At 39.3% G+C, this 57,671-nt stretch carries 52 protein-coding genes, 4 tRNA genes and 1 rRNA gene; 14 read left to right on the top strand and 43 right to left on the bottom strand.

Features of this window, described 5'->3' with window-relative positions; all coding sequences use genetic code 11:
* Nucleotides 1-553: 553 nt before the first annotated feature.
* Entirely contained in the window at nt 554-2,413 is a 1,860-nt protein-coding gene (locus H0Z31_00285) for a spermidine synthase (protein ID MBO8175872.1), read from the top strand.
* Nucleotides 2,414-2,520: 107 nt separating this feature from the next.
* Here the strand turns inward: H0Z31_00285 and H0Z31_00280 are convergent, their stop codons facing one another.
* Nucleotides 2,521-3,510 carry a spermidine synthase gene (locus H0Z31_00280; protein ID MBO8175871.1) on the bottom strand — a complete coding sequence of 330 codons (990 nt, stop codon included), beginning with the start codon at nt 3,508-3,510 and terminating at the stop codon, nt 2,521-2,523.
* 523 nt (nt 3,511-4,033) lie between these two features.
* Between H0Z31_00280 and H0Z31_00275 the strand changes: the two genes are divergently transcribed.
* Nucleotides 4,034-5,596, top strand: a complete 1,563-nt coding sequence (locus H0Z31_00275) for a vanadium-dependent haloperoxidase (protein MBO8175870.1) — start codon at nt 4,034-4,036, stop codon at nt 5,594-5,596.
* 232 nt (nt 5,597-5,828) lie between these two features.
* Here the strand turns inward: H0Z31_00275 and rlmH are convergent, their stop codons facing one another.
* From rlmH to H0Z31_00230, 9 genes are all read right to left on the bottom strand, one after another.
* Nucleotides 5,829-6,308 (bottom strand): 23S rRNA (pseudouridine(1915)-N(3))-methyltransferase RlmH, encoded by a 480-nt coding sequence (rlmH, locus tag H0Z31_00270; protein MBO8175869.1) that lies wholly within the window; start codon nt 6,306-6,308, stop codon nt 5,829-5,831.
* 105 nt (nt 6,309-6,413) lie between these two features.
* Nucleotides 6,414-6,572 carry a CxxH/CxxC protein gene (locus H0Z31_00265; GenBank protein ID MBO8175868.1) on the bottom strand — a complete coding sequence of 53 codons (159 nt, stop codon included), beginning with the start codon at nt 6,570-6,572 and terminating at the stop codon, nt 6,414-6,416.
* Nucleotides 6,573-6,696: 124 nt separating this feature from the next.
* Complete coding sequence (locus H0Z31_00260) at nt 6,697-7,908, bottom strand: trypsin-like peptidase domain-containing protein (GenBank protein ID MBO8175867.1); 1,212 nt, start codon at nt 7,906-7,908, stop codon at nt 6,697-6,699.
* A gap of 150 nt (nt 7,909-8,058) precedes the next feature.
* On the bottom strand, nt 8,059-8,853 hold the full coding sequence (locus H0Z31_00255; protein MBO8175866.1) for an MBL fold metallo-hydrolase: 795 nt from the start codon (nt 8,851-8,853) through the stop codon (nt 8,059-8,061).
* 5 nt (nt 8,854-8,858) lie between these two features.
* On the bottom strand, nt 8,859-9,662 hold the full coding sequence (locus H0Z31_00250) for a two-component system regulatory protein YycI (GenBank protein ID MBO8175865.1): 804 nt from the start codon (nt 9,660-9,662) through the stop codon (nt 8,859-8,861).
* Complete coding sequence (locus H0Z31_00245) at nt 9,649-10,968, bottom strand: transcriptional regulator (protein MBO8175864.1); 1,320 nt, start codon at nt 10,966-10,968, stop codon at nt 9,649-9,651. Before H0Z31_00245 ends, H0Z31_00250 begins: the two co-directional genes overlap by 14 nt.
* The gene (walK, locus tag H0Z31_00240) at nt 10,965-12,788 is read right to left on the bottom strand and encodes a cell wall metabolism sensor histidine kinase WalK (protein ID MBO8175863.1); all 1,824 of its coding nucleotides are present in this window, start codon (nt 12,786-12,788) and stop codon (nt 10,965-10,967) included. Before walK ends, H0Z31_00245 begins: the two co-directional genes overlap by 4 nt.
* Nucleotides 12,789-12,792: 4 nt before the next feature.
* Entirely contained in the window at nt 12,793-13,500 is a 708-nt protein-coding gene (locus H0Z31_00235) for a response regulator transcription factor (GenBank protein ID MBO8175862.1), read from the bottom strand.
* A 516-nt stretch (nt 13,501-14,016) separates the two neighbouring features.
* Nucleotides 14,017-15,489 carry a peptidoglycan DD-metalloendopeptidase family protein gene (locus H0Z31_00230; protein MBO8175861.1) on the bottom strand — a complete coding sequence of 491 codons (1,473 nt, stop codon included), beginning with the start codon at nt 15,487-15,489 and terminating at the stop codon, nt 14,017-14,019.
* Between the two features lie 536 nt (nt 15,490-16,025).
* On the opposite strand from H0Z31_00230, the gene H0Z31_00225 reads away from it, so the two are divergent.
* Nucleotides 16,026-16,418, top strand: a complete 393-nt coding sequence (locus tag H0Z31_00225) for a GNAT family N-acetyltransferase (protein ID MBO8175860.1) — start codon at nt 16,026-16,028, stop codon at nt 16,416-16,418.
* A 575-nt stretch (nt 16,419-16,993) separates the two neighbouring features.
* On the opposite strand, the gene H0Z31_00220 is transcribed toward H0Z31_00225, so the two are convergent.
* From H0Z31_00220 to H0Z31_00175, 10 genes are all read right to left on the bottom strand, one after another.
* A tRNA-Phe gene (locus tag H0Z31_00220) sits at nt 16,994-17,066 on the bottom strand.
* Nucleotides 17,067-17,439: 373 nt separating this feature from the next.
* Nucleotides 17,440-17,515 (bottom strand) — tRNA-Asp (locus H0Z31_00215).
* Between the two features lie 45 nt (nt 17,516-17,560).
* Nucleotides 17,561-17,632 (bottom strand) — tRNA-Glu (locus tag H0Z31_00210).
* Nucleotides 17,633-17,639: 7 nt separating this feature from the next.
* Nucleotides 17,640-17,715, bottom strand: a tRNA-Lys gene (locus H0Z31_00205).
* Nucleotides 17,716-18,263: 548 nt separating this feature from the next.
* The gene (locus tag H0Z31_00200; protein ID MBO8175859.1) at nt 18,264-18,620 is read right to left on the bottom strand and encodes a cupin; all 357 of its coding nucleotides are present in this window, start codon (nt 18,618-18,620) and stop codon (nt 18,264-18,266) included.
* Between the two features lie 198 nt (nt 18,621-18,818).
* On the bottom strand, nt 18,819-19,235 hold the full coding sequence (locus H0Z31_00195; protein MBO8175858.1) for a DUF350 domain-containing protein: 417 nt from the start codon (nt 19,233-19,235) through the stop codon (nt 18,819-18,821).
* 65 nt (nt 19,236-19,300) lie between these two features.
* Nucleotides 19,301-19,486, bottom strand: coding sequence for a hypothetical protein (locus tag H0Z31_00190; protein MBO8175857.1), 186 nt, complete (start codon nt 19,484-19,486; stop codon nt 19,301-19,303).
* A gap of 12 nt (nt 19,487-19,498) precedes the next feature.
* Nucleotides 19,499-20,773, bottom strand: coding sequence for a glutathionylspermidine synthase family protein (locus tag H0Z31_00185; GenBank protein MBO8175856.1), 1,275 nt, complete (start codon nt 20,771-20,773; stop codon nt 19,499-19,501).
* Nucleotides 20,773-21,075, bottom strand: a complete 303-nt coding sequence (locus tag H0Z31_00180) for a hypothetical protein (protein MBO8175855.1) — start codon at nt 21,073-21,075, stop codon at nt 20,773-20,775. Before H0Z31_00180 ends, H0Z31_00185 begins: the two co-directional genes overlap by 1 nt.
* Complete coding sequence (locus tag H0Z31_00175) at nt 21,072-21,539, bottom strand: hypothetical protein (protein ID MBO8175854.1); 468 nt, start codon at nt 21,537-21,539, stop codon at nt 21,072-21,074. The genes H0Z31_00180 and H0Z31_00175 overlap by 4 nt, the downstream gene beginning before the upstream one ends.
* Nucleotides 21,540-21,656: 117 nt before the next feature.
* Between H0Z31_00175 and H0Z31_00170 the strand changes: the two genes are divergently transcribed.
* The gene (locus H0Z31_00170) at nt 21,657-22,682 is read left to right on the top strand and encodes an NAD-binding protein (GenBank protein ID MBO8175853.1); all 1,026 of its coding nucleotides are present in this window, start codon (nt 21,657-21,659) and stop codon (nt 22,680-22,682) included.
* Nucleotides 22,683-22,729: 47 nt separating this feature from the next.
* Here the strand turns inward: H0Z31_00170 and H0Z31_00165 are convergent, their stop codons facing one another.
* The 12 genes from H0Z31_00165 to H0Z31_00110 form a co-directional block, all read right to left on the bottom strand.
* Nucleotides 22,730-24,022 carry an adenylosuccinate synthase gene (locus H0Z31_00165; GenBank protein MBO8175852.1) on the bottom strand — a complete coding sequence of 431 codons (1,293 nt, stop codon included), beginning with the start codon at nt 24,020-24,022 and terminating at the stop codon, nt 22,730-22,732.
* 256 nt (nt 24,023-24,278) lie between these two features.
* The gene (gene dnaB, locus H0Z31_00160) at nt 24,279-25,643 is read right to left on the bottom strand and encodes a replicative DNA helicase (GenBank protein MBO8175851.1); all 1,365 of its coding nucleotides are present in this window, start codon (nt 25,641-25,643) and stop codon (nt 24,279-24,281) included.
* 113 nt (nt 25,644-25,756) lie between these two features.
* Entirely contained in the window at nt 25,757-26,206 is a 450-nt protein-coding gene (rplI, locus tag H0Z31_00155) for a 50S ribosomal protein L9 (GenBank protein MBO8175850.1), read from the bottom strand.
* Entirely contained in the window at nt 26,203-28,176 is a 1,974-nt protein-coding gene (locus H0Z31_00150) for a DHH family phosphoesterase (protein MBO8175849.1), read from the bottom strand. Before H0Z31_00150 ends, rplI begins: the two co-directional genes overlap by 4 nt.
* A gap of 29 nt (nt 28,177-28,205) precedes the next feature.
* The gene (locus tag H0Z31_00145; GenBank protein MBO8175848.1) at nt 28,206-29,138 is read right to left on the bottom strand and encodes a YybS family protein; all 933 of its coding nucleotides are present in this window, start codon (nt 29,136-29,138) and stop codon (nt 28,206-28,208) included.
* A gap of 228 nt (nt 29,139-29,366) precedes the next feature.
* Entirely contained in the window at nt 29,367-31,415 is a 2,049-nt protein-coding gene (locus H0Z31_00140) for a methyl-accepting chemotaxis protein (protein MBO8175847.1), read from the bottom strand.
* Between the two features lie 194 nt (nt 31,416-31,609).
* Complete coding sequence (locus H0Z31_00135; GenBank protein MBO8175846.1) at nt 31,610-31,846, bottom strand: 30S ribosomal protein S18; 237 nt, start codon at nt 31,844-31,846, stop codon at nt 31,610-31,612.
* A gap of 58 nt (nt 31,847-31,904) precedes the next feature.
* Nucleotides 31,905-32,402 (bottom strand): single-stranded DNA-binding protein, encoded by a 498-nt coding sequence (gene ssb, locus H0Z31_00130; GenBank protein ID MBO8175845.1) that lies wholly within the window; start codon nt 32,400-32,402, stop codon nt 31,905-31,907.
* Nucleotides 32,403-32,466: 64 nt separating this feature from the next.
* On the bottom strand, nt 32,467-32,754 hold the full coding sequence (locus tag H0Z31_00125) for a 30S ribosomal protein S6 (protein ID MBO8175844.1): 288 nt from the start codon (nt 32,752-32,754) through the stop codon (nt 32,467-32,469).
* 366 nt (nt 32,755-33,120) lie between these two features.
* Nucleotides 33,121-34,221, bottom strand: a complete 1,101-nt coding sequence (ychF, locus tag H0Z31_00120; GenBank protein ID MBO8175843.1) for a redox-regulated ATPase YchF — start codon at nt 34,219-34,221, stop codon at nt 33,121-33,123.
* A 173-nt stretch (nt 34,222-34,394) separates the two neighbouring features.
* The gene (locus H0Z31_00115; GenBank protein MBO8175842.1) at nt 34,395-34,592 is read right to left on the bottom strand and encodes a DUF951 domain-containing protein; all 198 of its coding nucleotides are present in this window, start codon (nt 34,590-34,592) and stop codon (nt 34,395-34,397) included.
* A gap of 13 nt (nt 34,593-34,605) precedes the next feature.
* Entirely contained in the window at nt 34,606-35,502 is an 897-nt protein-coding gene (locus tag H0Z31_00110) for a mechanosensitive ion channel family protein (protein MBO8175841.1), read from the bottom strand.
* A 156-nt stretch (nt 35,503-35,658) separates the two neighbouring features.
* Here H0Z31_00110 and yyaC point away from each other — a divergent pair, with 156 nt between their 5' ends.
* On the top strand, nt 35,659-36,282 hold the full coding sequence (yyaC, locus tag H0Z31_00105; GenBank protein ID MBO8175840.1) for a spore protease YyaC: 624 nt from the start codon (nt 35,659-35,661) through the stop codon (nt 36,280-36,282).
* On the opposite strand, the gene H0Z31_00100 is transcribed toward yyaC, so the two are convergent.
* The 11 genes from H0Z31_00100 to rpmH form a co-directional block, all read right to left on the bottom strand.
* Nucleotides 36,279-36,986 (bottom strand): DUF554 domain-containing protein, encoded by a 708-nt coding sequence (locus H0Z31_00100; GenBank protein MBO8175839.1) that lies wholly within the window; start codon nt 36,984-36,986, stop codon nt 36,279-36,281. The two genes, yyaC and H0Z31_00100, sit on opposite strands and share 4 nt — an antisense overlap.
* Before the next feature lie 71 nt (nt 36,987-37,057).
* Nucleotides 37,058-37,903: a ParB/RepB/Spo0J family partition protein gene (locus H0Z31_00095; protein MBO8175838.1), complete on the bottom strand. Its 846-nt coding sequence runs from the start codon at nt 37,901-37,903 to the stop codon at nt 37,058-37,060.
* The gene (locus H0Z31_00090) at nt 37,896-38,657 is read right to left on the bottom strand and encodes a ParA family protein (GenBank protein ID MBO8175837.1); all 762 of its coding nucleotides are present in this window, start codon (nt 38,655-38,657) and stop codon (nt 37,896-37,898) included. The genes H0Z31_00095 and H0Z31_00090 overlap by 8 nt, the downstream gene beginning before the upstream one ends.
* A 177-nt stretch (nt 38,658-38,834) precedes the next feature.
* Nucleotides 38,835-39,677, bottom strand: a complete 843-nt coding sequence (gene noc / locus H0Z31_00085; protein ID MBO8175836.1) for a nucleoid occlusion protein — start codon at nt 39,675-39,677, stop codon at nt 38,835-38,837.
* A 136-nt stretch (nt 39,678-39,813) separates the two neighbouring features.
* Nucleotides 39,814-40,530, bottom strand: a complete 717-nt coding sequence (gene rsmG, locus H0Z31_00080; GenBank protein MBO8175835.1) for a 16S rRNA (guanine(527)-N(7))-methyltransferase RsmG — start codon at nt 40,528-40,530, stop codon at nt 39,814-39,816.
* Nucleotides 40,531-40,551: 21 nt separating this feature from the next.
* On the bottom strand, nt 40,552-42,441 hold the full coding sequence (gene mnmG, locus H0Z31_00075) for a tRNA uridine-5-carboxymethylaminomethyl(34) synthesis enzyme MnmG (GenBank protein MBO8175834.1): 1,890 nt from the start codon (nt 42,439-42,441) through the stop codon (nt 40,552-40,554).
* 21 nt (nt 42,442-42,462) lie between these two features.
* On the bottom strand, nt 42,463-43,848 hold the full coding sequence (mnmE, locus tag H0Z31_00070) for a tRNA uridine-5-carboxymethylaminomethyl(34) synthesis GTPase MnmE (GenBank protein MBO8175833.1): 1,386 nt from the start codon (nt 43,846-43,848) through the stop codon (nt 42,463-42,465).
* A gap of 299 nt (nt 43,849-44,147) precedes the next feature.
* Entirely contained in the window at nt 44,148-44,771 is a 624-nt protein-coding gene (locus tag H0Z31_00065) for a protein jag (protein MBO8175832.1), read from the bottom strand.
* Complete coding sequence (yidC, locus tag H0Z31_00060) at nt 44,768-45,553, bottom strand: YidC family membrane integrase SpoIIIJ (protein ID MBO8175831.1); 786 nt, start codon at nt 45,551-45,553, stop codon at nt 44,768-44,770. Before yidC ends, H0Z31_00065 begins: the two co-directional genes overlap by 4 nt.
* Before the next feature lie 103 nt (nt 45,554-45,656).
* A complete protein-coding gene (gene rnpA / locus H0Z31_00055; GenBank protein ID MBO8175830.1) occupies nt 45,657-46,034 on the bottom strand; it encodes a ribonuclease P protein component in 378 nt (125 codons plus the stop codon).
* 65 nt (nt 46,035-46,099) lie between these two features.
* Nucleotides 46,100-46,234, bottom strand: coding sequence for a 50S ribosomal protein L34 (gene rpmH, locus H0Z31_00050; protein ID MBO8175829.1), 135 nt, complete (start codon nt 46,232-46,234; stop codon nt 46,100-46,102).
* 540 nt (nt 46,235-46,774) lie between these two features.
* Here rpmH and dnaA point away from each other — a divergent pair.
* The 9 genes from dnaA to H0Z31_00005 all read left to right on the top strand — a co-directional run.
* Entirely contained in the window at nt 46,775-48,118 is a 1,344-nt protein-coding gene (gene dnaA, locus H0Z31_00045; GenBank protein MBO8175828.1) for a chromosomal replication initiator protein DnaA, read from the top strand.
* A 186-nt stretch (nt 48,119-48,304) separates the two neighbouring features.
* Complete coding sequence (gene dnaN / locus H0Z31_00040) at nt 48,305-49,441, top strand: DNA polymerase III subunit beta (protein ID MBO8175827.1); 1,137 nt, start codon at nt 48,305-48,307, stop codon at nt 49,439-49,441.
* 184 nt (nt 49,442-49,625) lie between these two features.
* Complete coding sequence (gene yaaA, locus H0Z31_00035; GenBank protein MBO8175826.1) at nt 49,626-49,841, top strand: S4 domain-containing protein YaaA; 216 nt, start codon at nt 49,626-49,628, stop codon at nt 49,839-49,841.
* Between the two features lie 15 nt (nt 49,842-49,856).
* Complete coding sequence (gene recF, locus H0Z31_00030; GenBank protein MBO8175825.1) at nt 49,857-50,975, top strand: DNA replication/repair protein RecF; 1,119 nt, start codon at nt 49,857-49,859, stop codon at nt 50,973-50,975.
* A 10-nt stretch (nt 50,976-50,985) separates the two neighbouring features.
* On the top strand, nt 50,986-51,225 hold the full coding sequence (locus H0Z31_00025) for a DUF370 domain-containing protein (GenBank protein MBO8175824.1): 240 nt from the start codon (nt 50,986-50,988) through the stop codon (nt 51,223-51,225).
* Between the two features lie 100 nt (nt 51,226-51,325).
* Nucleotides 51,326-53,254, top strand: coding sequence for a DNA topoisomerase (ATP-hydrolyzing) subunit B (gene gyrB, locus H0Z31_00020; protein ID MBO8175823.1), 1,929 nt, complete (start codon nt 51,326-51,328; stop codon nt 53,252-53,254).
* 107 nt (nt 53,255-53,361) lie between these two features.
* Complete coding sequence (gene gyrA, locus H0Z31_00015; GenBank protein ID MBO8175822.1) at nt 53,362-55,839, top strand: DNA gyrase subunit A; 2,478 nt, start codon at nt 53,362-53,364, stop codon at nt 55,837-55,839.
* A gap of 117 nt (nt 55,840-55,956) precedes the next feature.
* The gene (locus H0Z31_00010) at nt 55,957-57,042 is read left to right on the top strand and encodes an HD-GYP domain-containing protein (GenBank protein MBO8175821.1); all 1,086 of its coding nucleotides are present in this window, start codon (nt 55,957-55,959) and stop codon (nt 57,040-57,042) included.
* Between the two features lie 325 nt (nt 57,043-57,367).
* Nucleotides 57,368-57,671, top strand: a 16S ribosomal RNA gene (locus tag H0Z31_00005); the annotation flags it as partial.

Below are 57,671 nucleotides of genomic sequence, written 5' to 3'. Positions count from 1 at the left end.
TCTTGCAATTTCCGAAGCCTCATCATACTTGCCATCAGCAATCAAAGTACGGAAATTCCTTGATCCTATCACATTGGTTCTTTCCCCAACAAGCAAAGGACGATTAACTTTTTCCAAATAAGCCGGCTCAACGTCAGAAAGTGTGGATTTAGGGCAGCTGGATCGATCCTTCGAATTGAAAGAAAATATACGCTTGGACCTCCCTATAAAAATAAAAAAAGATGTATTCTTTAAAACCTGAACAACCGCTCCAAACCATAAAAAAATTGCCCTTCACCTGGCTAAGATAACCTATCGGAAAGGGCAATTGGTGCTATGTAGCTCCTATACATGCAAGGGTCTCTTGCATGTATAAGAGTTACTATTACTATATTAAATTATCTGAAAAGTGTTACAAATTGTATTCCTATTTTTCCACTTTTACTTTAGATCTAAAGATTACTGCTTTTTCCATTCATTTCAAGCACATCTAGATCATTGCGTTCGAATCATTCACACGTTAATAACAATTCTTCATATAATGGCTGCAAATAACTCATTCGAGGTGATAATGTTGATTGATAGTCTTCAACCGGATTCCTATCGTGGTGATGAATATGACCTGATTGAACTGCAGCAATTATTGAAAAGTCCTCACCGAATCATCTTTAAAGGGACCAGTCCATACCAGGACGTCCTGTTAATAGAATCAAAGAATTTACGCTTGTACTGGAACGAGCATTTAGAAATGAATTCATTGGATGAACGGATCTATCACGAAGCTCTTGTTCATCCGGCCCTGCATTTATCTAATCGACACAATCGAGTTTTGATCATCGGCGAAGAATGTGGTTTGGCATTACGTGAAGTCCTTAAATACCCAAGGGTTAACCATGTCAGTCTAGTCGCCATATCCCCTGAAACGCTTTATGCCGCACAGAAAACTCCTGAGATCACTGAACTTAACGAAGGCTCCTTGTTTGATAAGCGCGTTCATATTTACGAAAGCGACATTCATGAATTCCTAAGGACGGAGCAACAGCCGTTTAATGTAATCATTGCTGATCTTCCAGATCCGGAAACGGAGGAACTGAGCCAATTCTATACGAAGGAGTTTTTTCGCCAATTAACCAATAAACTAAGCGATGATGGGATCCTGGTTTGCCAGTCCTCATCGCCGGAAGATACTCCTTTGATATATTGGAGTATTTCCAAAACACTGGAAAGCGAATCCCTTCACACGCTTAGCTACCATGTCAACGTACCTTGGTTTGGAGATTGCGGATTTCACCTGGCTGGAAAGGAAGCCCTGATCTGGGAGGAAGGAAGCAAAATCGATGTCCCGAACCGTTCACTCCCTTATGATCTAACGTCATGGTTTACATTTCCGCCGCACGTTATGTCAGTCAAGGATCAAGCGATTATCAACTCATTAGAATGCCTGACTTTACACAAGTTTTATGCCGCAAGTGGAGTGGACACCATTCCCACAAAGGGACGCAGCGTATTTTATGACCTCCAACATAGGGATCAGGTCAAGGACGCGAATACGGAAGAATTGATAGAACTTCGTCATCTGCTCTCCAGTTCCCATCGTATTCTATACGATGGCGGTACAGAGGGAGATAACGTGTTAATTTTTGAGACGAGCGATGTAAGGCTATATCTGGATAAGCAGCTGCAGTTCAGTTCTTTGGATGAGCAATTTTATCATGAGGCCCTTGTTCATCCGGCGCTAGCCATGGTCCAAAAACGGGAACGCATCCTTATCGTCGGCGGCGGGGATGGGCTTGCCATTCGCGAAATTCTCAAATACCCTGATGTGAAGCACATTGACCTAGTAGATCTTGATCCATTGATACTACACATGGCCAGTAATGTACCGGAGGTCGTTGCCCTGAACGAAGGCTCTCTCCATGAGAAACGCGTAGCGATTCATCAGCAAGATATCCAGGATTTCAAAAAAGAAAAAAGGGATCCGTATGATGTTATAATTGTGGACCTGCCCGATCCAGGTGATGAAATACTAAGCCGCTTATATACCGTAGAGTTCTTTGGCCAATTATCAAACCTTCTAAGCAAAGACGGTATCCTTGTCTGTCAATCCCATTCGCCGGAGTATGCTCCATTAGTATTCTGGAGCATCGGATTAACACTTAAAGGTTCAGGGCTGCATATCCTCAGCTACCAAACCGAAGTCCCTTCATTCGGAGATTGGGGATTCCACTTGGCAGCAAAAAAGCCACTGCTCTTAGAAAAAAGGGAAATATCCGTCCCGAATCGTACTCTACCTAAAAACCTGTTCTCCTTATTTACATTCTCACCTAAAGTTCTGTCAATTTTGGCTCATTCACAGATAAATACCCTGTCTAACCTAAAATTGCACCTATTTTATAGACAAGAACTACTCAGCAACTTACAACAGTCAGACTGAAGTTTATCAAATAAAAAAAAGAGAGTAATCCAACTTTCAATGAGCACTCAAGAAGTTGGAATTACTCTTTTTTTTAATTGAAAGAAACGGTCATACTTACTTTTGCATTAATCAGCCCAAGCATCATCCACAATATTAGCAAGAACCATGTTGCTATCCGTTTGAATTCTATAATTCGACCACCTCTTGGAATAATTATAAGGAATGTGGAACATATCCCGAAGTCTCTCCGGGGATAAGAAGCGGGTGGGAAATGGTATGGATATATCTTCTATAGACACTTGCCTATTTGTTGCCATACAAAATCCATAGTCGTCTTCATATTCCACAATGACATCAAAATGATACGGCAATACATAAAATCCTGCAGCCATCAAGGTTGCCTGAACACTCCAAAAGTACTCAGGTATCTTGGCTAACGAAGGACAAGAGACATTAATCACTCCATCCGGTTCCAGTCGTTCCTTAAGAAGCCTAAAAAATTCCCAACTAAAAAGGCGACTGAGTGCTGGACATTCTTTGCTCGGCTCGGGAATATCCAAGAAGATTGCATCCCACTTTTCCGTGGTATTTTCAACGAATACCCGCCCGTCTTCTACTACCGTACGCACTTTTGGGTGATTCAAAGATCCTTCATTGAATTTAACAAGGGCATCTAAATTTTTGCCGAAATCCATCATCAACGGGTCTGCGTCAACAGTAGTTATTTCCTTCACATCAGGATAGCGTAGCGCCTCCCTTGTTGTAATTCCCCCACCGCCACCAATGATGAGAATCCGCTCTCTTTTCCCGGCTATTACCATAGGCACGTGAATTAATGCTTCTGCATACAAATCATCGTCCTCAGTGGTACCAAACATCACATCTCCGTTGCCGTAGAGCAGCATTTGTCCTTGATGTTCGACCAAGGCGATTCGCTGGACAGGCGTATTGATCTTGCGGATAATGCGGTAATCCCCATCGGGCTCCTCTTCTTCCGATACATAATCTCGAATGGAACCGGCACCCCAATAACGCCAATAGAGCCAGCCCAGGGTTTCAACGAGAAGCACTAAACCGGCACCTATGGCAATCCAATATAGTTGGTTTAAACCCATCGTTGCTTTAACCTCCTTCTCCCAGTATTTAATTATGTTATGTATTCTTATTAGGGAGTGACAGAGGCAATCATCTTTATTTAGCTGCTTTTCTTTTTAGAAAACGATGGAAACCACTCTCTAGAAAGCGGAGCCTTATCCTAACTAATTCTCCTTAAATTATTCTTATCCTATTCCCTTTATCGGAAATTCACCTTTAGATCCATACTTACCTCACGGAAGGATGTTCTGCTATTGATTGCAATACTTGCGGAAGGTCTAATCCCCAAAGTCACAATATACTTGGGTTTTAAAATTGAACGTTTTATACAAAAGTAAAATCGTGGTACTGAAGAATTGATATTAGAAATAGTTTTTGAAAGGCAATACACTAACGATATTCGATGAGAAAACCCGTTAGGTGATTAAACGTTAGAAACTGGTTTCTACTATAGTATACTGTGTTGATTTAAGCACTATTAAATATATGATTGGACTAATCGGTTTGTCCACTCCTTTATATCTTTATTACATATGATATCAAATGTCATATAGAAAAGGAGTGAAACTATTGAAATTTAAGAAAGCTTGTTTAATAGGGCCTTTGTCGCCTTGTAAACGACGACGAAAGGCTTTTAAAATCCGTAAGAGTGCAGCATTATTCTATAAAAAGCTTCCATTGTTGAGCCACCGCTGTAACGGAGATGAAATAAATTTTCCAAATAAAATCGCTAATTTTTCAAAAGGGTTGCCGCATAATAACCTCGGCGAGGTAGATCTTGATGCTTATAACAAGTATATTAAGGCATTAAAGTCTGGTAATCCCGATGATTTTGAAAATATCCCACTTGGCGGTGAAAGAAAGCTTGTTAATCCACAAGCGGCTTATGCATTTGAATTAGTTGGACCTGATAGTCACCAATTGCCCCTACCGCCGCCGCCATCCTTTAATAGTGCAGAAATAGCTGGTGAAATGGTTGAACTTTACTGGCAAGCACTTACGCGAGATGTTCCTTTCAACGAATATAATACTAACCCTTTAACGATTGCAGCAGCAAATGAACTATCTAGCTTATCTGATTTTCGAGGGCCTAAGTTCGATGGTAAAGTTACTCCTGGGACTTTATTTCGAGACAATCTCCCTGGAGCATTGGTAGGACCATACATTTCACAATTTCTTTGGAAGGACATCCCTTATGTATCGACAAAGATTGTCCAACGCTATCGTACAACGATAGCTGGGGATGACCATTTAACCTCATATAATGAATGGTTAGCTGTTCAGAATGGCTCTCCACCACTTAGATCCAACGTTTACGATTCTACACCTCGATACATTCGAAATGGACGAGACTTAGGCGAATATGTTCACAACGATTTATCTGTAGAAAGTGGGTTAACCGCTTGTTTAATTCTTCTCAGTTTTGGTAGTCAGTCATGGGACCCAGCTAATCCTTATCTCAGTTCTGATACACAGGTCGGCTTTTCAACCTTTGGGCCGCCTCATTTTTTAGATTTTGTGACAAGAGCAGCCCGTCCGGCCTTAGAAGCAGCCTGGTTTCAAAAATGGCTTGTCCACCGTCGTCTTCGTCCGGAGGAATTTGGCGGACGTATTCACAACCAATTGATGGGGAATGTTAACTATGATATTAATAAAGAAGTGCTAGAATCAGAGGCAGTATCAAGAACTTTTGACAAATTTTGCACATACCTGCTTCCTCAGGCTTATGCAGAAGGCTGTCCGACACATCCATCCTATCCTGCCGGCCACGCGACTTTTATTGGGGCGATGGTAACAATGCTTAAGGCGTTCTTTGACGAATCATTCGTTATTCCTGATCCTGTCGTAGCAAGCAGCGACGGGCTGTCCTTAGAATCATTTCAAGGACCGCCTCTCACTGTTGGTGGTGAATTGAATAAATTTGCCTATAATATTGCGAATGGACGGAACGCAGCTGGTATTCACTATCGTACCAGTGGTATCAATGGTTTACAACTTGGAGAATCGGTAGCTATTGGAATCCTACGAGATTACAGGGCCACTTATAATGAGACATTCGAGGGATTCTCCCTTACAAAGTTTGACGGTACCACTATAACAATCTAATAGATTACAACTAATAAACCCAAGACGATATTTCTACTATAGAATATCTGCTTGGGTTTATTTAGAACATATTTACTTTTAAAAAAGTATGCAAAATTAGTATGAAGCGAAGAAAACTTACTATGTTTCTTTATAAAGGTTTCAATACTACTCAGGTAGTCTTCAATAGATTGCCAAAAGAATTCTCTTATCTTTTTGTTTTTTACATGATATGAACAGTTTAAGACCGCATCTATTTGTGATACGGTTCCCCCCGATTAATCCGGAACGCACGGTAAATTTGCTCCAGCAAGATGAGACGCATGAGTTGGTGGGGGAAGGTCATTTTGCTAAAGGAGAGAGCTTCGTTCGCTCGTTGCATAACGTCTTTGTGAAGGCCAAGCGAGCCACCGATGACAAAAGCTATTTTACTTTTGCCGTAGGTGGCTAGTTTGTCTAAGGATTCGGCAAGTTCTTCCGATGATTTCATTTTTCCTTCAATGGCCAGAGCAATGACATATGTATCTGAATGGATTTTGGCTAAAATGCGCTCTCCTTCTTTCTTTTTAACGATCTCCACTTCTGTTTCGCTCAGTTGTTCAGGTGCTTTTTCGTCAGGCACTTCGATGATGTCCACTTTGGCGTAGGCCGACAGACGCTTCGTATATTCGTTAATTCCTTGTTTTAAATATTTTTCTTTTAGTTTTCCGACAGAGATGATGGAAATATTCACAGCTCATCCTCACTTTACAAACAATTTACGAACAATTTACGAACAATATATCCACAGTAGTTATCCACATATCCACATAACGTATCCACATATTGTGTGGGAATATTAGTTCGCCACCATATATTCAGCGTGATTCTCACAATATTCACAGGTTGTTGATAACTTTTTTTCCTCAGGAAGCTCTGTTAAATGTGGTGCCGTTTCGTATTCGTCAACAATGACATCTAAGGCAAGTTCGACATGTTCTTTGCACGTAAAAATCATCGTTGATCTCCTTTCGTTTTGGCGTATTTTACTCTAAGCAATATTTTTATCCACAAGTTATCTTATCATTATGAAAAAAAGCAGGAAAGTCCATATACTCTCCTGCTCGGATAGTTATCCACGATTATAGTGAAGATTCATCCGTTAGCTTAATCGTCGTTTCTTGAAGTTTTCCATTTCGGTAAAATTTGACCTTCATCTCGTCTCCGACTTCTTTTTCAATGTAAAGATGCTTACGTAAATCTAAGATGTTGTCGATTTTTTCGCCATCAAGTTCTACGATGACATCCAGCTCTTGTAAACCTGCATGCTCAGCTGGTGAATTTGGTACGATTCGCTCAATGACGACACCTTCTGTCACATCTTTCGGTAATTTGAGCGTTTCCTGTTGATGGTACGCAGAAATTTCGTTTACGTTCCGTAGGGTGACTCCCATCGCTGGGCGTTTGACCTCTCCGTATCGTTCTAAGTCTTCGATAACCGGAATAGCCGTATTAATTGGTATCGCGAAGCCAATTCCTTCGACAGCGGATTGGGCAATTTTCATGGAGTTAATACCAACGACTTGACCGGCAATGTTCACTAACGCCCCACCGCTATTTCCGGGGTTAATGGCGGCATCGGTTTGGATTACTTCCGCTTGCCAATCTTCATAGCCGTCACCGTTTAAATCCACCGGAATGGTTCGCTCTAAACCAGAGATGATTCCTTGCGTAACAGAGCCGCTAAACTCTAAGCCAAGCGGGTTCCCAATGGCCATGACCGGCTCCCCTGGTTTCAGTAAATCAGAATTTCCGAATTCCGCGACCGTCTCGATTTGACTGCCGTCCACTTCAAGAACGGCTAAATCCGTCCAAATATCACCACCGCGAATGACCGCCGGAATTTTTGTCCCGTCTTCTAACGTTACTTCAAGTTGGTCCGCGCCTTCAATCACATGATAGTTGGTAACGATATACGCTTTTCCACCCGCTTTTTTATAAATCACACCCGAACCAGTTCCCGCTTCTTGTTGATCACCAATCGACCAAAAATTAGCGGATTGAATATTCGTGATACCGACAACGGCCGCACTCGTTTTTTCGACCGCTTTAGTCACATCGGACGTTATATCATAGGAAAATTGTTGAACCGGAATATTGGATCCGTTTTCCGTTTGTTGCGACTGCTCATCTAATTGATATGGGAGAACATCTAAGTCTACAAGTTGTGGGAGAGCGACAATAACAAGCATCGCCCCTAATAAAACACCAACAAAACTAGCGAGAAGATAGCCACCTTTTCGGCTTTTTGTTTCATTATTACGGCCTTGATAATGGTCATCGTAATATCCCATTTCACACCACTCCTTTATCCGAACGACTGCTATCCCTTATTTTACCTTTCTGGTTTGATTATAATCCGAAAAAATGAAATTTCTATGAACAAACGTAAACAAAGAAATGAACATGAAACAGGATGAGCTATAATCTATGAATCTATGAAATTAGACTGCTACGAGAGGAGTCGGTATTTTCGGGTCCGTATCATGTAAAGAAAATTGTTCACCAACTACAAATCCTTTCTGAGCTAACACTTGGCTGACACTCATGCGGGCTAAATCTTTCATATTGTTATCTTGGCTTAAATGCGCTAAATAAATGTGCTTTGTCTTGTCACCAATGACTTCACTCATCGCCAAAGCTGCATCTTCATTAGAAACGTGACCGACATCGCTTAAAATACGCCGCTTCACGCTCCACGGATATCGACCCATCCGAAGCATATCTACATCATGGTTGCTTTCAAAAATAAACACATCTGCATTTTTAATCGTTCCTTTCATTCGGTCGCTCACATATCCCGTGTCCGTAATCAGAACGAGCTTTTTTCCACCATGGTGGAAAATATAAAACATCGGCTCGACCGCATCGTGCGACACGCCAAATGACTCGATATCGAGTGAACCAAACGAACGAACAGATTCCATTTCAAACACGAATTTTTGTTCGATCGGTATTTCTCCAATTAACCCGTCCATCGCCTTCCACGTTTTTTCATTGGCGTATATCGGTAGGCGATACTTTCGCGCTATCACGCCTAGTCCTTTAATGTGATCACTATGTTCGTGCGTCACTAAAATGCCTGTTAATTGGTCAATCTTTCGGTCAATTTTTTGAAATAGTCCTTCCATTTGCTTTCCGCTTAGTCCAGCATCGACTAAAAAAGCATGCTCTTCGGTTTCCACGTATATTGCATTTCCTGTACTCCCACTAGCTAGTACACTAAATCGTATCGACATGCTGTTCACTCCATTATCCCCTGTTTTTCCGATACTTGGAACACTTGTCCTTCAATTGCATTAACAAAAATATCTTCTACTTTTTTCGTATCTCCTTGTTCAATCACAAAGTGCCATGTTGGGGTTAATACTTGTGACTCTGTTAATTGTACTAACGTATAGTACCCGAGTTCAACCTTGGTTATTTTACTATCGGCTTTTATTAATCCTTGTTGATGAATCGTTTCAATGGCCCGAATAGCTGGCAAAATGTTTTCATTGGCGAGTTCTTGTATGTCTTCGAGCAATGTTTGTTCGTACCCAATGATTTGATTTTGATCATTTAAATTTACTATTAAACGTCCATTGACGTTTTTAAAAAACAATTTTTGATTATATTCCTGGTATAAGATGAGGCGATTTTGTTCCTGATCCCACTTCCAAAACCGGTATTGCCCTCCTTGATAAACATACGTTTTTAAAAACGTATGAATCATTTCTTGCTCCATGTTTTCCTTTACTGAAATCGGTTCGTCAAAAATAGATAGAAGAGTGGTCCCGTTTTGAATGGTAATCGATTGATTTGGTAATTCTTCCAAATTGACATCCGAAAAATTTTTTGATTTCGCTGTCAAATACTTTCCTTTCGTGTTTTCACTTGGGAGCTCGACGTATTGAATGCCATTGTCTTTTAATTTTTCTTCAATGGACGCATCTTTTGTCATATTCAATTGACTGGCATGTCGCTTATCAAGAAACTGAACAAATAAAAAGATATCTAAAATAAAGAAAACGATAATAAAGATCGTCTTCGTTTTACTCCAGTCCACGATTCGTTACCTCCTCATCAGACGTCAAGCGGAGCCACGAACCGCCATACCGATAGTACCATGAAGGTTCAAAGATGAGAACTTTCGGTGTTTGCGGATCTCGATACATTTTATACCCAATCGTCACGTCTTCTAAATATTCGAGTTCAAAATCAGGTCGATTAACGAGTTGGTCTAACATCTCATATCCAGACGGTAACGTGATATGCTCAGCGGTTAACGGTAAATTGAGAGTATAAAACGGGCGAACGTATTTGTATATTTCATTATTTCCCCAAAACTCCACAATTTCGGCCATTCCTTCTTCATTAAACACCGGAAACCCATCAATAAATAAGCGGAACGATACTTTTTGTTCAGCGGGACTCATCCCAAAGTAAAGATAATCATCCGTCCATCCACCATGATCATTAATAAAATCAATCGTTTGTTGTAACAAATCCCCATTTTTTAACATAGAGAAAGACACCCGATTATTGGCTGGATTCACATAAGTAATAAGGCTTCGTTGATAATCGACATTCATCATACTCGTTCCATCTGTGTACTGATCTCCTTGATCTAATAAATCTTTCGTTACAAAGCTAGGGTCGCTAAAAAGCGCTAACTTAAACTTATCAGGATTAATGACATACGTATAATACTTAATGACCGAAAATTTAAGGGCATCTTGCGGTAAAAATAATTTCCGAATGCCTTGGACGTCATAGTCAAAATAACGAGTATAATCTTCTGCTTTCTCCCACGTACTTGCTAGAAACGGATAGGAAAGTGGCGATTCCAGATGAGCTTCAATGACAAGTCGCTTCTCGTAATTCACAAAATAGACGTCCGCTTCATGCTTATTTGATTCGTTCATTTCAATGATTAAACGATCAAAAGAAGAATTGCTCAAAGAGTCATCGTCGATACTAATAACGGAATTAAATACGTCAAAAGGAACAATATCAGGAAAAACGATTTCGATTCGTTGATCTCCATGCACAAGCGAAAAAAATTCACTCGAATTCAGTTCTTCCGAAAGGTCTTGCCAATCATATAAGTCCCATTTTTTCATCATCTGAATGAACTTTTCGATAACATTCGGTTGGACCGTTCCATAATGATAGCCATATTTATGAAAAAGTAATAACGTTGGCCGAACGACGTCAGAAATGTCCCGTTTTTCACTGATCGAAATTTCGTGAATGTAATTATTGTCAATCGTATCGTAAGCCGGTTGATACGTCCATAAATTATACGTTAACACAATGCTTAACAACGCCAAAATGGTCAAAATTACTGACTTTATCGTTTCATATCTCATGACCAATCATCCTCTTGTGTACGGTCATATGGAAGAGTGAAGTAAATCGTTGTTCCTTCGCCTTCCACACTCGTCGCCCAAATTTGTCCACCGTGTGCAACGACCATTTCTTTCGCAATGGCTAGTCCTAGACCTGTTCCGCCCATTTTACGTGAACGCGCCTTGTCTACACGGTAAAAACGTTCAAAAATTTTCTCTAAGTTTTCCTTTGGTATGCCCATTCCTTCATCGGAAATGCTCACTTCAAGAAAATGCTCTAATTCCTTTACCTTGAAGGTAATTTGACCACCCTCAGGAGAATATTTCAACGCATTACTAATAATATTGTCAATGACCTGCGTAATTTTATCTTCATCAATTTCTACAAACATTGCTTTGTTTGGAAGCTCTCGTTTAAACGTTATATGTCGTTCTTTTGTGAGTTCGAACCGGTCAATAATTCGATGGAAAAATTGTGTGAAGTCGACCCAATCTTTATTTAACCGGTAGTCCTTACTATCCATTTTGGATAGTTGCAATAAATCGTTTACTAATCGAATCATCCGCTCAGTTTCATTTTGGGTAACTTCTAAGAAGCGTGGAGCAATTTCTTCATCTCTCCAAGCACCTTCAGCTAATGCTTCTAGATAGCTTCTCATCGTTGTTAACGGAGTCCTTAATTCATGGGATACATTGGCGACGAACTCTCGGCGTTCTCGATCAATTTTCTCCTGTTCGGTAATATCGTGTAAAACCGTAATTAATCCATTTACAAATCCAGTCTCTTTTTGAATAATAGAAAAGTTTGCCCGTAAAATATAAGGATCTTCCGGTGTACTATAATCAAGAATGATTGAATCTCGCTCTTCTAATAAATCTTCAAATGTGTACTTGCCTTCAAGTCCAAGCAATTTAACAATGGGATACGATAACACTGTTTCACGTGAAACATTCAGCATTTTAGCAGCTGGCTCGTTAATTAAGATGACACGACCTTTCCGATCAGTAGCAATGACACCATCGGTCATATAAGACAAAACGGAGGACAGTTTTCTCCGTTCCCCCTCTGTTGTTGCTTGTGCTTCTTGAAGCTTTTTCGTTAAGTTATTAAACGAGACAGCAAGCTGTCCAATTTCATCGTATCCGTATACTTTAACTTTCCTTGAAAAATTCCCTTTCCCCATTTCAATCGCTTGTTTACGCATATCAGAAATAGGACGGGTAATGGTTTGTGCTAATAAGACCCCTAACACCGCTGTAATAGCGAGGGCAATCGCTGTCCCCGTAGCAAATATTTCGTTAATTTCATTCATTTGATCGAAGACGTTCTCAATTCTCGCAATTAAGTAGATCGCCCCTAGCACTTCTCCTTCGGCTTTTATGGGAGTGGTTAACACCCAAATGCGATGCCCGGTCTGTTTGTCAATTAAAATTTCTTCTTCGACATTACCGACAGCTAATGTCCGCTTAACAATGACTTCTGTTGTCCGTTGACCAACGATTCCTTGGTTATTAATATCGGATGTTCCAATAATTTTACTTCTGTTATCAATGACACGAACTTCCGGAATATCCGTCGCCACAAAATCGATTAAAATATTTCGAATCTCTTCCGATAACGGAGGGTCCCCTTCTTTTCGTTCACGTAACATTTCCTCACGTAGGTTATATTCAAGTAAATTCACACGTTCTAGAACGGAATTTTTAAAGTTCGTGACCAATTTGTCCTCTAATTCACGAACGAAATAAACACTAATAATTTGCATTGCAATTAAAATAAGCAATACATAAATTAATACAAATTTTAAATGAATGGAACGAAAAAAACCTACTTTTTTCATGGCGTTACTCCTGCTCAGGGTTGCGTAAGTAATAGCCAACTCCTCTTCGTGTAACAATCCAAGTTGGATGGCTTGGATTATCTTCAATTTTTTCCCGTAAACGTCGAATCGTCACATCGACGGTCCGAACGTCCCCATAATAATCATAACCCCATACCGTTTGCAACAAATGTTCACGTGTCATGACTTGTCCGATATGTTTCGCTAAATAATGAAGCAATTCGAATTCACGATGCGTTAATTCAATCGTTTCTCCTCGTTTTGTCACCATGTACGCATTCGGATGAATGACGAGTGAACCTACCGTAATTTCATTTTGATCTTTGTCTTCCTCTTTCGTCGCTGATTGCTGATGTCGACGTAAATTCGCTTTGACCCGGGCGATTAATTCGCGTGTGCTGAACGGTTTCGTTACATAGTCGTCAGCCCCTAGTTCTAAACCAAGTACTTTGTCAATTTCCGAGTCTTTAGCAGTCAACATAATAATCGGCATTTCATATTTTTTTCGCACTTCTCGGCACACTTCCATGCCATCGCGGTTGGGAAGCATAATATCTAATAAAATAAGGTCTGGTTTAATTTCTTCTACCATTTGTAATGCTTCGTCCCCATCGAAGGCACAATGTACTTCGTATCCTTCTTTCTGTAAATTAAACTGTAATATTTCGGCAATTGGTTTTTCATCATCAACAACTAAAATCTTTTTATCCATCATTTATACTCCTTTATCTATATTTTATTTTATTGACATTTCATAGCCTAAAATCATAACGTTGGGAAGTCATACTTTTCTAAAATTACTTTATCATGTTCTTTCTTTGAATTCATCCGTTCGATGTTTACAAGTTTATTTCAATTGTTAGAATGTCCAACTTTTATGCTCTAGTTTCTTTCTATTTAAAAGGCTCTACCCTAAAATAACTGTGGATAACTTTTACTGTTATTTCATTCATCGATGTGCTAAGGGCAATTGGCATGAATGTCTGTTAAACGTTACTGTTGATATTTATACATTTCGCTTGTGGCGGACGCTTTCCGCGGGCAAGCCGCAAGCCGCTTCCCTCGCTACGCTCAAGTATGGGTCTTGCGGCTTCTTGTTCCCGCTGGAGTCGCCGCCTTTCACTTTATGTGAACAACTTGCTTAAAATCAACAATAAAATATAACATAGCCATTAAAAAAAGGGGAAAGGCCATTTAAAGGGGAAATTCCTTTAAATGGCCTTTTTTATTAATGTAAATAGTTTAATGGGTTTTGTAGCACTCCATTTTTATACACTTCGAAATGGAGATGGGTTCCCGTAGAGTTTCCTGTAGATCCCATGACTCCTATTTTTTGACCTTTAGAGACGGTTTGACCAACGGATACATTAATTGTGCTTAAGTGCGCGTATACCGTCTTAAACCCATTTTTGTGGTTAATCACAATTTTCTTTCCGTAACCTCCGTCCCAGCCGGCAAATGTAACGACTCCGTTATCAGCCGCTTTGATGGTGTAGTTGCTTGGTCGAGCAATGTCAATTCCTTTATGGAATTTGCCCCAACGATACCCTTGTTTACTAGAAATATAACCACCAACGGTTGGCCAAGCAAAATTTCCAGTACCTCGGGAAGGAATCACTTTTGTTCCTTTAATGACAATATGATTAACTGGTTCTTTTAAAATTTTATCTTCTTTTATTTGTTTACTTGTTTGAATGCCGTTCGTTTCGGTTATTACATAAGTAACGGATCGTTCACCGTTTTGACCTTCTTGCTTAACGCGTGTTTCTCCCTTGAAAAGAGATTTATCTTCAATGACTTCTTTTTTATAAGGAATCGTTTCTTTTTTGTTTACTTCTTTTTGAACGACGATATGAACAAGAGGTTCATATACAGTTACATTAAGTTCTTGACCGATTTGAAGCAGCGTATCTTCCGTTACTCCAGGGTTGAGTGCAAGGAGTTGTTTTAATGAAAGATTATGCTTTGATGCGATGGAACCAAGCACTTCGCCTTCTTGGACAACATATTTTTTCTCTTCAAGCGTCCCTTTTTTCAAGTAGTTTACCGTATCTTCAACAGACATGAGTTGGCTAGGTTCAACCATTTGCGTTTCCAATTTGACATCTTCCACCATCTGAACATCAATAATACGAGATTCGCTTTCTTTTAGTAGTGGAAGTGGTTGATTAGAAGCTTTTTGTTCTTCAATCAGTTTTAATTGTTCCGCTGAAACATACGATAATTTTAATTGCTCTAACACTTTGTCCGCGTCTTCTTTTGATTTTACATATACTGCAGGCTGGTCATTGACTACAATCGCTACCGCTTCCGTTTCAACAGACAATGTTTCACGTAGCTTTTCAGCTGTTCGTTCGTTATCGACTGTTTTACGATAAACGAACTCTGGAATGTACGTCACATCTTTTCCTAATTCAAATTCGTAATTACCATATTTCTCTTTGTACTCACTCATTTTATCGGCAATTACTTGATTAATGACAGATTGATCAGAAACTGTCCCAATGTATGTATCATTCATATAGACATGATAGACGGTTTCAAACATTCCGTTTTCTTCTGATGCAGAAACCGTATGTATCGAAATAGCTGAAACGGCTAACGCTGTAATCACTGTCTTCTTTAATAAGCTAGTAGAAATTGAAGAAACGGACACTTTTATTTTATTGTGAATATCTTTTAATCTATTAAGTAAATTCATTGTCAATTTCCTCCTACAACTCGTACCTGTCGGAAGAACGCAACTTTTGTCGCTTGTTTCCTAACGTTAAATATTCGAACAATTTCACCTTTTATACTTTATCATAAAATAGTTTAAAAATTAGCATTGTTAAAGTAATGTAACAAAAATGTATTATTAGATACAAAAAATGACTGATTTTGTAATTATTTGTCACTTTTTAAGATTAGTAGATAGGTTTTGTCGAAAAGAGGAGGAAATTTTTCATTAGAATTTTTATTTTCAGCGTTAATTTGTGCGTTAAAAGTATTACTTAAACTGATTTTCACACACACACGTTGTTTTTTAATTATTTCTCTCTTATAACCGAAACCCGTTAGTATCTTCATGATGGTTAACAGGAAAGTATGGTTGAATAAGGGAGGAATAATAGAAAGAATATTGAACATCTAAGTAAAATAAATGTATGGGTGGAATATATAATGTATATCACAAGATGGGCAACAAAAAACGAACTATTAATGCTTGCAGAATATTGGTTTAAAATGGCATGTGAGATGGGGGAAAAGGATGGTATACCAAAACCAAACATAGAACGTATTAACGAAATTAGAAATTTATTTCTTAAGGAGAGTGAAGAGAATAATCTAGGTTTCAGGGTTGCAGTTGATGAGAATGGAAATATTGTAGCATGTGCAGGGGGACTTATTAGAATGGAGTATGCGAATCCACTAAGTGAAGAACAAACCCCTTTTGGTTGGGTAATTTGTGTTTATACAATTAAAAATCACCGAAGAAAAGGACTAGCTTCTCAATTGGTGACAGAAGTCTGTTCTTGGCTAAAAAAGCGGGGAGCAAAAAGGGCTAGACTATGGGCAAGTTCACAGGGGAGGAGAATCTATGAACGTATTGGATTTTCCCCCATGCTGGATATGGAAAAAGTATTGTAATAAGTAATTTTTCTTCCACGAACGAGTGCTCATTAAAGGTAAAAGGAGAGTACATATTTTATTCATGGTAAGTATGTACTCTCCTTTATTTTTTAAAATTTTTATCATGCGGATCAAGTGGTACAACTCAGAGCTATTTCGAAAATGTCTTGCTTGTATCTACCGAGCCTTTCTGCTTTTATGTGATTAATGGCTACCCCAGTTTCGCTGGGTTAATTTTGAGTAACAAAAAAGCCACCTTTGTCCCAGGTGGCGCTAAGGTTCTCTGTATATACCATTCATTCTTATTATTTTTGCTCTTCGTCCCGCTCTCAGTATGCTTATTCAAGCAGCGGCTCGAGCGGTACAACTCGCAGCTTTTTTGTCGCCGAACTCTCAGGAAGTTTACGCAAGGAGTGGCTCGAGTGGTGCGCTCGATGTTTCGCTCTGTCGTTTATTCATTCGTACGCCACCGACTGAGCTACCAAGCCTCACATGCTTTAGATGAATTTGTTTAATCATTTTGTGTATACGGCAACTTCGCTAGCTTTTATCTTGTAATAAAAAAACCACCTGCTTTTACAGGTGGTTGCTGATGGCTCGGGACGGAATCGAACCGCCGACACAAGGATTTTCAGTCCTTTGCTCTACCGACTGAGCTACCGAGCCGTATTTATTATCTAATCCTAAATTAATAGCTGCTTTTTAATTCCTCGCCCCGCTCTTAGAAAGCTTTTTCAAGTAGTGGTTCGAGCGGTGCGCTCGATTTTCGTGTCCCGCTCTCAGTATGCTTACTCAAGATGCAGCTCGAGCGGTACAACTCGCAGCTTTTTCAAAGAAGCAATGCTCGTTGCTCTACCGACTGAGCTACCGAGCCGTATTTATTATCTAATCCTAAATTAATAGCTGCTTTTTAATTCCTTCGCCCCGCTCTCAGTATGCTTACTCAAGATGCAGCTCGAGCGGTACAACTCGCAGCTTATTCAAGGATGTTTCGCTCTTAGCTACCGAGCTTGTATATGTATTTAAGAGCAAAAAAAAATGGCGGTCCCGACGGGAATCGAACCCGCGATCTCCTGCGTGACAGGCAGGCATGTTAACCGCTACACCACGGGACCTTATGTATTTTTAATGACCGAGGCGAAAACGTCGCCTCGGATAGATGACCCGTACGGGATTCGAACCCGTGTTACCGCCGTGAAAGGGCGGTGTCTTAACCACTTGACCAACGGGCCATGTTCTTGGTGAGCCATGGAGGACTCGAACCTCCGACCCTCTGATTAAAAGTCAGATGCTCTACCAACTGAGCTAATGGCTCAAATTGGTTAGGATGATGCATATTTTTGTGTCCCGCTCTCAGGATGCTTATTCAAGCAGCGGCTCGAGCGGTACAACTCGGAGCTTATTTTTGTCGCCCCACTCTCAGGAAGTTTACGCAAGGAGTGGCTCGAGTGGTGCGCTCGATGTTTCGCTCTGTAGTTTATTCATTCGTGCTCCACCAACTGAGCTAATGGCTCAAATTGGTTTAGGATCATTGCTTTTTAACACAACGCTTCGTCGTGTTTCGACATCTCCTGACAACGTTTTTTATATTATCATAGGATTTTATTGAAATGCAATACCTAAATTAAATTTTTTTTTAAATTTGATAGATAAATAAAGATTTCTTTCATTAGGGCTTTTACGCAATTTATATTTTAAGTGATGTCACGAAACGATACGATAGAGCTAACAAAAATAAAACGCCTAGGGTATGTTCTAAACGTCCTAGACTGTTGACAAAATTACTGTTATTCAAGTAAAGCGGCCTTTTATGGAATAAAAAGAAGCTGTACATATGTAATGCACCCTTTTGTTGAATATCATTTATTTCTTTAAAGTCATAATAGATGAGGGGTTTAATTCTTCACTTTCAATGACAATAGCAGTTAATCCACTATTCGATTTTGTTTCGTGCCACTCATCTTTCTCCCAAAATACCGCATCTCCAGCTTGAACTTTAAAATATTCTTCTTTTTCACCCCTCACATAACCCTCTCCATTCATAATAAGGAGTAGTTGAGGAACAACAGCTTGATGATATCCTATGGTACCGTTTGCTTCTAAATACATACACCCAATATGAGCTGGTTTTTCAGTCTTAATAATACGCGACATTATAAAATCTGAATTAAATTTTGAAATTTTCTTACCAATCTCTTTATCAAATCTATAAAACTCCATCATGTCCCCCCTCATTTTTTCGGATATAAATAAAATCGAGTAAACTACATAATCATCCTCTAAATTGTTTTATTGAACGATCCTTCCGATTATTGAACGAAGTAATAGCCTCTATTTACCTTTGATTTACTTCCTAACAATTTCTCCTATATTCAATTAACAGAACGCTCAGGGTATGTCCTAAGCGTTCTAATAATATTAATAAGTTAAGCTGGCAGCGACGATTAAGCCAACAGCGATACTAGCGGAAAATAGACTGAAACCGATGGCGGTGTTTCCTTCTTCTACTTTTTTCGCTAAGTTTGTTTTAGGAGTAAGGATGTATTCGATGATATAGTAGGAAACGACTTGAGTCACAATACCGACAAGTCCCCAAATAAATGCATCGAGTAAGCTGACACTGCTAGCCCAGACGGTAAAAATGACAATCGCTAATCCTAGTCCTTTTCCCCATAGTTTGAGAGCCACCGCTAAGTTTCCTTGTTTAATTAATTCCCGTTCGGAAAACTTGGTCGTCAAAGAAAAAACGATAATTCCTAACAGCAATAAGAACAGTCCAACCCCTACGTGTGCTAAAAAGTTTCCAAATGATGATAACGTAATCAGTTCATCCATGATGATTCCTCCTTTTTTATTTAGTCTCTACCCTAAAATAATTGTGGATAACTTTTACTGTTATTTCATTCATCGATGTTCCAATGGCAATTGGCATGAATGTCTGTTAAACATTTCGCTGCAGGCTGAAGCTTTCCGCGGGCAAGCCGCAAGCCGCTTCCCTCGTAACGCTCAAGTAAGGGTCTTGCGGCTTCTTGTTCCCGCTGGAGTCGCCGCCGTGTGAATAACTTGCTAAAAATCAACACTGACATATAACATAGCCTTTATTTAAAACCTATTGGTAAAAAGTACGATGCATTATCGGTGATGGGGCCACCCGCACGAATGCCAATTGCGCTTGGTTGTCCGTTGAGGATAAAACACCCGTACATAATATGAGCCGTTTGTTCTCCTTTTTCAGTTTGAATCGTATGGGTCGGTAAAGGGATGTACTGCTGAAATACGGGAAGAGAATCGGTATACGTTTTTTGCTTATCTTCTATCCATTTCTCTCCGCCCGGTAGATAAATAACCACTGTGTCGCCTTCTCGTCCAAAAGCTGGTTTTTTGACAAAAGGAATTTCTTCTTCGACAAATACGTCTTTGTCTAAATATGTGGGTAGAAAATACGTTTCTATGACTTTTCGTTCATTTTCCGTAAAAATGGGATGTCGCTCTTCGTACAGCCCCCAAATTAAGGCCATCACTGCCTTTGATTGTAGTAAAAACGAAGAAACAGGATTTAAAATCATCAGTTTGTTATTTTGGACGAATTCGAGAAGCATTTGTCCGACAGGTTCTCCCGTATATGGGTCGCGGTCATCGATTAGATGCTCAATCGGGTACGTTTGGCGATACAATATATCAATTTTTTCCCCATTCGGTGTAAAAACTCCTGCTTCTTGGACGATCGTTTCTCCATCCATGATCTGTTGAGGTAACAGCCGTAGATCAGATAAGCTCACATATTTCGCTTCCACTTTCGCTATTTCCATTAAATATCGAGTCGTTAAATAATCTTCTTCATGGTCATCGTGGGACGTAAACACAATCTTCGGAGGGTGGTTCAATTTTAATCGTTTCCATGCCATTCGAATCGCTTTTCGAACGGTGTGAGCCAGCAGTTGCTCACAGCCTTCATTCGGGTTTTGGACACCAAATTCCTGACATACTTTTCCGTTAACGAAAAACGTTTCCTTAATAAACGTCGGCGTATCGGCGTTAAACTCGAGTAATTTGATGTCAGGACCGTTAACGACAAAGTCAAAACGACCAATAACACAATTCATCGGAATAGAGTGCAATTTTAAAAAGGGAACGGTTGCTTTTGGAAACCCTAGTTGAAGAAGTGTCTCGTCTTCTAATCGTCTTAAAACAGGAGCTGTTTTCGCAAAAATTGACCATACCTTCTGAGCAGCATCCCGAATCCTTTCAATTTGCTCTTGCGTCTCCACTTTCACATCGTATAAAGCATATTCTTCGTTGTATAAATTCGGCCAAAAATAGGGAATTTGTTTATAAAAGGTACGACGTTTTTGCTGAAAAGGGGTGAGAACCATTATCCGCCAAACCCACCTTTAGTCCCGCTTCCAATTCCCGCTTTATAGCCTTTGTAATAAGACTGATACGTTGAAGATTGTTTAAGAGACGATTTACTCTTATAAAATTTGCCTCCATGATAATAGTGCCCCCGATAATATGAATGGTCGTCATCACAGTAAAACGTTCCTGATTCGTCATCCCACTCCCAATCGTCACAATCAATCTGCTGTAATTCCGGTGGCAGGGCTTGCTCATCATTACACCCAGCTAACACTAACGTTGCCATCACCCCGGCTAACATCGTTTTCGTTTTGTTCATGACCATTCCTCCTCTAACTCGTATCCAGTCGGGGTCACATATAATATATACACCATTCGGTCTTCATCGATTTCGGCTGAATCTCGTTCCCATTCTTTCCCTTGTTCATAAATGTACACTGAACCGATCACGCTTAACACGTCTAAATGGTGATGAAAATGATACGTCTGAATAAGCGGATGGTTTTGCCGTTCATTTAACTCCCGTATCTCTAATTTAATGCCTTCTCTTGCATCTGAATCTTCCGTATCAGGGGCCGATTCCTCGTAAATTTGTACATAAATGACAAATAAGTTTCCTTCTTTGGCGGATGACACTTGTTTGTACGTAACCCCATTTTTTACAAAAAACTCACATTCACGTCTCGCTAAAATTTGTTCTAATTCAATGTTAGGGTAGTGATATAATGGCTCATATTCATCGTTCCACTTTAAGCGTCGGTACTCTAAAACTACGTTCGCCATTCCTAAACTCCTCTTCCTCTTTTCTATCTTTCTACGAGTTAAGTGTACCCTGAGTTTCGTTTCCAAATGATAACTTTAAAAAAATTCATGATAATATGAAGAAAAGGGGGGAATTAGATGACGATCTTTTTACGACTTTGGAACAAACTCATGAAACTTGAATTTTTATCCATCTTTTTGCTTTCACTTTTGATCATTCTGATTGGTACGGTATTCATTCATGTATTAGAACCGGAGGACTTTCCAACATATTTTGAAGGATTTTGGTGGACCATGACGACATTAACTACCGTCGGTTATGGCGATTATTCACCTACGACGGTCTCTGGTAGACTTCTTGGTATTTTTTTATTTGTCTTTGGTATTGGTTTAATTGGGGTTTTAATTGGAAAAATCGTCGATGCTTTTACATCTTACTCAAAATTGAAAACGGAGGGAAAACTTATGTATAAAAAGGAGAACCACTACATCTACATCGGCTGGTCAAATCGGACGAAAAAAACCATTATGGAAGTATTAACCTATGATCCAGACGTAGAAATCGTTCTAATCGACGACTTACCTAAAACCCCCATCGAACATCACAAAGTCCATTTTATTCAAGGAGATCCGTCCGATGAAGAAGTGTTGTTAAAAGCGAATATTTTAAAAGCGAAGCGAGTGGCCATTTTTGCAGATACGCGGATAAATAATCCGTTGTTAGCGGACGGAAAATCGTTGTTAATTGCTTCCGCAGTCGAAGCTCTTTCGGAAAAACATGGGCAAAATATACATACCGTCGTAGAAGTTTGTGAGGAAAAGCATATACCGAAATTTAAACATATTCAAATTGATGACTTTATCTTATCGAACGACTCCATTTCCTTATTAATGGCGAAGGCAACCCTTCATCCGGGAACAACTGGTTTATTCCGACAGTTGTTAAGTAAAACCTATGGCAGCAATATTCACGAGTTACACCCAAAAAAAGAATGGAAGACATATGAAGAGGCGTACCAATCGTTATTCGAGCACGGAGCAGTTCTCGTTTCCGTCAATGACAAAATGGATTTTGCCCAAACCCCTAAACACCCATTAACCGAAAACGATTTGCTGTATATCGTTTGTAAAGATGAGGTGTTTAACGCCATTTCTTCTAAATAAAAGAAACACCGACTACCCTTATTCAACGAAAGGTAGACGGTGCTTTTTTATCGTTGAGCCCAAACACTACGAACAACATTTGTTTGTGAACGGTCAGGACCTACAGAGAAAATCGATAACGGTATGCCTGTTAATTGGGAAACACGTTCAACATAATGGCGGGCATTCGCCGGTAGTTCGTCTAACGTCTTACAGCCTGTAATGTCTTCTGTCCATCCTGGTAACTCTTCGTAAACCGGTTCACATTCGGATAATACTTTTAAGCTTGCTGGAAACTCTTCGATGATTTGCCCCTTATAACGATACGCCACACAAATTTTTAGCGTCTCGATGCCTGTTAAAACGTCTAAAGAGTTAAGCGATAAGTCGGTAATACCACTAACGCGACGGGCATGACGAACGACGACACTGTCAAACCAACCGACACGACGAGGTCGACCTGTCGTTGTTCCATACTCGCGACCGACTTCTCGAATACGGTCGCCAATTTCATTATTTAATTCCGTCGGGAACGGTCCATCGCCAACACGAGTCGTATACGCTTTCGACACGCCTACAACATGTTGAATTTTCGTTGGACCAACACCTGAACCAATGGTGACGCCACCAGCTACCGGATTGGACGATGTAACAAATGGATACGTTCCTTGATCGATGTCTAGCATAACCCCTTGAGCCCCTTCAAAAAGAACTCTACGTCCTTCATCGAGGGCGTCGTTTAAAACAACGGACGTATCACATACGTATTGCTTAAATTGCTGTCCGTACTCATAATATTCGTCTAAAATTTCTTCAAGCGTAAAGCCTTCTGTTTCATAGAACCGTTCTAATAAACGGTTTTTTTCTTTTAAGTTACGTGCTAATTTCTCTTCAAACACTTCACGGTCAAGAAGGTCAGCGATACGAATTCCTACACGAGCCGCTTTATCCATATAAGCCGGACCAATCCCTTTTTTTGTTGTCCCGATTTTATTCGCACCTTTCCGTTCTTCTTCGACTTCGTCCAGTTTTATATGGTACGGTAAAATAACATGCGCCCGATTGCTAATGCGTAAGTTGTCTGTTGAAATACCTTTTTCATGTAAATATTGTAATTCTTTCACTAGTGCTTTCGGGTCAACGACCATCCCATTTCCTATTACACAAATTTTATCCGAATAAAAAATCCCGGAAGGAATTAAATGTAATTTATATGTTTCTCCGTTAAACCGAATCGTATGGCCTGCGTTATTTCCACCTTGATAACGAGCAATCACTTCGGCGTTTTCGGATAAGAAATCAGTAATTTTTCCTTTTCCTTCGTCGCCCCATTGAGTTCCTACAACTACTACTGATGACATTTATGTACACCTCCAAGGTTTGGCTCTCACAAACAACATTCAAACATATTCATTTTACCAGTGTTCGAAAGGGAACGTCAATAAAAACACGAACAATATATTGAAATAACTTAGATTATGTTCGTAAAAAATGTCACTTTTTCTTGAATATCTCCTTGAATAAAGGTAATACATGAAGAAAAGGCCTAAATCCTTATAAAACAAAAAACCAACCCTATACGATACATAGGATTGGTTTTTTGTGTAAAAAATATGATTAAGCACCAGGCGGGATATCCGCTTCGTCAAATCGACGTTCTAAATTAACGAATTTATTGTACTCTTTTACGAACGCCAATTGAACTGTTCCTACAGGACCGTTCCGTTGTTTCGCAATAATGATTTCAATAATATTTTTATTCTCCGTCTCTTTATCATAATAGTCATCGCGGTATAAAAAGGCGACAATATCCGCATCCTGCTCAATACTTCCTGACTCACGAATATCAGACATCATCGGCCGCTTGTCTTGTCGCTGTTCTACTCCACGGGAAAGCTGGGACAAAGCAATGACCGGCACTTCCAGTTCACGCGCAAGTGCTTTTAAGGAACGCGAAATTTCGGATACTTCTTGTTGACGGTTTTCTTTTACGCGTCCACTTCCTTGGATGAGCTGCAAGTAATCGATTAACACCATACCTAGTCCATGTTCTTGTTTTAACCGGCGACATTTCGAGCGAATTTCACTAATTCGTATCCCTGGCGTATCATCTATAAAAATCCCTGCATTCGATAAACTTCCCATCGCCATCGTTAACTTCCGCCAATCTTCATCAGTTAGCGATCCTGTACGTAAATTTTGTGCGTTTATATTTCCTTCTGCACAAAGCATACGCATGACCAGTTGTTCCGCACCCATCTCTAAACTAAAAATCGCTACATTTTCCCCCGTTTTCGTTGCTACGTTTTGAGCAATGTTTAAGGCAAAAGCCGTTTTACCAACCGATGGACGTGCAGCAACAATAATTAAATCGCTCCGCTGAAAACCAGCTGTCATTCGATCAAGCTCGGTAAAGCCGGTTGGAATCCCCGTTACATCACCTTTGCGGTTATGCAGCATTTCAATATTATCGTATGTTCGAACGAGAACGTCTTTAATATTATGGAAGGAGCCAGAATTTTTTCGTTGAGCCACTTCCATAATACTTTTTTCTGCTTCGCTAAGCAGTTCTTCGACTTCGTCTTCCCGTGTGTAACCTTCCTGGGCAATATTGGTGGCTGTTCGAATTAAACGACGTAACAACGATTTTTCTTCAACGATTTTGGCGTAATATTCAATATTCGCAGCTGTCGGTACCGATGCCGCTAATTCACTTAAATACGAAACACCACCGACGTCTTCAATTTGTTTGGATGCAGACAATTCTTCGGTAACGGTGACTAAGTCTATGGCCTTTCCTTCATCGGCTAGTTTTAACATAACCGAGAAAATTTTTTGATGGGCGTTACGGTAAAAATCTTCAGGTATTAAAATTTCGGATGCAAGGGTTAAAGACGATGGCTCCAAAAAAATAGCACCGAGTACAGCCTGCTCCGCTTCAATGTTATGCGGAGGTAGACGATCGGCGAATAAATCACTCATCTGTTCGAACCTCCATTAGAAGGACTATAAAAAATGTGATCGGTAAAAAACCAGATCACATTTCTTTTTATATATTATTTTATCATGTTCTAAGAGAAAGAGGATTGGCAATTTTAGTTTTGTTCTTTTACATGTACGGTCAACGTAGCCGTTACTTCTGAATGTAACTTGACCGGTACTTTTGTAAAGCCAAGGGCACGAATAGCATCATTTAATTCAATTTTACGCTTATCAATTTTAATATTATGAGAGGCTTTTAATTCCTCTGCGATTTGTTTACTTGTAACAGAACCAAATAAACGACCGCCATCACCTGCTTTTGCCGAAATTTCTACCGTGATGTTTTCGAGTGTTTCTTTTAATTTTTTCGCTTCTTCTAATTCTTGTTGGGCCATCTTTTGTTCTTTTCTTTTTTGCGCTTCTAATGTCTTTAAGTTAGATGGAGTCGCTTCGATTGCATAACCATTTTTTATTAAAAAGTTTTGAGCGTATCCGTCCGCAACGTTTTTTACTTCACCTTTTTTTCCTTTCCCTTTAACATCTTTTAAGAAAATGACTTTCATTCTTCGTTACCCCCTTCAAAATAATGATCAATGGCCTCTTGTAAGCGAGCTAAAGCTTCTTCAATAGTTACATCTTGCAACTGGGTAGCGGCATTTGTCAAATGTCCGCCCCCATCGAGCGCTTCCATAATCACTTGAACGTTCACATCCCCTAATGAACGGGCACTAATCCCAACAACGTCTTCCGAACGCTTAGAAATAACAAATGAAGCGTTGACACCGTTCATCGTGAGGAGGGTATCGGCGGCTTGGGCAATAATAACCGGATTATAAATTTCATCATCCGGTGCCACTGATATGACAATTCCCGGCTGATAAAATTGGGCGGCTTCAATTAATTTCGCACGGGTAACATACGTCTCAATATCTTCTTTTAAAAACTTTTGAACAAGCACGGTGTCGGCCCCTTGCGCTCGTAAGTAAGAAGCAGCATCAAATGTTCTCGAGCCGGTACGTAGTGTAAAGCTTTTCGTATCAACGATAATTCCCGCAAGCAAGGAAGTAGCTTCGAGCATGGATATTTTTTCATTTTTCGGTTGGTATTCCAATAGTTCGGTTACGAGTTCGGCCGTAGATGAAGCATATGGCTCCATATAGACGAGCAATGGATTCAAAATAAACTCTTCTCCTCGACGATGATGGTCAATCACGACTACGTTTTCCGTCTTGTTTACTAAACGTTCTTCTATGACTAATGATGGTTTATGGGTATCCACAACAATGAGGAGCGTATCCTCTGTAGCCATTTCCAATGCTTCTTCTGGTGTGATAAAGCGAGAATAAAGCTCTGGATGTTGTTTCACTTCCTCCATTAATCGGCGCACACTCGTATCGATTTCCGTAAAATTTAAAACGATATAACCTTCCCGTTGGTTCATTTCTGCTATTTTTCGAACACCCATTGCAGAACCAATCGCGTCCATATCCGGGAATTTGTGTCCCATGACCATGACTTTATCAGCTTCTAAAATTAATTCTCTTAAGGCATGGGAGATGACTCGAGCACGGACCCTTGTCCTTTTTTCCATTGGATTGGTTTTCCCACCGTAAAATTTCACCTTACCATTTGGTTGCTTAATAGCCACTTGGTCTCCACCACGCCCTAAAGCTAAATCTAAACTCGATTGAGCTAGGGAACCTAGTTCTGGCAATGAAGGGACACCAGCACCAATTCCGATGCTAAGGGTGAGTGGGACGTTTTGCTTGGATGTCGTTTCCCGGATGTCGTCTAAGATTGAAAATTTCTCTTTTTCCAGTATGTGCAATATTTTTTCGTTAAGGACGGCAATAAAGCGTTCCGAAGAGATGCGTTTAATAAAGATGCCGTTATCATGAGCCCATTTATTTAATAGAGAAGTGACTAAGCTGTTTAGACTACTTCTTGTTTGATCGTCCATGCCTTGCGTTAGTTCATCATAATTATCTAAATAAATAATGCCAATAGCCGTTCGATTATCCTTATACAGCTTTTCGATTTCCTCTTGTTCGGTTACGTCAAAGAAATAAAGGAGCTTTTCTTCAAGTTTTAAAATGACTTTATATTTACGCTCATTTAGTGTAATAACTTCCGTATCAATTTCTTGTTTAATAAGCGGGATGAGCATATCGGCAACATCATATAAAGAGCGTCCAATCACCGTTTCTTCATTAAAACAAGAGGCCATAAACGGATTCGTCCATTCAATGTAATAATCATCATTAATTAGCATAATTCCAATGGGCATTTCCATTAATGCCTCTTCACCCACACGCTTCACCCGGTATGATAACGTAGAAATATATTGCTCGGTTTCTAAATGGGATTTTTGCTCGAAATAAAAGACGAGATAAAATAAAGCCCCAAACACAAGTAATCCAATTACACTCGCCCACCAGAATTGGAAAGCGACGATGATGACAAAAAGGAGTGAAACGATCATTAATCCGTAAATGGGATATCGTATCACTCGGTTATTTTCCTTCGCAGGCATGATTTCAGCTCCTAAAAACTTTATTCAATCTATGCTTTTGTTTGAATTCGTTTTCTCAAGTCAAAACCTAAATCAATTATACCTAATAAGCGAACTAGTGGAAGAAAAAGTAATGCGAATAACACAAAAATGAAAGAAAACACCGTCGGTAATTTCTTTTGATATCGATAATAAAGTAGGAACGAGCAGCCTTGAATAAATAAAAGTAACCCAAAAATGGTCGCTAAATTAAATAATACCCAAAACATGGTCGTTCCTTTTTCAGGGTTTAAGACTAATGTTAGCACTAATGTCACTAAATAGTACCACAAAATATTTTTGGGCATTTGAATATTCCGAAACGGAGTACGCTTTGGTACTTCCACTTGAAAACGTCGTACGATTGGAAATAAGATGAGTTGAATGAAAAACACTGCCATAATTGATGCCATCACGATAAAGCTTGGTATTAACGTTTGAATAAGCTCTAACATGTCATTGATTTGATTCATCATGTCAGCTGGTGGCTGTTGTCCTAACCTTTTTAATAACTGAATAGATTGTTCATATGACGAACGAACAAGGGTCATCGTTTCTTTGATGAAGTCAAATTGGAAGACTGTAACAGCAATTGCATATTGAATTACGGTACTTAATGCAAAAACAAGACTAGACACAAGTAAAGTCGTATTCCAACTTTCCTTTTTTTTCACGAGCCAGCCCATTGTCCATCCAACAGCCCCGTAAGTGAACGCAAGAGAAATGCCAACGACGTTCCCCACAATAAACGAAAGAACGAGAGCCGCTAGAAAAAATGGCAATGAATTTTTTTCCGAATGGCGTACGTTATATAGGAAAAACGGAAGTGGCAAAAAGAACGTAGAAATCAATGATAAAATCGGAAAATAGAGAGTAATTAAAAGTAATATGGTAAAAACAGCGAGCATCACTGCTCCTTCCGTAATAGCTCTTGTTTGTCGCAACGTTTATGCACCTCTTATTACACATATTCCTGATGAGAAATCAGGAGACTCTGCAAGATTATGTATAAATTCCTTATTCCATTTTATCGATAATTTTTCCTTCGTTCAACTTTTCGGCAACTGATTTGGAAGTCGTTGGACTCCGTCAACTAATAAAAATAGAGCTGCCCTCCTTTTTAGAAGACAGCTCTAGCAATTTTATTAAGATTAAGTTGTTACGAAAGTAGCTTATGCTTCTTCCGTTTCATTTAAGTGCATTTCTGTTTTAAAACGGTTTACCGCAACTTGCAGTTCTTGGCTTAAATGAGTTAAGCGCTCAGCAGATTCAGTGACCGATAGGATGGCACGTAATTGTTCTTCTGTTGAAGCGCTCACTTGTTCGCAAGCAGCTGCCGTTTCTTCAGCCACCGCTGCCATCCCTTGAATAACGTTCACCACTTCATCTTTACTCATTGTCACGTTTTGAATTTCATTGTAAACGGCCATAATCGAATCTTTCATTTCGTTCATTAAATCGGAAATTTGAGTAAACGTGTTGTTCGTTTGTACGACAACTTCAGACTGTTGTGAGAACGTTTCTTTTGTTTTTAGCATTTCTTCAACAGCACGTTTCGAACCATTTTGAATATCTACGATGGTTGCTTTTACTTGATCTGTCGCTTTTACCGATTGTTCGGCAAGTTTACGCACTTCCTCTGCGACTACCGCAAAGCCTTTACCGTGTTCACCCGCTCTTGCGGCCTCGATACTAGCATTTAATGCTAATAAATTGGTTTGAGAGGAGATGTCTGTAATTGTTTCCATCACTGTTTCAATCGTTTTGACTTTTTCACCAAGATCTAAAATAACCGTTTCCATTGATTGTAAGAATTGGTTCGTTACTTCAAACGAATCTTTGAGTTGCTGAACTTGCGTTTTTCCATGTTCATTTACTTCATCTGCTTTTTCAGCGATTTCAGACATCAAACCTGCTTTGTTATGAATCTCGTTAATTTGTTCACTTAAGTGGATCGATTGCTGGTTCGCATTTTCGGCATCGGCTGCTGAACGAGATGCACCTTGGGCGATTTCATTAACGGCAGAAGCCATTTCTTGACTGGATGCACTTGTTTCTTCAGAAACTGCACTTAACGATTCTGCAGATTCACGAACGTTAGTAACTGATTCGTTAACAACAGAAATCATATTCCGAACACCAACAATCGTTTCATTGAGCTGCTCGGCCAGTTCACCGATTTCATCTTTCGATTGAATGTTGGCATGAACCGTTAAGTCCCCTTCGGCCACTTTACCCATGACTTCTTTTAATTGAACAATTGGTTTTACCATTCGTGAGGAAGCGTAGAAAATAATAACTATTACTCCTACAAGGGTTAGACCAGCAATCACCCAAATGATGGCTTGCACTTGATAAGCAACTGTCATTAAATTATCTACATTGTAAGCTGCTCCGACTTTCCATCCTGTGGTTGAAACTGTATCATATACTAAAATCTTTTTCTGGCCGTCATATTTATAGCGAATTTCTCCAGAAGGCTGGTTATTCTCATACATTTCCTTAACAAAGTCATATTGCTTCATATCTTGACCTTGTTCCGTTGGATGAACAATGGCCAATCCTTCATTTGAGAAAATGAACGGGTAGCCCTTATAGCCGATATCCGTGTTGGAAATTCGCTTTGTTAGTTTTGATAGGTTAATATCGACACCGAGTACACCGACGACTTTTCCGTTCACTATTACCGCTTTGGAAGCGGTGATGACAAAATTGTTGGTTGCAGCATCAATGTAAGGCTGGCTCCAAACCACCTTTGTTGTGTCTTCCATTGCTGCTTGATACCATCCACGACTGGTTGGATCAAAATCATCTGGTAAGGATACGTACGGAATAATTTTTAAATATTTGTTGGTTGATGCAAAGTAAATGGAAGATGTATCGTCATACAAACTAATGTAGTTATTAAACGCTTCGTGAATTTCTTCATGAGGTTCTTTAAACGCTTCACTTTCAATACCTTCCGCAAGAATCACGTCACCAAAATTTTTTAAATCATCCGAGAACGTTAATTGTTCTAAGCTTTTTCCATACTGCTCAAGGAAATACACGACCGAACCGTTTAATTGGCGAACAATCCCCATCGCTTGCGAACCAACATTTTCTTCGGTCTTTTTCATAAGTTGCCATGTGACAAGCACATTCAGAACAAGAAAGGAAACAGCAAAAATTACTGTCGTTACCAGGATCATTTTCGTCTTGATTGACTTCATTTTAAACACGTTTTTCCCACCTGCACTTTCTTCCAATGTTGATACGTTCCCATATAGCGTTTTTAGTTCTATATCAGTACCTAATTATTATTTCGACATTTTTCATCATTTTTTTATAATGAAATCTTAAAATTTACTAAATTTTAAGGAACCCATTTTTATACATAAAAAAAAACAGTGAGGCTAAGCTCACTGTTTTCTTTTTATTTGTCTTCTGCAACGTATGGAAGAAGTGCCATTTGACGAGCACGTTTGATTGCACGAGTTAACATACGTTGATATTTCGCGCTAGTTCCTGTCACACGACGTGGAAGGATTTTTCCGCGTTCAGAGATGAACTTTTTAAGAAGATCTACATCTTTGTAGTCGATGTGTGTGATACCGTTTGCTGTGAAGTAGCACACTTTACGACGTTTACGTCCGCCTCTACGTCCTGCCATCGTTTTCGACCTCCTTCTGTAAGGATTTTTATATTAACCGTTCGTTATTTCGTATTCATTAGAATGGAAGATCGTCGTCGGAGATGTCGATCGTTTGACCGCCATCTGCGAAAGGATCATCTTCCATTGGTGAAATTCCTTCATTAGGATTGCGTTGATTCTGATTCTGGCTGTAAGGATATTCTTGTCCTCTTTGGTCACCGCCATAGAAACCGCTGTCTCCGCCACGATTAGCACTTTTCGGTTCTAAAAATTGAACGCTTTCAGCTAACACTTCCGTGACGTAAACACGTCGACCATCTTGTGCTTCATAGCTGCGTGTTTGAATACGGCCATCTACGCCAGCTAAACTTCCTTTTTTTAAGAAGTTCGCTACGTTTTCTGCTGGTCGGCGCCAAACAACGCAATTTATAAAATCCGCTTCCCGTTCCCCTTGTTGATTCGTATACGAACGATTAACTGCAAGGGTGAACGTTGCTACAGGTACCCCGTTAGGAGTATAACGTAATTCAGGATCACGGGTTAATCGACCGACAAGGATGACGCGGTTCAACATCAGAATCAACTCCTCACCTATCTATGTTTCACATGAAACATAGATTGTTTTATTCCATCAACGATTATTCTTCTTCTTTTACAACGATGTGACGGATAATGTCGTCGCTGATTTTCGCAAGACGGTCAAACTCTTGAACCGCTGCAGGTTCAGACTTCACTTTTACGATGTGGTAGATACCTTCACGGAAGTCTTTGATTTCGTAAGCTAGACGACGTTTACCCCACTCTTTAGATTCGATGATTTCCGCACCGTTAGAAGTTAAGATGTTGTCAAAGCGTTCAACAACTGCTTTTTTACCTTCTTCATCGACGTTTGGGCGGATAATGTACATTAATTCGTACTTTCTCATCTTATTGTCACCTCCTTATGGTCTATACGGCCCATTATTAGGGCAAGGAGCAATGTGTACATTACTCACAAGTTGTAATTATAGCATAGACTGTCAATGTTGGCAACATTCGATTTCGTCTGTTTATAAAATATGGCTCTGTTAAACGATATTGTTGATACCTATACATGTCGCTTGTGGCGGGCGCTTTCCGCGGGCAAGCCGTAAGCCGCTTCCCTCATTACGCTCAAGTAAGGGTCTTTCCTGGCTTCTTGTTCCTGCTGGAGTCGCCGCCGTGTGAATAACTTGCTAAAAATCAACAATGAACTTAACATAGCCTAAAATATAAAAAGATTTGCCCATACGAGCAAATCTTTAAAGTGATCATTAAACGTTAAAGCGGAAGTGGATAATGTCTCCATCTTGCACTTCGTAATCTTTTCCTTCGAGACGAACTTTTCCAGCTTCCCGTGCAGCTGCCATTGAACCGGCACTGACTAAATCATCATAAGAAACTGTTTCAGCACGGATAAATCCGCGTTCAAAGTCTGAATGAATAATTCCCGCACATTCTGGTGCTTTCATGCCTTTGCGGAACGTCCACGCCCGAACTTCTTGTACACCTGCTGTGAAATAAGTAGCTAAACCGAGTAAATTATAGGCTGCACGAATTAATTGGTCTAGACCTGACTCTTCAATCCCCAGCTCTTGCAGGAACATCGCCTTTTCTTCATCGTCAAGTTCTGCAATTTCCGCTTCTATTTTCGCGCAAACAACAATCACTTCGGCATTGTCTTGTTGAGCAAATTCGCGTACTTGTTGAACAAACGGATTGGCAGATGGATCTGCGACATCTTCTTCACCGACGTTGGCTACATATAACACCGGTTTAATGGTTAAAAGGTGTAGCCCTTTGACAATTTTCATTTGTTCATCGGTAAATTCAATCGTACGTGCTGGTTTATTTGCTTCAAACGTTTCTTTTAATTTTACGAGTACTTCGTATTCAGCCATAGCATTTTTATCTTTGGACTTGGCCATTTTTTCAACACGGCCAATACGTTTATCAACTGTTTCTAAGTCCGCTAAAATAAGCTCTAAGTTAATCGTTTCAATATCTGCAATCGGATCCACTTTTCCAGCCACATGGGTAATGTCACTATCAGCAAAGCAACGAACAACATGACAAATCGCATCTACTTGACGGATGTGAGAAAGGAATTTATTGCCAAGACCTTCTCCTTTACTTGCTCCTTTGACAATTCCGGCTATATCTGTAAATTCGAACGTTGTCGGAACCGTTTTTTTCGGTTGAACAAGTTCTGTTAATTTGTTTAGTCGATGGTCTGGAACTTCCACCACACCTACGTTAGGATCAATGGTACAGAAAGGATAGTTCGCAGATTCTGCTCCTGCTTTTGTAATTGCATTAAATAACGTAGATTTCCCTACGTTAGGTAATCCAACAATACCGGCAGTTAAGCCCATTTTTGTCACTCCTCTTTTTTCCGTTCTTCCGTCCCGTATCGGCACAATAGAACTTCTATGATCAATCTCATTCAGTCTTCAAACGAGATGATGATTTCTTATAAATCAATCCCTTCCAATTATAGAAAGGAATAAATAAAAAGACAAGACGAATAAAAAAGAGAAGCACGAAGCTATTCTTCATGCTTCTCGAGAACTTTTTTCATTTTACGAACAAATTCTTTACGTGGAAGAAGTACACTATGGTCACAACCTTGACATTTAATTCGGATATCCATTCCCATACGAATGATTTTCCAGCGATTCGTTCCACAAGGGTGAGGCTTTTTCATTTCGACAATGTCGTATAAGCCAAATTCTTTTTGTTCCATATATACTTCCTCCTTAATCGCTTAATGATCTTTTGACTTGGTCACTTTCTTCTTCGTGACGAGAGTACATAACAAGACGTGGGAACGGAATTTCAATTCCATGTCGATCTAAGCAAAGCTTCAATTCTTTTCGGATTGCTCGACCAATTGCCCAATGTCTCATTGGTTTCGTTTCGGCAACCACTCGAAAGACCACATTAGAAGCTCCTAAGGTTTGTACACCTAACAATTCTGGTGTTTTTACTAAGTCTTCGTATTTATCCGGTAATGTTTTTAATAAGTCTTCAATGACGCGTTCAGCTTTTTCAATATCTCCTTCGTACGCGACGCTTACATCGACGACGGCTATACTGTTATGAATCGAAAAATTCGTCACTTGGTCAATCAGTCCGTTAGGGATAATGTGCATCTCACCCGTCCAACTTTTAATTTTCGTTGTCCGTAAGCCAATTTCTTCAACATACCCTTCCACTGCATTGACTCGAATATAATCCCCTACGGAAAATTGGTCTTCAAAAATGATAAAAAATCCACTAATAATATCACGAACTAAGTTTTGGGCACCAAAACCAACTGCTAGTCCGACAATTCCTGCCCCAGCTAATAAACCTTTAATATCAAAATCTAACGTCGATAAGATGGTCACAAACGCAATAAAGTAAACCACATACGTTAAAACATTTTCTAATAGCTTCACCATCGTCGCTTCCCGACGTTCCGAAATGCGAAGGGGCGCGCGCGTACGAATTTTAAAGATATTTCGAATTGCTGTTTTCCCAACACGAATAACGATACTCGTTAAAATAAGAATCCCAACAATTTTTAATGTCGTTTCTCCCATTTGTAGCCACATGTCCTCATCTTTCAACTTATTTAAAAGTTTCACCCACATTTCTTCTACGAAAGACATTTTTTCACCTACTTTCACATTTTATTTTAGCAAATTTTTTTGCTAGATAGAAAATGCACAAAATATGGTATTTAAACAAATAAATTTCCTTCTCAGACGTATAGATTAGAGCTTTTTTCCGTATACTGATACTACGATTATAAGGGAGTGGAACCAATGAATCTAAAGAAAAATTTGTTTGATCGAAAAGAAAAGTTATGGAGAATCCCGTTTCATGAAGAAAATGCCTCATTAAAAATTGGTTCTCACTTATTAACACTCTTACCCCGAGTAGGTCCACAACCAATCGTTATCGTATGTATCGGTACTGATCGTTCAACAGGCGATTCATTAGGACCTCTCATTGGAACATTATTAGAAGAAAAAAAACTACCCCACTTTTACGTTTACGGCACATTAGACGACCCCATTCACGCGATGAATTTAGAAGAAAAAATTGCGAAGATATACACCGAGCATCATAATCCGTTCATTGTTGGAATCGATGCTTGTCTTGGACGATTAAAAAGCGTCGGAATCGTTCAGTTAGGGAATGGACCGGTTAAACCAGGAGCTGGTGTGAACAAAGAACTTCCTGAAGTCGGACATATTCATATTACTGGAATCGTCAATGTGAGTGGGTTTATGGAATTTTTCGTTTTACAAAATACCCGCTTAAGCCTTGTGTTAAAAATGGCAAAAACGATTGCTGATGGTATATATAAAGCAAGTCTTGCCTACCATTCTAAACGTACGTGGACATCCATTCAGCCATCCAATTCCGAAAAGCATTTGCCTTAAACGGAAAGGCCGTGTAGGATAGCTACAACGATGGTGACTACTAATATACTTGGCAATAAATTGGCGACTTTTATTTTTGTTAAGCCACATAAATTTAATCCAAGCGCCAAAATCATAATGCCACCTGCAGACGTCATTTCTATAATGAATTGTTCCATGAAGGGTTCTGGCACCAATCGATTAATCTGAGTAGCAAATAAAGCAATCGTTCCTTCGTAGAGAAGGACGGGAATCGCCGAGAACATGACCCCAATACCGAGGGACGTCGTTAAAACGAGAGCCGTAAACCCATCAATAATGGCTTTCATTAGTAAAATATCATGATTTCCACGAATACCGCTATCCAATGCACCTAAAATAGCCATCGCACCAACGACAAAAATAAGCGTAGCGGTGACAAATCCTTCTGAAAGACTATTCGTACCCTTTTTACCTATTTTTTGTTCCATCCATTTTCCTAACGTATTGAGTCGATCATCTAAGGAGATGACCTCTCCAATAATCGCCCCCAGTACAAGACTAATAATGACAATTAAGAAATTTTGACTCTTAAGCCCCATTTGTAACCCTAAGACCATTACGGATAATCCAATGGCGTACATGACGGTTTGCTTCATCCGTTCGGGAATTCGGTGAAGAAACGTCCCTAAAAATGAACCAAAAATAATGCAACAGCCATTGATGATTGTTCCAAGAAGTACCATCTCAATTTCCCACCATTTCTCTGTTATTATTTTTTACTTCAAGAAAAAAAACCATCTCATCGGAAGATGGTTTATTCATTGTGGAGTAACTCTAAAATTCTTTCTAAATCCTCTTTAGAGAAAAATTCAATTTCAATTTTACCTTTTTTCTTTGATTGTTTAATATTGACCGTTGTCCCGAACTTTTCCCGTAACAAATTCTCTTTTTCTTTAATAAATACATCTTTTACTTCATGTTTCTTTTTTGTTTCACGTGAAACATTTTCATTTAATTGGTGAATCAGTTTTTCCAGTTGGCGAACATTTAATTCTTCTTTTATCACTTTTTCTACAACAGCAGGTAGTTGTTCTTTTTTTCGCAAACCTAATAACGCCCGTCCATGTCCCATAGAAATTTTTCCTTCAGAAATATACGTTTGAATATCCTTCGGTAAGGAAAGTAGACGGATATGGTTAGCGATGTGTGGACGACTTTTTCCAAGTCGTTTTGCTAGTTCTTCTTGTGTAATATCCAGCTTCTCAATTAACGTTTGATAGGCCATCGCTTCTTCAATTGGAGTTAAATCTTCTCGTTGTAAATTTTCTAACACCGCTAGTTCCATCATTTGTTGATCGTTTAAATCTTTGACGACAACGGGAACGGTGTCTAACTTAGCTTTTTTCGCTGCACGATAACGGCGCTCTCCAACGACAATTTCGTACCCTTTAATGCTTTTACGAACGACAAGCGGTTGTAAAATCCCATGTTCTTTAATTGATTGCGTGAGCTCTTCTAATGGCTCTTCGTCAAAAATTTTTCTAGGTTGATAGGGGTTTGGTCGTAAATCTTTAATTTTTACTTCTGTGACTGGTTCATCATTGTTGTTGGCGACATTTGTAAAAAGGGCATTGATTCCTTTTCCTAACCCTCTAGCCATTGTTCACCACTTCCTTTGCCAAATCTAAATAAACTTCCGCTCCTCTCGACTTCGGATCATAAATAATGATTGGCTCCCCATGGCTTGGTGCTTCACTTAATCGGACATTTCGCGGGATAATGGTGCGATACACTTTGTCTTGGAAATATTTCTTTACTTCTTCAATGACTTGAATTCCTAAGTTCGTCCGTGCATCGAGCATCGTTAAAAGTACCCCTTCAATCATTAGATGTTGATTGAGATGCTTTTGCACAAGACGAACCGTGCTTAATAATTGGCTTAATCCTTCTAGCGCATAGTACTCACATTGAACAGGAATAAGAACTGAATCTGCTGCTGTTAAAGCGTTAATCGTTAATAATCCTAGAGAAGGAGGACAATCAATAATGATATAGTCATATTCATTTTTTATTGATTCCAGTGCTCGCTTTAAACGAACTTCACGAGAAATAGTCGGGACGAGTTCAATTTCTGCTCCTGCTAACTGAATGGTAGCTGGTGCACAATGGTAATTTTCAACTGATGTTTGTCTTATAATCTCTTTTATATTTTCATCATCCACAAGAACGTTATAAATACACTGTTGAACATCACCTTTTTCAATGCCTACTCCACTTGTTGCATTCCCTTGAGGATCCACATCAACAAGTAATACTTTGTTGCCTATGTATGCTAAGCAGGCGCCCAAATTAACAGAGGTTGTTGTTTTTCCAACTCCTCCTTTTTGGTTAGCAATGGCGATAATTTTGCCCACGATGTCACCTACCTTCAACGACCTATAAAATAATAAACGATATTTTTTATTTTATCAGAAATCGAATGGGTTATCTTAAAATTTCAAAAAAACAAGAAGTTTTCATATATTTCCCATTAGGGGTGATAAAAAAGTGAGAAACTTTTGAATGAAAGCTTCCCACTATCGATGATTATCTTATTTTTTTTTCTTAGGAATACGAATTGTAATTTGATAGTAATCGTCAAATTCTTCTTCATGTGAGTCGAGGTTAATCCCGCTATCAGTTACCATGGACAAGGATTGACGAATGGTATTAACAGCAATGCGTATATCTTTACTAAAAGCTTTTCGCTTTGGTTTCGGCTTTTTCGTTGTGTCGAGTAGTTTCGCTACTCGTTCTTCTGTTTGTTTGACATTTAATTGTTTTTCAATAATTTCTTTCATTAATTGAATTTGTTTTTCCGGATCTTTTAATGGAATTAACGCCCGAGCATGACGTTCCGTAATGGTCTTTTTTAATAACTCCTCTTGTATTTCTTGAGGAAGTTTTAATAGTCTAAGTTTGTTAGCGACAGTGGACTGACCTTTTCCTAGCCGTTGGGCGAGTGCTTCTTGTGTTAAATTATGTAACTCTATTAATCTCCCATAAGCAATCGCTTCTTCAATGGGTGAAAGTTCCTCCCGTTGTAAATTTTCAATGAGGGCAACCGAGGCAGTTTCCGTATCAGTCATATTTTTAACTATAGCTGGAACTGTTTCCCAACCAAGTTTTTGAACAGCTCGCCAACGTCTTTCTCCCGCTATCAATTCATATCGGTCACCATCTAATTCACGTACAACAATCGGTTGAATAATCCCATGCGTATGAATTGTTCTAGCTAATTCTTCAATTTTATTTTCATCAAATACCGTTCGCGGCTGGAATCGATTCGGAACAATTTGATCGAGTGGGATTTTCTTTACTTCTTCATGTTCTGTTGATTTTTCTACTTCTTCTTTTTCGCCTAAATTAAAAAAACGAGAGAAAGGATGCCTCATTGGCTAACACCACCTTTTAGAAACTCCCAATTTTAGTATTCTCTTTATTGTGACAACATTCCTGCTATATTTACATAAAATTCATCGGATGTCATAAAAGAGGTGAAAACAAGTCACTTTTTATGACATCCACCTATTATTCAATTGGTGATTTGTTCGGAGTCCCCGGCTTTCGAGGATATTTTTTCGGTGTTGGTTTTTCTTTTTGGACCACGATGATATTTCGTTCACCACTATCAAAAGGAAGATCGAACGAATGCATATCTAAAACCGTGCCGCCTAAAACAGAAAGGGCTTTCTTTCCTAGTTGAAGCTCTTCACTGGCGCTAGCACCTTTCATAGCAATAAATTGTCCACCCACTTTTACTAGAGGAAGGCATAATTCACTTAGGACGGACATACGTGCCACAGCACGAGCGATGACAAGATCGTAGCTTTCCCGATGTTCCGGCTTTTTCCCAAATGTCTCCGCTCGATCATGATAAAAAGAAGTTCCTTTAAGACCTAGCTCATTTGCTAAGTGCTGTAAAAAGGTAATTCGTTTGTTTAATGAATCGACAATCGTCACGTTAAGGTGTGGAAAACAAATTTTTAACGGAATGCTTGGAAAACCAGCTCCCGCACCGACATCACAAATCGTAAGCGGCTCGGTAAAGTCAACATAAAATGCCGCTGACACCGAGTCATAAAAATGTTTTAAATACACTTCGTTTTTTTCCGTAATGGCGGTTAAGTTCATTTTTTCGTTCCATTCAACAAGCAGTTGATAATACCGTTCGAATTGATTGAGTTGGTGAGAAGAAAGGGAAATCCCTTTCTCCTCTAACATTTGTTGAAACTGTACCGTGTCCACGATTGACTCCATCCTTTTTTCTTAGTTTGAAACTCGAGCAATACGACCTTGTTCGAGGTAAACGAGCAAAATGGAAATATCTGCTGGGTTTACACCAGAAATACGTGACGCTTGCGCAATGGATAACGGACGAATTTCTTTTAGTTTTTGACGAGCTTCCGTCGCTAAACCATTGATGGCGTCATAATCAATGTTCTCCGGAATCTTTTTGCTCTCCATTTTTTTCATTTTTTCTACCTGTTGAAGAGACTTCTCAATATAACCTTCGTACTTAATTTGAATTTCCACTTGCTCAATAACGTCTTTAGATAACGGCTCATCCGCTGGTGCCAACTGTTGAATATGGTCGTACGTCATTTCAGGACGTTTTAATAAATCGGACGCACGAATTCCATCTTTCAACTCACTTCCACCAGCTTGACGAATGACTTCTTGTGTTTGTTCATTCGGTTTTAAAATGATGGATTGGAGACGAGCTTTTTCTTTTTCAATTGCTTCTTTCTTCTGTAAGAATTTTTGATAACGTTCTTCGGAAATTAATCCAATTTTATAACCAATTTCTGTTAAGCGTAAATCAGCGTTATCGTGACGAAGGAGCAAGCGATATTCCGCACGAGACGTTAACAAGCGATACGGTTCGTTCGTTCCTTTTGTCACAAGATCGTCAATTAGAACTCCAATGTAAGCATCGGATCTGCTTAAAATCACTTCATCTTTTCCTAATGCTCGACGACCTGCATTAATTCCGGCCATAATTCCTTGTCCTGCTGCTTCTTCATAACCAGAAGTACCGTTAATTTGTCCGGCTGTGTATAAGTTTTTCACCAGTTTTGTTTCTAACGTCGGCCATAATTGTGTTGGTACGATTGCATCGTATTCAATTGCATAACCAGCACGCATCATTTGAGCCTTTTCCAGACCAGGAATTGTTTTTAAAATTTGTCGTTGAACGTCCTCTGGTAAACTTGTAGATAGCCCTTGAACGTACACTTCTTGTGTATTCCGGCCTTCAGGCTCCAAGAAAATTTGGTGCCGTGGCTTGTCGTTAAAACGAACAACTTTATCTTCAATAGACGGACAATAACGAGGACCTGTCCCTTTAATCATACCTGAGAACATCGGCGAACGGTGTAAATTCTCATCGATGAGACGATGCGTTTCCTCGTTAGTATACGTTAACCAACATGGCAATTGGTCGGTAATGTATTCTACCGTTTCATAACTAAAGGCACGCGGCTCTTCATCCCCTGGTTGAATTTCGGTTTTGGAATAATCGATTGTTTGACTATTTACACGTGGAGGCGTTCCAGTTTTAAAACGAACAAGCTCAAAACCAAGCTCTTGTAAATGTTCGGACAGTTTTATGGATGGTTGTTGGTTGTTCGGTCCGCTCGAATATTTCAAGTCACCGATAATGATTTCCCCACGTAAAAAGGTTCCAGTAGTAATGACGACCGTTTTGGAGCGATAAACTGCTCCTGTTTTCGTAATGACTCCTTTACATACACCGTCTTCCACGACAAGCCGCTCTACCATTCCTTGCATTAACGTAATATTTGGTTCACTTTCTAACGTTTTTTTCATTTCGTGTTGGTATAAAAACTTATCCGCTTGGGCACGTAACGCACGCACGGCTGGTCCTTTTCCTGTATTCAACATTCTCATTTGGATATGGGTTTTATCGATATTTTTCCCCATTTCTCCACCTAAGGCATCAATTTCCCGAACCACAATACCTTTTGCCGGTCCACCAATGGAAGGGTTACATGGCATAAAAGCAACCATGTCTAAGTTAATCGTAATCATTAACGTTTTCGCTCCGAGGCGAGCTGCCGCTAATCCGGCTTCACAACCCGCGTGACCGGCCCCAACGACAATCACATCGTATTGGCCTGCTTCGTATGTTTGCATGTTGGTCAAACCTCCTGATTCCTATTTTCCTAAACAGAACTGGGAGAATAGTTGATCAATTAAGCTTTCGTGAACAGTATCACCAATAATTTCTCCTAAAAGTTCCCACGTTCTTGTTAAATCAATTTGTACGATGTCAATCGGTGTTCCCATTTCCACACCCTTGATGACATCATTAATCGCATCTAACGCTTGATTTAATAGAGCGATGTGACGACTGTTGGAGACATAGGTCATATCGCCCGCTTCTAACGATCCTTCAAAGAAGAGAGAGGCAATGGCTTCTTCCAATTCGTCTACCCCTTGTTCATGGAGCAGCGAAGTAGTCACGAGCGGATGATTTTTTGCCAGTTCCTTTACACGCTCCATATCAATTTTTTGTGGTAAATCCATTTTATTGACAATAACAATCACGTCCATGCCTTCTACTGCTTCAAATAATTGTTCATCTTCCGGAGTTAGTTCTTCGTTATTATTTAAAACAAGCAAAATTAAGTCCGCTTCTTTTAAGACTTTGCGGGAACGTTCAACACCGATCTGCTCGACTACATCTTCTGTTTCCCGAATTCCGGCCGTATCGAGCAGTCGAAGAGGGACTCCTCGAACATTGACATACTCCTCAATGACATCCCGCGTCGTACCTGGAATATCGGTAACGATCGCTTTATTTTCATGAACGAGGCTGTTTAATAAGGATGATTTTCCGACGTTCGGTCGTCCGATAATGACCGTCGAAAGACCTTCACGTAAAATTTTTCCTTGTTGTGCCGTTTGTAAGAGACGCTCAATTTCTTTTTTTACATAAGTGGCTTTTTCAATTAACATTTGGTGGGTCATTTCTTCGACATCATCATATTCAGGATAGTCAATGTTGACTTCTACATGGGCGAGTGTTTCTAAAATTTCTTGACGCAACTTTTGAATGAGTTTTGACAAACGCCCTTCCATTTGACCTAATGCCACGTTCATTGCCCGATCGGTCTTGGCACGAATTAAATCCATTACCGCTTCCGCTTGAGATAAATCGATCCGTCCATTTAAAAATGCTCGCTTTGTAAACTCTCCAGGTTCTGCTAAGCGCGCTCCGTGTTTCAACACAAGTTGCAGTACACGGTTTACTGTGACAAGTCCCCCGTGACAGTTAATTTCAACTACATCTTCCCTCGTAAAGGTTTTCGGTCCTCTCATCACCGTAACCATGACTTCTTCAACGATTTGTTCCGTCTCTGGGTCGATGAGATGGCCATAATGAATTGTATGGGTAGGAACGTCCGCCAGTTTTTTTGTTCCTTTTCCTTTAAATAGTTTATCTACAATCGAAATCGCCTCATCCCCACTTAAGCGAACAATTGCAATGGCTCCTTCCCCCATTGGTGTGGAGATGGCAGCTATCGTATCAAATTCCATCTTCATTCACCTCACTTAATTCCAAGTATCTATATCAACCAAGATTATTTTCTGCTTTTGTCCCTAAATCACTAGAATATCATAACGTTTATAGCAAAAAAAGTAGAAGAACTTTTAATTATCCACAAGCATATTTTGTCTGTATTATTTTAACTTATCCACATGTGAATAACAATAAAACACGATGTTAAAATCAAAATGACCTCTTTTGTGGATTTCTTTTACATAGAACGTACGTCTTCTATCATTTATATAAACAAAAAAATCAACCACACCGCTTCGATGTGGTTGATTTTTCTTTACTCGTTTTTTGGAATAATAACGATATGGCGATATGGCTCGACCCCTTCTGATTCGGTTTCTACGTACTTGTTGTTCATTAAAGCGGTATGAATCACCTTTCGCTCATAGGAAGGCATCGGCTCTAATGAAACTTTTTGCTTCGTCCGAATCGCTTTCTGAGCTAGCCGTTCTGCCAGTTGGATAAGCGTTTCTTTTCGACGTTCTCGATAATTTTCCGCGTCAAGCACAACGGTTACATATTGCTCCGACTGACGGTTCACTGCCAGTTGCGTTAAATATTGGAGCGCATTTAATGTTTGACCACGTTTCCCAATCACCATCGCAATGTCATCACTATGAAGCTGCAAATACACAACCTTACCATCTTGATGTCCTTCCATGTCGACGGAAACGTTCATGTGACGAAATACATTCTGAAGAAACGTTTTCGCTTCTTCTACAGGATCGATTTTCACTTTTACGTGGACAACCGCTGGTCGAGAACCGAAAAGTCCCAAAAAGCCTTTTTTTCCTTCATCAATTACTCGGATGTCTATTCGATCTTCGGTAGTTTGTAATTGAGCTAAAGCTGATTCAACTGCTTCTTGAACGGTGGTACCCGTAGCAGTTAGTTCTTTCACTTTTTAGCTCCTCCCACTTGTCCTGTCGCCGCTTCTTTTTTTAATTCAGGACCTTTAATGAAATACGTTTGAATAATCATGAAAATGTTCCCCACGACCCAGTATAAAGAAAGGGCTGCTGGGAAGTTAATAGCGAAGATGATAATCATAATAGGCATTAACCATAGCATCATCGCTAATTGCGGATTTTGGTTTTCTGTTCCGGCCATTAACATTTTTTGTTGGATGAACGTCGTCAAACCAGCAACTAGCGGTAAGATAAATAGCGGATCTGGTGCCCCTAAGTCAAACCACAAGAAGGTATGTTCACGAATAGGTTCCGTGCGAACAATCGCCTGATAAAAACCAATTAAAATCGGCATCTGAATTAATAATGGCAAACATCCGCTAAATGGATTGACACCGTGTTTTTGAAACAATGCCATCGTTTCTTGTTGTAGCTTTTGTTGCGTTTTTTGATCTTTTGAACTGTATTTTTCTTTTAATTTTTGCAGTTCTGGTTGTAGAGCTTGCATTTTTTTAGAGTTTTGAGTTTGTTTGATCATTAATGGCAAAATCGCAAAGCGAAGCAAAATGGTAACGATAATAATCGATAGACCATAGTTGCCATTGAACGTTTCGGCCACTTTAATCATCAGCCATGATAGCGGATACACCACGTAATGATTCCAAAATCCTTCACTCTCTGCTGTGATCGGATCTTGCATCGTAGCTTCACTACAACCTGCTAATAAGGAAAGGGTTAAGACGAGTGAGACTACAAATACTATTCTCTTTTTCAACCGTATTTTCCTCCCTACTATTACGAAAATTCAAGTTTCAACGTCCCATTTCCAATCATACCAAAAAGTATTGTACCACTTTTTTTTATATAAAATAAGGAAATTATTCTGAACACTCATTTCCATTATGGCCCGTCTTGTTTCCTTTCCATACTTTTGCCCGTTTTAACACATGAATCAAACTTTTTTTTACTTGATAATAATCCATTTCGGCAACTGGCATTCGCGCAATAATAACGAAATCATAGCCGGTTTGAATCTGTTCTTTTGATTCTTGAAACACTTGACGAATATATCTTTTTACACGATTTCGAGTGACAGCTTTTCCGATTTTTTTACTAACCGATAACCCAATACGAAAGTTTGGTTGGTTCTCTTTTTTTAATACATAAACAACAAACTGACGGTTCGCAAAGGACTGGCCATTTTTAAAAATGAGTTGAAATTCTTCATTTTTCTTCACACGATTTTTTTTATTCATAATAATCGACACCTTAATCTCTACTTCCATTATTGTAAAAAAGACCACTGAGACATTTCAGTGGCCTACGCTGATAATACTTTTCTTCCTTTACGACGACGACGAGCTAGAACTTTACGTCCGTTTTTTGTGCTCATACGCTTACGGAATCCGTGCACTTTACTACGTTTACGTTTATTTGGTTGGTATGTTCTTTTCATATATGACACCTCCCCGAGGAATAACTTTTTAAGTTTGAATAAAAGACAGTCTTTTTAATTATATAGATGTCTCTCAAAAGTTGTCAACTATTGTCCAGATTCTCCTTTATTACTCTTTAAAGCGTTCTTTCACATTTATTGTGGATAATTTTCGATTCATTTCGGCAATATCCACACCCATTATTGACAAGTTTTTCACAAACTAAAAGCTTGTGGACAACTTTTCTCCACAGTTGTTTGGTATTGTGGATAATCACGGAAAAGCATTGCACCTTCTATGATTATCTGATATGATTATTGTGTTTTCACTCTGTATATCTACTTGTGAATAACTAAGTTTTCCACAGATTGTGGATAGGTTGTGGACTCTTTATTCACCCCTTATGTAAAAACTTGTCCACAAACCATGAATATTGTCGAAAAGTGCTTTTCTACTTTATTATATGTTTTTCCACATTCAAGATCTTGCATGAATATAAATTTTTCAAAAAACAGTTTGACAAACATTATACAAGGTGAGAGGTAAAGGAGGGAGCGGCGTTGGAGAATATATCAGATTTGTGGAATAAAGCCTTAGAAGAAATTCGTAAAAAAATTAGCAAACCAAGTTACGAAACATGGCTGAAATCTACAAAAGCTCATTCCTTACAAGGGGATACACTCATTATTACAGCTCCTAATGAATTCGCCCGTGACTGGTTGGAAGGTCGATATTCCCAACTGATTTCAAGTGTTATTTACGATATTACCGGTGAAGAATTAGAAATTAAATTTATTATTCCATTAAATCAAGATGAGCAAGAAGTCGAGGTTTCCGTTCCACCGAAACAGGTCAAAAAAGAGGAACCTCAAGAATTACCGCAAAATATGTTAAATCCAAAATACACGTTTGATACGTTCGTCATTGGTTCTGGCAATCGCTTTGCTCATGCAGCCTCATTAGCAGTAGCCGAAGCACCGGCGAAAGCGTATAACCCTCTTTTTATATATGGAGGCGTGGGATTAGGAAAAACTCACTTAATGCATGCCATCGGCCATTACGTACTCGAGCATAATCCGAACGCCAAAGTCGTTTACTTATCGTCAGAAAAATTTACAAATGAGTTTATTAACTCCATTCGAGATAATAAAGCGGTAGATTTTCGAAATAAATATCGTAACGTGGATGTTCTGCTGATAGATGATATTCAATTTTTAGCCGGAAAAGAACAAACGCAAGAAGAGTTTTTCCATACGTTTAATACTCTTCATGAGGAAAGTAAACAAATTGTCATCTCCAGCGACCGCCCACCAAAGGAAATTCCGACATTGGAAGATCGTCTCCGCTCTCGCTTTGAATGGGGGTTAATTACGGATATTACTCCACCAGATTTAGAAACACGAATTGCGATTTTACGGAAAAAGGCGAAAGCAGAAGGACTCGATATTCCAAACGAAGTGATGTTATATATTGCTAATCAAATAGATTCCAATATTCGTGAATTAGAAGGAGCATTAATACGCGTCGTTGCCTATTCTTCGCTAATCAATAAAGATATTAATGCGGATTTAGCAGCCGAAGCGTTAAAAGATATCATTCCTAGCTCCAAACCAAAAGTCATTACGATTCACGATATTCAAAAAGTAGTTGGTGAACAATACGGAGTGAAGCTCGAAGATTTTAAAGCGAAAAAGCGGACGAAATCCATTGCGTTTCCACGTCAAATCGCAATGTATTTATCTCGTGAACTAACGGACTTTTCATTACCAAAAATCGGGGAAGAATTTGGGGGAAGAGACCATACAACGGTCATTCATGCCCATGAGAAGATTTCAAAAATGCTTCAATCCGATCCCCAATTACAAAAGAAAATTAAAGAGATTAAAGATATGCTTAAACATTAATCGGGGAAAATGTGTATAACTTAGAAAAGGTTACACACAGTCTGTCCACATGTGGATAGACTGTGTTTCCTTTCATTTCACAGGGTTATCCACATATCCACAAGCTATATTACTACTAGTACGATTTATATTTAAAATATAAATATATGCAACGGCGATGAAAAAGATGAAAGTGAGGGAACCTTTGTGAGATTTTTCATCCAACGAGATCGATTAGTTCAAAGTGTGCAAGATGTGATGAAAGCTGTCACTTCTCGAACAACCATTCCTATCTTAACTGGTATTAAAGTAGTGGCTACAGAAGATGGGGTGACTTTAACTGGAAGTGATTCGGACATTTCCATTGAATCATTTTTACCAAAAGAAGAAGACGGAAATGAAATCGTTGAAATTCACCAAACTGGTGGTGTCGTTTTACAGGCGAAATTTTTTAGCGAAATCGTGAAGAAACTACCTTCAGATACGGTAGAAATTGAAGTGGGTAACCATTTCCAAACAGTTATTCGATCCGGACAAACTGAATTTAACTTAAATGGGTTAGATCATGAGGAGTATCCTCATTTACCTCAAATCATTGAAGAAAACGTCTTTAAAATACCGACCGATTTATTAAAAGCAATGATTCGTCAAACGGTGTTTGCTGTCTCTACTTCCGAAACTCGTCCGATTTTAACCGGGGTAAACTGGAAAATCGAGAATGGTGAACTTTCATGTATTGCAACAGATAGCCACCGTTTAGCGATGCGAAAAGCACCAGTCGAAATTACGGATGGGGTCACTTACAATGTCGTTATTCCTGGAAAAAGTTTAAATGAATTAAGTAAAATTTTAGATGATACTCAAGAACCAGTAGAAATTGTCATTACTGAAAACCAAATTTTATTTAAGACGAAACATTTATTGTTCTTCTCTCGTTTATTAGAAGGAAGCTACCCAGATACGACCCGTCTCATTCCGACAGATGGAAAAACAGATATTCATTTGAATACAAAGGAATTTTTGCAAGCCATTGACCGAGCTTCTCTATTAGCAAGGGAAGGGAAAAATAACGTGGTCAAACTGTCAACGTTAGAAAACGGCATGATCGAAATATCTTCCAATTCTCCTGAAATCGGAAAGGTCGTTGAACACGTAACAAGCGAATCAATCGAAGGGGAAGAACTAAAAATTTCTTTTAGTGCGAAATACATGATGGATGCCTTAAAAGCGATTGAAGGACCTGAAATTTCTATTCGCTTCACTGGAGCGATGCGTCCTTTTATTATTCGCCCAATTGATAACGACTCGATTTTACAGTTAATTTTACCTGTGCGTACGTATTAATCGAGATGAATAGCATAGACTGTCGGTTTAAAACCGGCAGTTTTTATTTTTAAAACGTATGGTGGGAAAAAATCAATACTGGTAACGTCTATTATTCTGTAAGGCCTTTAGACGTCCTTTGTCTAACTGAAAAGAATTTAGTAAAATAAATTTTTAGAGATTAATTCGAGAAAGAAGTGAGAACGTGGTAAAGGAGATTTATATTCAAACCGACACTATCACTTTAGGTCAGTTTTTAAAATTAGCGGATATTATTCAAACAGGTGGCATGGCCAAATGGTTTTTAAGTGAAAACGACGTATATATTAACGGTGAACAAGATCAGCGCCGAGGGCGTAAACTTCGAGTCGGTGATGTGATTAAAATCCCAGGTTTTGGTACTTTTAAAATTTCCCAATAAAAGGATGTACCAGGAATGTATATTGAGCGTTTACAATTAATGGATTATCGAAATTATGAATCGCTAGAAGTGGACTTTGAAAATAAAGTGAACGTCATTCTTGGAGAAAATGCGCAAGGAAAAACGAATGTAATGGAATCGATCTATGTGTTAGCCATGGCAAAATCCCATCGAACGTCCAATGATAAAGATTTAATCCGTTGGGATAGGGATTATGCTAAAATAAAAGGGAGGATAAAAAAACATCACGGATCGGTTCCACTTGAACTTGTCATCTCTAAAAAAGGAAAAAAAGCGAAATGCAATCACCTTGAGCAGAAAAAATTAAGTCAATACATCGGAAATATGAACGTTGTCATGTTTGCGCCTGAAGATCTCCACCTTGTAAAGGGGAGCCCTCAAGTAAGGCGTCGTTTTATTGATATGGAAATTGGCCAAGTCTCATCCGTTTACTTACACGAGATGAGTCAATATCAAAAAATATTACAACAACGAAACCATTATTTAAAACTGTTGCAAATGAAAAAAAACAACGATGAAACGATGCTTGATGTATTGACGGAGCAATTTATCCAGTTAGCCATTCGAGTGATGCAAAGACGCTTTGAATTCATCCGTTTATTAGAAGAATGGGCTCGCCCAATTCATGCAGGCATCTCACGAGGACTAGAAGAGTTAAAAATTATATATAAACCGTCCATTCATGTATCAGAAGAGATGAATTGGTCAAAAATGGTTAACATAATCGAGGAAAAAATGGCTGATATTCGGACGAAAGAAATAGAACGGGGAGTAACACTTGTAGGTCCACACCGTGATGATGTTCAATTTTTAGTGAATGGAAGAGACGTGCAAACGTTCGGTTCCCAAGGGCAGCAGCGGACGACTGCTTTGTCAGTGAAATTGGCAGAAATCGAATTAATTCATTCAGAAATTGGGGAGTATCCGATTTTATTGTTGGACGATGTCTTATCGGAACTGGACGATTATCGCCAGTCCCATTTATTAAATACAATTCAAGGGAAAGTTCAAACGTTTGTAACAACGACCAGTGTGGATGGCATTGACCATGAAACGTTGAACGAAGCCTCCACGTATCGTGTAGAAGCTGGGACAATGATGAGAGTTAAATGAGGTGGAAATCGTGTATGTCCATGTGGGCGGAGACGTCATGGTACAAATGAAAGAAATTATTGCGATTCTCGATTATTCAGTGATGGATGATTCAAAAGAAATGGAAACATGGCTCACCGCTAACGAAAAAAAAGTGATCCGTCTTTCCAAACGCATAACGAAATCTATCGTTATTACGGATCATAAAATCTATCTCTCTCCTCTTGCTTCTACCACTTTAAAAAAACGCTCGGAAACATCTATTCAATGAAAGAAATACAACAACACTTGGCCAGTTTGGACAGAATGGCCAAGTTTTATTCATAAAAAAGCTAGATGGAACGCATTTTCGGAAAGTGTAGGTGAATAATATGGCGATGGAACAAAAGGAAAAGCAATTACAAACGTACGATGAAAATCAGATACAGGTTCTTGAAGGTTTAGAAGCTGTTCGTAAACGTCCTGGTATGTACATCGGTTCCACAAGCGCAAAAGGCTTACACCATCTCGTTTGGGAAATCGTTGATAATAGTATTGATGAAGCGTTAGCTGGTTTCTGTAATGAAATAAACGTAACGATTGAAGCGGATAACAGTATTACGGTACAAGATAATGGGCGCGGAATTCCTGTTGGAATCCATGAAAAAATGGGTCGACCAGCAGTTGAAGTCATTATGACGGTTCTTCATGCTGGAGGAAAATTCGGCGGTGGCGGCTATAAAGTATCAGGTGGTTTACACGGGGTTGGTGCATCCGTCGTAAACGCATTGTCTTCAGAAACAGAAGTATACGTTCACCGAGATGGAAAGATTTATTACCAAAAATACGAACGAGGCGTTCCATGTTTTGATTTAAAAGTTGTTGGTGAAACGGATCGTACTGGAACAACGACTCATTTTAAACCGGATCCAGAGATTTTTACGGAAACGACTGAGTTTGATTACGAAACTTTGTCTAACCGATTACGTGAATTAGCGTTTTTAAATCGTGGCATTAAAATCACGATTGAAGATAAACGGACTGAAAATCGAAAAAATGAATATTACTACGAAGGCGGAATTAAATCGTACGTTGAACACTTAAACCGTACGAAAGAAGTCCTTCATGAAGAACCGATTTACATTGAAGGAGAAAAAGACGGAATTACCGTGGAAATTTCTTTACAATATAACGATGGTTTTTCAAGTAACATTTATTCCTTTGCAAACAATATTCATACGTACGAAGGTGGTACCCACGAATCGGGATTTAAAACCGCTTTAACACGTGTTATCAATGATTATGCGCGGAAACATCAAATTTTTAAAGAAAACGATCCTAATTTATCAGGAGAAGATGTACGTGAAGGTCTAACCGCTATTGTTTCGGTGAAGCATCCTGACCCGCAATTTGAAGGGCAAACGAAGACGAAATTAGGAAACTCTGAAGCGCGGGCAATCACTGATGCTATTTTTGCGGAGCAATTTGAAAAGTTTCTACTAGAAAATCCTTCCGTAGCGAAGAAAATTGTTGAAAAAGGAGTCATGGCTGCGCGCGCACGTTTAGCGGCGAAAAAAGCTCGTGAACTGACAAGACGGAAAAATGCATTAGAAATATCGAACTTACCAGGGAAGTTAGCAGATTGCTCATCAAGAGACCCAAACATAAGCGAACTTTACATCGTTGAGGGGGACTCAGCGGGAGGTTCTGCCAAACAAGGTCGAGACCGCCATTTCCAAGCAATTTTACCGTTGCGTGGAAAAATTATTAACGTAGAAAAAGCCCGTTTAGACAAGATTTTGTCCAATAATGAAGTCCGGACTATTATTACCGCGCTGGGAACCGGGATTGGTGAAGATTTTGATATTTCCAAGGCGCGTTATCATAAAATCGTGATTATGACCGACGCCGATGTGGACGGAGCGCACATTCGAACATTGTTGCTCACGTTCTTCTATCGCTATATGCGACAAATTATTGAAGCGGGTTATATATATATTGCCCAGCCACCTTTATATAAAATTACGCAAGGAAAACGGGTGGAATATGCCTATAACGATCGACAGTTAGAGGAGATTTTAGCTTCTTTACCATCCCAACCAAAGCCAGGTATTCAACGTTACAAAGGTCTGGGTGAAATGAATCCAGAACAACTTTGGGAAACAACGATGAATCCAGAAACGCGAACGCTTCTTCAAGTAAGTCTTGAGGATGCGATTGAAGCGGATGAAACATTTGAAATATTAATGGGTGACAAAGTTGAACCGCGCAGGCAATTTATTGAAGAAAATGCGTTATACGTGAAAAACTTAGATATTTAAAGGAATGCAGGATAGGAGGATCTCTGACTATCCTGCCCTTTTCTATCACACCGATTGAAAGACAAATGATCGCATTGGTCTTTCTATAAAGGAGGTTCCTTTACAAGATGGCCGAAACACCAAATTCCAGAATTAAAGAAGTAAACATTAGCCAGGAAATGCGCTCCTCGTTTTTAGATTATGCGATGAGTGTTATTGTGTCCCGGGCATTACCGGATGTACGCGATGGATTAAAACCGGTTCACCGTCGTATTTTATACGCGATGCATGACTTAGGAATGACTGCAGATAAACCGTACAAGAAATCTGCTCGTATCGTTGGAGAAGTCATCGGTAAGTACCATCCTCACGGTGATTCTGCTGTATACGATACGATGGTTCGGATGGCTCAAGACTTCAACTATCGCTATATGCTTGTAGACGGTCACGGTAACTTTGGTTCTGTAGATGGCGACGCAGCGGCAGCAATGCGTTATACAGAAGCGCGAATGTCAAAAATCTCGATGGAGCTTTTAAGAGATATCAACAAGGACACGATTGATTATAAGGATAACTATGACGGCTCGGAAAAAGAGCCTGAAGTGCTGCCTTCTCGTTTTCCAAATTTACTTGTGAATGGATCGTCCGGTATTGCGGTTGGAATGGCAACGAATATCCCTCCGCATCAATTAGGCGAAGTGATTGATGGTTTACTTGCACTTAGTAAGGATAAAGATATTACTGTTCAAGAATTAATGGAATATATTCCTGGTCCAGACTTCCCTACTGCTGGATTAATTGTCGGTCGAAGTGGCATTCGCCGTGCTTATGAAACGGGAAGAGGTTCGATTACGTTACGTGCCCGCGTTGAAATTGAAGAAAAACCTAACGGAAAACAATCAATTATCGTTAAAGAAATTCCTTATCAAGTGAATAAAGCGAAATTAATTGAAAAAATTGCCGAGCTTGTTCGCGATAAAAAGATTGAAGGTATTACCGATCTTCGTGATGAGTCTGATCGAAATGGAATGCGGATTGTCATTGAGCTACGGAAAGATGCCAACGCCAACGTGTTATTAAATAACTTGTATAAGCAAACAGCGATGCAAACAAGCTTCGGTATTAATTTACTCGCACTAGTAAACGGTCAGCCGAAGGTGCTGAACTTAAAACAATGTTTACAACATTATTTAAACCATCAAAAAGTCGTTATTCGCCGACGGACCGAATATGATTTACGAAAAGCGGAAGCCCGTGCCCATATTTTAGAAGGATTACGCATTGCGCTTGACCATATTGATGAAATTATTAACTTAATTCGTAGCTCACAAACAACAGAAATTGCGAAAGCTGGTTTAATGGAGAAATTTTCGTTAACGGAAAAACAAGCGCAAGCCATTTTAGATATGCGTTTACAACGCTTAACCGGTCTCGAGCGCGAGAAAATCGAGGACGAATATCAAAGTCTACTAAAGCTTATTCAAGAACTAAAAGAAGTGTTAGCCGACGAAGAAAAAGTATTACAAATTATTCGTGAAGAACTTCTTGAAATTAAAGAACGTTACAATGACGAACGTCGTACTGAAATTGTTTCTGGTGGCGTGGATCAAATCGAAGACGAAGATTTAATTCCGAAAGAAAATATCGTCATCACGTTAACGCATAACGGATATATTAAGCGTCTACCAGTTTCTACGTACCGCAGTCAACGACGTGGTGGACGTGGAATTCAAGGAATGGGTATTCACGATGACGACTTCGTTGAGCATTTGCTAACGACATCAACACACGATACAATTTTATTCTTTACAAATAAAGGAAAAGTGTATAAAACAAAGGGATACGAGATTCCAGAGTTTAGCAGAACGGCGAAAGGGTTACCAATTATTAACTTATTAGAGATTGATAAAGACGAATGGGTAAATGCCATTATCCCTGTTCAAGAATTTGTCGACGATTGGTACTTGTTCTTTGCCACTAAAGAAGGAATCGTTAAACGTTCACCGTTATCGTCCTTCGCCAACATTCGTACTTCAGGGTTAATTGCATTGAACTTAAGAGAAGGAGACGAATTAATTTCTGTTCGATTAACTGACGGAAATAAACATATCATTATCGGAACGAAGAATGGTATTTTAATTCGTTTCCACGAAACAGATGTGCGGTCCATGGGACGTACTGCTACTGGGGTAAAAGGGATTACGTTGGATGCCGAGGATGAAGTGGTCGGTATGGATATCTTAAACGAAGGCGAAGAAATATTAATCGTGACGAAATACGGCTATGGTAAACGAACTCCAGAAAGTGAATACCGCGTTCAAAGTCGTGGCGGAAAAGGAATTAAAACGTGTAATGTCAACGAGGCAAATGGACCAGTTGTGTCTGTAAAGGCGGTTACTGGTGAAGAAGACTTGATGTTGATTACAGAGGGTGGCGTTCTCATTCGTATTGGGGTTGATGGAATCTCAACAATGGGACGTGTGACAAAAGGAGTTAAACTCATTCGGTTAGAAGAAAATGATGCGGTCGCAACAGTAGCCAAAGTAGAAAAAGAAGAGGACGAAGATCAAGCAACAGAAGAAAAAGGTTCAGAAGACCAAGAATAACATATTTGAGGACACCCTAATCTTAGGGTGTCTCTTTTTTTCCTTAAAAAGTAGTAGGAAAAATTACATAATTTTTGGTAATATAGTAATAGTGAGAAAGAAAACGGGGTGGAACAGGTGAGGGTAAAAGTTTCGTGTCTAGAAGTTGGTTGCATATTAACAAAAGATGTCTTCGGGAAAACGGCTTACCCAATTATTCCAAAGAATACGACCTTATCAACTCTCCATTTGGATATTTTGAACGCTTTTCAGATTGAAGAAGTCGATGTTAGCAAAGTGAAAGCGGACGGTACAACGTTTAAACCACTTCACATCATAGAAGAAGAAAAAACAAGAGAGGAAAAAAATCATATTCTCCCTGATATTGACCAATTGTACACGAAGGCGGTCAAAGGATATCAAAATGAGTACATTAAATGGCAATCGGGAGCAACAGTAGACATTACCAAAATTCGCTCACTCATAGTTCCTTTGTTAGAAGTGATTTTAGACCACTCAGCACAATTTCAAGTGGTCCTTTCAAAATCTAAAATGCAAGACTATCTTTATCACCATGCGGTATCGGTCGGATTAATTAGTGGACTGATTGCTCATAAGCTTTATGGAGACCGAGGCAAAACGATTCAAGTTGCCCTTGCTGGAACTCTCGCTGATTGCGGCATGGCTAAAATCGATCCGCAAATATTATTAAAAGAAACGACATTAACGCATCGAGAATTTGACGAAATTAAAACCCATCCCGTCTATAGTTATAAAATGATTCAATATTCCCCTTTGTTAAAGAATGAAACAAAACTTGCCGTTCTCCAACATCATGAACGAATTAATGGATCTGGATATCCTCTTGGAGAAAAGAACGAAAAAATACACCAATTCTCGAAAATAGTGGCCGTCGCTGACGTCTATCATGCGTTAACATCCGATCGGCTGTTTCGAAAGCGTGTTTCTCCGTTTAAGGCAATCGAAATTATGCTAGATGATAGTTTTGGTCAATTTGATATATTTATTATTCAAACGTTAATCAAGTTATTACACAACGTTTCAACAGGGACACGCATTCAATTAAGTAACGGCCAACAAGGTACAGTCATCTTTAAAAAACCACAAGCACCAACAAGACCAATTGTTAAAATTTCCTCGTCCGATGAAATTATTGATTTAGAAAAAACAAGAGAAATTCATATTGAACAAATCCTAGATTAGGGGAAAAGGTGGTTTGATAGATGAGATCAAATCACCTTTTTGTCTTTTTAAAAATGATAAATTAGTTGCTTAAGCATTTATTGATAAAAAGATATTTCATTTTCTCTAAAAATATAAAATTAGTCTTGCATTCTACTCTTGAAGTTGATAGAATACAAAACGTTGAGTCAAAAAACTTTATTTAGTTCACGAAAAAAGTTTTCTAAAAAAGTTGTTGACACATGTTTTAATAGATGATATATTATAAAAGTCGCTAATGATTGTTCCTTGAAAACTAAACAAAACGAAGCGTCAACGTCAATGAATTTGAGTCTTTCTATCAAACTTTTTCGGAGAGTTTGATCCTGGCTCAGGACGAACGCTGGCGGCGTGCCTAATACATGCAAGTCGAGCGAACGGATGGAGAGCTTGCTCTCCTGACGTTAGCGGCGGACGGGTGAGTAACACGTGGGCAACCTGCCTGTAAGACCGGGATAACTTCGGGAAACCGGAGCTAATACCGGATAATTCCTTTCCTCGCATGAGGAAAGGTTGAAAGGCGGCTTCGGCTGTCACTTACAGATGGGCCCGCGGCGCATTAGCTAGTTGGTGAGGTAACGGCTCACCAAGGCGACGATGCGTAGCCGACC

The sequence above is a fragment of the Bacillus sp. (in: firmicutes) genome (assembly GCA_017656295.1).
In the GTDB taxonomy this organism is placed as follows: domain Bacteria; phylum Bacillota; class Bacilli; order Bacillales; family JACDOC01; genus JACDOC01.
Note: the sequence above shows the minus strand (reverse complement) of the source record. Positions and strands in the feature narration are given on the sequence as shown.

What these genes read in the sequence shown, in the direction of transcription:
- H0Z31_00280 (MBO8175871.1), bottom strand. Translation starts at nt 3,510, where the DNA reads ATGGGTTTAAACCAACTATATTGGATTGCCATAGGTGCCGGTTTAGTG.
- H0Z31_00235 (MBO8175862.1), bottom strand. Translation starts at nt 13,500, where the DNA reads ATGGATAAAAAGATTTTAGTTGTTGATGATGAAAAACCAATTGCCGAA.
- H0Z31_00175 (MBO8175854.1), bottom strand. Translation starts at nt 21,539, where the DNA reads ATGGCGAACGTAGTTTTAGAGTACCGACGCTTAAAGTGGAACGATGAA.
- H0Z31_00195 (MBO8175858.1), bottom strand. Translation starts at nt 19,235, where the DNA reads ATGGATGAACTGATTACGTTATCATCATTTGGAAACTTTTTAGCACAC.
- H0Z31_00200 (MBO8175859.1), bottom strand. Translation starts at nt 18,620, where the DNA reads ATGGAGTTTTATAGATTTGATAAAGAGATTGGTAAGAAAATTTCAAAA.
- H0Z31_00265 (MBO8175868.1), bottom strand. Translation starts at nt 6,572, where the DNA reads ATGATTTTTACGTGCAAAGAACATGTCGAACTTGCCTTAGATGTCATT.
- H0Z31_00170 (MBO8175853.1), top strand. Translation starts at nt 21,657, where the DNA reads ATGACGATCTTTTTACGACTTTGGAACAAACTCATGAAACTTGAATTT.
- ssb (MBO8175845.1), bottom strand. Translation starts at nt 32,402, where the DNA reads ATGTTGAACCGCGTCATCCTTGTCGGTCGATTAACCCGTGATCCTGAA.
- H0Z31_00125 (MBO8175844.1), bottom strand. Translation starts at nt 32,754, where the DNA reads ATGAGAAAGTACGAATTAATGTACATTATCCGCCCAAACGTCGATGAA.
- H0Z31_00185 (MBO8175856.1), bottom strand. Translation starts at nt 20,773, where the DNA reads ATGGTTCTCACCCCTTTTCAGCAAAAACGTCGTACCTTTTATAAACAA.
- H0Z31_00095 (MBO8175838.1), bottom strand. Translation starts at nt 37,903, where the DNA reads ATGGCTAGAGGGTTAGGAAAAGGAATCAATGCCCTTTTTACAAATGTC.
- gyrB (MBO8175823.1), top strand. Translation starts at nt 51,326, where the DNA reads ATGGCGATGGAACAAAAGGAAAAGCAATTACAAACGTACGATGAAAAT.
- gyrA (MBO8175822.1), top strand. Translation starts at nt 53,362, where the DNA reads ATGGCCGAAACACCAAATTCCAGAATTAAAGAAGTAAACATTAGCCAG.
- ychF (MBO8175843.1), bottom strand. Translation starts at nt 34,221, where the DNA reads ATGGGCTTAACTGCCGGTATTGTTGGATTACCTAACGTAGGGAAATCT.
- H0Z31_00100 (MBO8175839.1), bottom strand. Translation starts at nt 36,986, where the DNA reads ATGGTACTTCTTGGAACAATCATCAATGGCTGTTGCATTATTTTTGGT.
- H0Z31_00255 (MBO8175866.1), bottom strand. Translation starts at nt 8,853, where the DNA reads ATGTCGATACGATTTAGTGTACTAGCTAGTGGGAGTACAGGAAATGCA.
- rplI (MBO8175850.1), bottom strand. Translation starts at nt 26,206, where the DNA reads ATGAAAGTCATTTTCTTAAAAGATGTTAAAGGGAAAGGAAAAAAAGGT.
- H0Z31_00225 (MBO8175860.1), top strand. Translation starts at nt 16,026, where the DNA reads ATGGGGGAAAAGGATGGTATACCAAAACCAAACATAGAACGTATTAAC.
- H0Z31_00165 (MBO8175852.1), bottom strand. Translation starts at nt 24,022, where the DNA reads ATGTCATCAGTAGTAGTTGTAGGAACTCAATGGGGCGACGAAGGAAAA.
- H0Z31_00150 (MBO8175849.1), bottom strand. Translation starts at nt 28,176, where the DNA reads ATGCCTGCGAAGGAAAATAACCGAGTGATACGATATCCCATTTACGGA.
- H0Z31_00275 (MBO8175870.1), top strand. Translation starts at nt 4,034, where the DNA reads ATGTCATATAGAAAAGGAGTGAAACTATTGAAATTTAAGAAAGCTTGT.
- yyaC (MBO8175840.1), top strand. Translation starts at nt 35,659, where the DNA reads ATGAATCTAAAGAAAAATTTGTTTGATCGAAAAGAAAAGTTATGGAGA.
- noc (MBO8175836.1), bottom strand. Translation starts at nt 39,677, where the DNA reads ATGAGGCATCCTTTCTCTCGTTTTTTTAATTTAGGCGAAAAAGAAGAA.
- H0Z31_00115 (MBO8175842.1), bottom strand. Translation starts at nt 34,592, where the DNA reads ATGGAACAAAAAGAATTTGGCTTATACGACATTGTCGAAATGAAAAAG.
- dnaB (MBO8175851.1), bottom strand. Translation starts at nt 25,643, where the DNA reads ATGAGTGATTTATTCGCCGATCGTCTACCTCCGCATAACATTGAAGCG.
- rnpA (MBO8175830.1), bottom strand. Translation starts at nt 46,034, where the DNA reads ATGAATAAAAAAAATCGTGTGAAGAAAAATGAAGAATTTCAACTCATT.
- mnmE (MBO8175833.1), bottom strand. Translation starts at nt 43,848, where the DNA reads ATGGAATTTGATACGATAGCTGCCATCTCCACACCAATGGGGGAAGGA.
- H0Z31_00135 (MBO8175846.1), bottom strand. Translation starts at nt 31,846, where the DNA reads ATGGCAGGACGTAGAGGCGGACGTAAACGTCGTAAAGTGTGCTACTTC.
- walK (MBO8175863.1), bottom strand. Translation starts at nt 12,788, where the DNA reads ATGAAAAAAGTAGGTTTTTTTCGTTCCATTCATTTAAAATTTGTATTA.
- H0Z31_00190 (MBO8175857.1), bottom strand. Translation starts at nt 19,486, where the DNA reads ATGTCAGTGTTGATTTTTAGCAAGTTATTCACACGGCGGCGACTCCAG.
- H0Z31_00110 (MBO8175841.1), bottom strand. Translation starts at nt 35,502, where the DNA reads ATGTCTTTCGTAGAAGAAATGTGGGTGAAACTTTTAAATAAGTTGAAA.
- H0Z31_00245 (MBO8175864.1), bottom strand. Translation starts at nt 10,968, where the DNA reads ATGAGATATGAAACGATAAAGTCAGTAATTTTGACCATTTTGGCGTTG.
- mnmG (MBO8175834.1), bottom strand. Translation starts at nt 42,441, where the DNA reads ATGCAAACATACGAAGCAGGCCAATACGATGTGATTGTCGTTGGGGCC.
- H0Z31_00260 (MBO8175867.1), bottom strand. Translation starts at nt 7,908, where the DNA reads ATGGGATATTACGATGACCATTATCAAGGCCGTAATAATGAAACAAAA.
- H0Z31_00180 (MBO8175855.1), bottom strand. Translation starts at nt 21,075, where the DNA reads ATGAACAAAACGAAAACGATGTTAGCCGGGGTGATGGCAACGTTAGTG.
- recF (MBO8175825.1), top strand. Translation starts at nt 49,857, where the DNA reads ATGTATATTGAGCGTTTACAATTAATGGATTATCGAAATTATGAATCG.
- rpmH (MBO8175829.1), bottom strand. Translation starts at nt 46,234, where the DNA reads ATGAAAAGAACATACCAACCAAATAAACGTAAACGTAGTAAAGTGCAC.
- H0Z31_00230 (MBO8175861.1), bottom strand. Translation starts at nt 15,489, where the DNA reads ATGAATTTACTTAATAGATTAAAAGATATTCACAATAAAATAAAAGTG.